General features: G+C 63.4%; 59 protein-coding genes and 4 tRNA genes (2 of these 63 only partly in view). 41 read left to right on the top strand and 22 right to left on the bottom strand.

Translation table 11 applies throughout. The annotated features are described in order from the left end of the window. From ACN8M7_RS20395 to ACN8M7_RS20310, 18 genes are all read left to right on the top strand, one after another. Positions 1–1306, top strand: the 3' portion of a protein-coding gene (locus tag ACN8M7_RS20395) for an NAD-dependent succinate-semialdehyde dehydrogenase (protein WP_490261960.1). It extends 149 nt beyond the left edge of the window; only the last 1306 of its 1455 coding nucleotides appear in the window; its start codon lies beyond the left edge, outside the window; its stop codon occupies positions 1304–1306. A 458-nt stretch (positions 1307–1764) separates the two neighbouring features. Continuing rightward, positions 1765–3756, top strand: coding sequence for a conjugal transfer protein TraG (locus tag ACN8M7_RS20390; protein ID WP_490261959.1), 1992 nt, complete (start codon positions 1765–1767; stop codon positions 3754–3756). Further along, entirely contained in the window at positions 3753–4187 is a 435-nt protein-coding gene (locus ACN8M7_RS20385; protein ID WP_014596911.1) for a CopG family transcriptional regulator, read from the top strand. The genes ACN8M7_RS20390 and ACN8M7_RS20385 overlap by 4 nt, the downstream gene beginning before the upstream one ends. Positions 4188–4246: 59 nt before the next feature. Beyond that, the gene (gene trbB, locus ACN8M7_RS20380) at positions 4247–5215 is read left to right on the top strand and encodes a P-type conjugative transfer ATPase TrbB (RefSeq protein ID WP_490262020.1); all 969 of its coding nucleotides are present in this window, start codon (positions 4247–4249) and stop codon (positions 5213–5215) included. Then, the gene (locus ACN8M7_RS20375) at positions 5187–5528 is read left to right on the top strand and encodes a TrbC/VirB2 family type IV secretion system protein (protein ID WP_490261958.1); all 342 of its coding nucleotides are present in this window, start codon (positions 5187–5189) and stop codon (positions 5526–5528) included. Before trbB ends, ACN8M7_RS20375 begins: the two co-directional genes overlap by 29 nt. Further along, positions 5525–5797 carry a VirB3 family type IV secretion system protein gene (locus tag ACN8M7_RS20370; RefSeq protein WP_490261957.1) on the top strand — a complete coding sequence of 91 codons (273 nt, stop codon included), beginning with the start codon at positions 5525–5527 and terminating at the stop codon, positions 5795–5797. The genes ACN8M7_RS20375 and ACN8M7_RS20370 overlap by 4 nt, the downstream gene beginning before the upstream one ends. A gap of 10 nt (positions 5798–5807) precedes the next feature. Beyond that, complete coding sequence (gene trbE, locus ACN8M7_RS20365; protein ID WP_490261956.1) at positions 5808–8237, top strand: conjugal transfer protein TrbE; 2430 nt, start codon at positions 5808–5810, stop codon at positions 8235–8237. Next, positions 8234–8968: a P-type conjugative transfer protein TrbJ gene (gene trbJ, locus ACN8M7_RS20360; RefSeq protein WP_490261955.1), complete on the top strand. Its 735-nt coding sequence runs from the start codon at positions 8234–8236 to the stop codon at positions 8966–8968. Before trbE ends, trbJ begins: the two co-directional genes overlap by 4 nt. Positions 8969–8980: 12 nt before the next feature. After that, the gene (locus tag ACN8M7_RS20355; protein WP_490261954.1) at positions 8981–9166 is read left to right on the top strand and encodes a hypothetical protein; all 186 of its coding nucleotides are present in this window, start codon (positions 8981–8983) and stop codon (positions 9164–9166) included. Next, positions 9163–10323, top strand: a complete 1161-nt coding sequence (gene trbL, locus ACN8M7_RS20350; RefSeq protein ID WP_490261953.1) for a P-type conjugative transfer protein TrbL — start codon at positions 9163–9165, stop codon at positions 10321–10323. Before ACN8M7_RS20355 ends, trbL begins: the two co-directional genes overlap by 4 nt. 12 nt (positions 10324–10335) lie before the next feature. Then, positions 10336–11043 (top strand): conjugal transfer protein TrbF, encoded by a 708-nt coding sequence (trbF, locus tag ACN8M7_RS20345; RefSeq protein WP_490261952.1) that lies wholly within the window; start codon positions 10336–10338, stop codon positions 11041–11043. Beyond that, positions 11040–12026: a P-type conjugative transfer protein TrbG gene (gene trbG, locus ACN8M7_RS20340; protein WP_490261951.1), complete on the top strand. Its 987-nt coding sequence runs from the start codon at positions 11040–11042 to the stop codon at positions 12024–12026. Before trbF ends, trbG begins: the two co-directional genes overlap by 4 nt. A gap of 2 nt (positions 12027–12028) precedes the next feature. Further along, positions 12029–13291, top strand: a complete 1263-nt coding sequence (locus ACN8M7_RS20335; protein ID WP_490261950.1) for a TraB/TrbI/VirB10 family type IV secretion system protein — start codon at positions 12029–12031, stop codon at positions 13289–13291. After that, complete coding sequence (locus ACN8M7_RS20330) at positions 13288–13521, top strand: DUF2274 domain-containing protein (RefSeq protein ID WP_490261949.1); 234 nt, start codon at positions 13288–13290, stop codon at positions 13519–13521. Before ACN8M7_RS20335 ends, ACN8M7_RS20330 begins: the two co-directional genes overlap by 4 nt. Before the next feature lie 69 nt (positions 13522–13590). Next, entirely contained in the window at positions 13591–14187 is a 597-nt protein-coding gene (locus ACN8M7_RS20325) for a DUF6088 family protein (RefSeq protein ID WP_490261948.1), read from the top strand. Then, the gene (locus tag ACN8M7_RS20320; protein WP_490261947.1) at positions 14180–15190 is read left to right on the top strand and encodes a nucleotidyl transferase AbiEii/AbiGii toxin family protein; all 1011 of its coding nucleotides are present in this window, start codon (positions 14180–14182) and stop codon (positions 15188–15190) included. The genes ACN8M7_RS20325 and ACN8M7_RS20320 overlap by 8 nt, the downstream gene beginning before the upstream one ends. A 116-nt stretch (positions 15191–15306) precedes the next feature. Continuing rightward, a complete protein-coding gene (locus tag ACN8M7_RS20315) occupies positions 15307–15666 on the top strand; it encodes a histone-like nucleoid-structuring protein, MvaT/MvaU family (RefSeq protein ID WP_490261946.1) in 360 nt (119 codons plus the stop codon). A gap of 152 nt (positions 15667–15818) precedes the next feature. Beyond that, positions 15819–16103 carry a pyocin activator PrtN family protein gene (locus ACN8M7_RS20310; RefSeq protein WP_490261945.1) on the top strand — a complete coding sequence of 95 codons (285 nt, stop codon included), beginning with the start codon at positions 15819–15821 and terminating at the stop codon, positions 16101–16103. Here the strand turns inward: ACN8M7_RS20310 and ACN8M7_RS20305 are convergent. After that, complete coding sequence (locus tag ACN8M7_RS20305) at positions 16069–17220, bottom strand: tyrosine-type recombinase/integrase (protein ID WP_490262019.1); 1152 nt, start codon at positions 17218–17220, stop codon at positions 16069–16071. The genes ACN8M7_RS20310 and ACN8M7_RS20305 overlap by 35 nt on opposite strands. A gap of 114 nt (positions 17221–17334) precedes the next feature. Between ACN8M7_RS20305 and dusA the strand changes: the two genes are divergently transcribed. Further along, the gene (dusA, locus tag ACN8M7_RS20300; protein ID WP_490261944.1) at positions 17335–18345 is read left to right on the top strand and encodes a tRNA dihydrouridine(20/20a) synthase DusA; all 1011 of its coding nucleotides are present in this window, start codon (positions 17335–17337) and stop codon (positions 18343–18345) included. On the opposite strand, the gene ACN8M7_RS20295 is transcribed toward dusA, so the two are convergent. Further along, on the bottom strand, positions 18315–18641 hold the full coding sequence (locus ACN8M7_RS20295; RefSeq protein ID WP_490261943.1) for a transcriptional repressor: 327 nt from the start codon (positions 18639–18641) through the stop codon (positions 18315–18317). The two genes, dusA and ACN8M7_RS20295, sit on opposite strands and share 31 nt — an antisense overlap. A 195-nt stretch (positions 18642–18836) precedes the next feature. On the opposite strand from ACN8M7_RS20295, the gene tal reads away from it, so the two are divergent. Then, positions 18837–19763 (top strand): transaldolase, encoded by a 927-nt coding sequence (gene tal / locus ACN8M7_RS20290; protein ID WP_490261942.1) that lies wholly within the window; start codon positions 18837–18839, stop codon positions 19761–19763. A gap of 90 nt (positions 19764–19853) precedes the next feature. On the opposite strand, the gene rssC is transcribed toward tal, so the two are convergent. Next, on the bottom strand, positions 19854–20336 hold the full coding sequence (gene rssC / locus ACN8M7_RS20285; RefSeq protein ID WP_061242543.1) for an anti-sigma factor antagonist RssC: 483 nt from the start codon (positions 20334–20336) through the stop codon (positions 19854–19856). Between the two features lie 8 nt (positions 20337–20344). After that, on the bottom strand, positions 20345–21529 hold the full coding sequence (rssB, locus tag ACN8M7_RS20280; protein ID WP_061242211.1) for a two-component system response regulator RssB: 1185 nt from the start codon (positions 21527–21529) through the stop codon (positions 20345–20347). Positions 21530–21743: 214 nt separating this feature from the next. On the opposite strand from rssB, the gene ACN8M7_RS20275 reads away from it, so the two are divergent. Then, positions 21744–22043 carry a PilZ domain-containing protein gene (locus ACN8M7_RS20275; protein WP_490261941.1) on the top strand — a complete coding sequence of 100 codons (300 nt, stop codon included), beginning with the start codon at positions 21744–21746 and terminating at the stop codon, positions 22041–22043. Positions 22044–22100: 57 nt separating this feature from the next. Here ACN8M7_RS20275 and ACN8M7_RS20270 read toward each other — a convergent pair whose 3' ends face one another. Further along, the gene (locus tag ACN8M7_RS20270) at positions 22101–22805 is read right to left on the bottom strand and encodes an MlaA family lipoprotein (protein ID WP_490261940.1); all 705 of its coding nucleotides are present in this window, start codon (positions 22803–22805) and stop codon (positions 22101–22103) included. A 104-nt stretch (positions 22806–22909) separates the two neighbouring features. On the opposite strand from ACN8M7_RS20270, the gene ACN8M7_RS20265 reads away from it, so the two are divergent. The 3 genes from ACN8M7_RS20265 to ACN8M7_RS20255 all read left to right on the top strand — a co-directional run bounded on the left by ACN8M7_RS20265 (position 22910) and on the right by ACN8M7_RS20255 (position 24484). Continuing rightward, entirely contained in the window at positions 22910–23320 is a 411-nt protein-coding gene (locus ACN8M7_RS20265; protein ID WP_490261939.1) for an acyl-CoA thioesterase, read from the top strand. Positions 23321–23382: 62 nt separating this feature from the next. After that, the gene (gene pcrP / locus ACN8M7_RS20260) at positions 23383–24099 is read left to right on the top strand and encodes an HAD superfamily inactivated hydrolase PcrP (protein WP_490261938.1); all 717 of its coding nucleotides are present in this window, start codon (positions 23383–23385) and stop codon (positions 24097–24099) included. A 118-nt stretch (positions 24100–24217) separates the two neighbouring features. Further along, positions 24218–24484: a DUF4404 family protein gene (locus ACN8M7_RS20255; protein WP_061242201.1), complete on the top strand. Its 267-nt coding sequence runs from the start codon at positions 24218–24220 to the stop codon at positions 24482–24484. Positions 24485–24537: 53 nt separating this feature from the next. Here the strand turns inward: ACN8M7_RS20255 and queF are convergent, their stop codons facing one another. The 6 genes from queF to ACN8M7_RS20225 form a co-directional block, all read right to left on the bottom strand. After that, positions 24538–25368: an NADPH-dependent 7-cyano-7-deazaguanine reductase QueF gene (queF, locus tag ACN8M7_RS20250; RefSeq protein WP_490261937.1), complete on the bottom strand. Its 831-nt coding sequence runs from the start codon at positions 25366–25368 to the stop codon at positions 24538–24540. Between the two features lie 192 nt (positions 25369–25560). After that, complete coding sequence (locus ACN8M7_RS20245) at positions 25561–28629, bottom strand: efflux RND transporter permease subunit (RefSeq protein ID WP_490261936.1); 3069 nt, start codon at positions 28627–28629, stop codon at positions 25561–25563. Then, entirely contained in the window at positions 28626–29648 is a 1023-nt protein-coding gene (locus tag ACN8M7_RS20240) for an efflux RND transporter periplasmic adaptor subunit (RefSeq protein ID WP_490261935.1), read from the bottom strand. Before ACN8M7_RS20240 ends, ACN8M7_RS20245 begins: the two co-directional genes overlap by 4 nt. A 224-nt stretch (positions 29649–29872) precedes the next feature. Next, on the bottom strand, positions 29873–30652 hold the full coding sequence (locus ACN8M7_RS20235) for an ABC transporter permease (protein ID WP_061242541.1): 780 nt from the start codon (positions 30650–30652) through the stop codon (positions 29873–29875). Between the two features lie 11 nt (positions 30653–30663). Further along, complete coding sequence (locus tag ACN8M7_RS20230) at positions 30664–31596, bottom strand: ABC transporter ATP-binding protein (protein ID WP_061242194.1); 933 nt, start codon at positions 31594–31596, stop codon at positions 30664–30666. 154 nt (positions 31597–31750) lie between these two features. Next, positions 31751–32413, bottom strand: coding sequence for a transglutaminase-like domain-containing protein (locus ACN8M7_RS20225; protein ID WP_490261934.1), 663 nt, complete (start codon positions 32411–32413; stop codon positions 31751–31753). A 140-nt stretch (positions 32414–32553) separates the two neighbouring features. Between ACN8M7_RS20225 and ACN8M7_RS20220 the strand changes: the two genes are divergently transcribed. The 12 genes from ACN8M7_RS20220 to ACN8M7_RS20165 all read left to right on the top strand — a co-directional run bounded on the left by ACN8M7_RS20220 (position 32554) and on the right by ACN8M7_RS20165 (position 43250). Continuing rightward, on the top strand, positions 32554–35001 hold the full coding sequence (locus ACN8M7_RS20220) for an acyl-CoA dehydrogenase (protein ID WP_490261933.1): 2448 nt from the start codon (positions 32554–32556) through the stop codon (positions 34999–35001). A gap of 192 nt (positions 35002–35193) precedes the next feature. Then, positions 35194–35601: a PA2817 family protein gene (locus ACN8M7_RS20215; protein WP_490261932.1), complete on the top strand. Its 408-nt coding sequence runs from the start codon at positions 35194–35196 to the stop codon at positions 35599–35601. Between the two features lie 103 nt (positions 35602–35704). Beyond that, positions 35705–36253, top strand: coding sequence for a Tll0287-like domain-containing protein (locus ACN8M7_RS20210; protein ID WP_490261931.1), 549 nt, complete (start codon positions 35705–35707; stop codon positions 36251–36253). Continuing rightward, positions 36250–36534 carry a metal-sensing transcriptional repressor gene (locus tag ACN8M7_RS20205; RefSeq protein ID WP_061242183.1) on the top strand — a complete coding sequence of 95 codons (285 nt, stop codon included), beginning with the start codon at positions 36250–36252 and terminating at the stop codon, positions 36532–36534. Before ACN8M7_RS20210 ends, ACN8M7_RS20205 begins: the two co-directional genes overlap by 4 nt. Before the next feature lie 202 nt (positions 36535–36736). Next, a complete protein-coding gene (locus ACN8M7_RS20200; RefSeq protein WP_490261930.1) occupies positions 36737–37600 on the top strand; it encodes an MBL fold metallo-hydrolase in 864 nt (287 codons plus the stop codon). Positions 37601–37627: 27 nt separating this feature from the next. Further along, positions 37628–39385, top strand: coding sequence for a SulP family inorganic anion transporter (locus ACN8M7_RS20195; RefSeq protein WP_490261929.1), 1758 nt, complete (start codon positions 37628–37630; stop codon positions 39383–39385). Then, a complete protein-coding gene (locus tag ACN8M7_RS20190) occupies positions 39369–39749 on the top strand; it encodes a rhodanese-like domain-containing protein (protein WP_490261928.1) in 381 nt (126 codons plus the stop codon). The genes ACN8M7_RS20195 and ACN8M7_RS20190 overlap by 17 nt, the downstream gene beginning before the upstream one ends. A gap of 165 nt (positions 39750–39914) precedes the next feature. Beyond that, entirely contained in the window at positions 39915–40130 is a 216-nt protein-coding gene (gene cydP / locus ACN8M7_RS20185; protein ID WP_490261927.1) for a cytochrome oxidase putative small subunit CydP, read from the top strand. Then, positions 40127–41692, top strand: coding sequence for a cytochrome ubiquinol oxidase subunit I (locus ACN8M7_RS20180; RefSeq protein ID WP_490261926.1), 1566 nt, complete (start codon positions 40127–40129; stop codon positions 41690–41692). Before cydP ends, ACN8M7_RS20180 begins: the two co-directional genes overlap by 4 nt. A gap of 10 nt (positions 41693–41702) precedes the next feature. Next, on the top strand, positions 41703–42842 hold the full coding sequence (gene cydB / locus ACN8M7_RS20175) for a cytochrome d ubiquinol oxidase subunit II (RefSeq protein WP_490261925.1): 1140 nt from the start codon (positions 41703–41705) through the stop codon (positions 42840–42842). 11 nt (positions 42843–42853) lie between these two features. Continuing rightward, positions 42854–42967, top strand: a complete 114-nt coding sequence (gene cydX, locus ACN8M7_RS20170; RefSeq protein WP_024308618.1) for a cytochrome bd-I oxidase subunit CydX — start codon at positions 42854–42856, stop codon at positions 42965–42967. Further along, a complete protein-coding gene (locus ACN8M7_RS20165; protein ID WP_490261924.1) occupies positions 42960–43250 on the top strand; it encodes a cyd operon YbgE family protein in 291 nt (96 codons plus the stop codon). Before cydX ends, ACN8M7_RS20165 begins: the two co-directional genes overlap by 8 nt. A gap of 65 nt (positions 43251–43315) precedes the next feature. On the opposite strand, the gene ACN8M7_RS20160 is transcribed toward ACN8M7_RS20165, so the two are convergent. The 4 genes from ACN8M7_RS20160 to ACN8M7_RS20145 all read right to left on the bottom strand — a co-directional run bounded on the left by ACN8M7_RS20160 (position 43316) and on the right by ACN8M7_RS20145 (position 43693). Further along, positions 43316–43391: transfer RNA gene (locus ACN8M7_RS20160), tRNA-Gly, on the bottom strand. Between the two features lie 14 nt (positions 43392–43405). Next, positions 43406–43481: transfer RNA gene (locus ACN8M7_RS20155), tRNA-Glu, on the bottom strand. Positions 43482–43526: 45 nt separating this feature from the next. Continuing rightward, positions 43527–43602: transfer RNA gene (locus ACN8M7_RS20150), tRNA-Gly, on the bottom strand. Positions 43603–43617: 15 nt separating this feature from the next. After that, positions 43618–43693: transfer RNA gene (locus ACN8M7_RS20145), tRNA-Glu, on the bottom strand. Positions 43694–43915: 222 nt separating this feature from the next. On the opposite strand from ACN8M7_RS20145, the gene ACN8M7_RS20140 reads away from it, so the two are divergent. Both ACN8M7_RS20140 and ACN8M7_RS20135 read left to right on the top strand, forming a co-directional pair. Further along, entirely contained in the window at positions 43916–44680 is a 765-nt protein-coding gene (locus tag ACN8M7_RS20140; protein WP_490261923.1) for a hypothetical protein, read from the top strand. 56 nt (positions 44681–44736) lie between these two features. Next, complete coding sequence (locus ACN8M7_RS20135; RefSeq protein WP_490261922.1) at positions 44737–45399, top strand: glutathione S-transferase family protein; 663 nt, start codon at positions 44737–44739, stop codon at positions 45397–45399. Between the two features lie 38 nt (positions 45400–45437). On the opposite strand, the gene ACN8M7_RS20130 is transcribed toward ACN8M7_RS20135, so the two are convergent. Both ACN8M7_RS20130 and ACN8M7_RS20125 read right to left on the bottom strand, forming a co-directional pair. Continuing rightward, positions 45438–45920 (bottom strand): GAF domain-containing protein, encoded by a 483-nt coding sequence (locus ACN8M7_RS20130; protein WP_490261921.1) that lies wholly within the window; start codon positions 45918–45920, stop codon positions 45438–45440. Next, a complete protein-coding gene (locus ACN8M7_RS20125) occupies positions 45917–46807 on the bottom strand; it encodes an ATP-binding protein (protein WP_490261920.1) in 891 nt (296 codons plus the stop codon). Before ACN8M7_RS20125 ends, ACN8M7_RS20130 begins: the two co-directional genes overlap by 4 nt. 110 nt (positions 46808–46917) lie before the next feature. On the opposite strand from ACN8M7_RS20125, the gene ACN8M7_RS20120 reads away from it, so the two are divergent. Further along, the gene (locus tag ACN8M7_RS20120; protein ID WP_490261919.1) at positions 46918–49239 is read left to right on the top strand and encodes a response regulator; all 2322 of its coding nucleotides are present in this window, start codon (positions 46918–46920) and stop codon (positions 49237–49239) included. Here the strand turns inward: ACN8M7_RS20120 and ACN8M7_RS20115 are convergent. The 3 genes from ACN8M7_RS20115 to pdxB form a co-directional block, all read right to left on the bottom strand. After that, positions 49229–49687 (bottom strand): MarR family winged helix-turn-helix transcriptional regulator, encoded by a 459-nt coding sequence (locus tag ACN8M7_RS20115; RefSeq protein ID WP_490261918.1) that lies wholly within the window; start codon positions 49685–49687, stop codon positions 49229–49231. The two genes, ACN8M7_RS20120 and ACN8M7_RS20115, sit on opposite strands and share 11 nt — an antisense overlap. Then, positions 49684–50169, bottom strand: coding sequence for a glutathione peroxidase (locus tag ACN8M7_RS20110; RefSeq protein ID WP_490261917.1), 486 nt, complete (start codon positions 50167–50169; stop codon positions 49684–49686). Before ACN8M7_RS20110 ends, ACN8M7_RS20115 begins: the two co-directional genes overlap by 4 nt. Before the next feature lie 162 nt (positions 50170–50331). Continuing rightward, on the bottom strand, positions 50332–51462 hold the full coding sequence (gene pdxB / locus ACN8M7_RS20105; protein ID WP_490261916.1) for a 4-phosphoerythronate dehydrogenase PdxB: 1131 nt from the start codon (positions 51460–51462) through the stop codon (positions 50332–50334). Between the two features lie 150 nt (positions 51463–51612). Here pdxB and ACN8M7_RS20100 point away from each other — a divergent pair, with 150 nt between their 5' ends. Then, positions 51613–52986 carry an MATE family efflux transporter gene (locus ACN8M7_RS20100; protein WP_490261915.1) on the top strand — a complete coding sequence of 458 codons (1374 nt, stop codon included), beginning with the start codon at positions 51613–51615 and terminating at the stop codon, positions 52984–52986. A 39-nt stretch (positions 52987–53025) separates the two neighbouring features. Continuing rightward, complete coding sequence (locus tag ACN8M7_RS20095; protein WP_490261914.1) at positions 53026–54087, top strand: DUF3080 domain-containing protein; 1062 nt, start codon at positions 53026–53028, stop codon at positions 54085–54087. A gap of 25 nt (positions 54088–54112) precedes the next feature. On the opposite strand, the gene tusA is transcribed toward ACN8M7_RS20095, so the two are convergent. Together tusA and rlmM are read right to left on the bottom strand one after the other, a co-directional pair. Further along, on the bottom strand, positions 54113–54364 hold the full coding sequence (gene tusA / locus ACN8M7_RS20090) for a sulfurtransferase TusA (protein ID WP_061237907.1): 252 nt from the start codon (positions 54362–54364) through the stop codon (positions 54113–54115). 229 nt (positions 54365–54593) lie between these two features. Then, positions 54594–54635, bottom strand: the 3' portion of a protein-coding gene (gene rlmM, locus ACN8M7_RS20085; protein ID WP_490261913.1) for a 23S rRNA (cytidine(2498)-2'-O)-methyltransferase RlmM. The gene runs 1014 nt beyond the window's last position; only the last 42 of its 1056 coding nucleotides appear in the window; the start codon falls outside the window, past its right edge; the stop codon is at positions 54594–54596.

Genomic DNA, 54635 nt, shown 5'->3' with positions numbered 1-54635 from the left:
GGCCCGCGCCATTGCCGCTGCCAAGGCCGCCCTGCCCGCCTGGCGCGAGAAGACCGCCAAGGAGCGCAGCGCCATCCTGCGCACCTGGTACAACCTGATCATGGCCAACCAGGAAGACCTGGCCCGCCTGCTCAGCTGGGAACAGGGCAAACCGCTGGCCGAGAGTCGTGGCGAAATCGCCTACGGCGCCAGCTTCATCGAATGGTTCGCCGAGGAAGCCAAACGCATTTACGGCGATGTCATCCCGCACGACAAACAGGGCCGGCGCCTGGTGGTGATCAAGCAGGCCATCGGCGTGGTCGCCGCGATCACCCCATGGAATTTCCCCAACGCCATGATCACCCGCAAGGTCGGCCCGGCGCTGGCCGCCGGTTGCACCGTGGTGCTCAAGCCTGCCTCGGAAACGCCACTGTCGGCGCTGGCACTGGCGGCGCTGGGTGAAGCCGCCGGCATCCCGGCTGGCGTGCTCAATGTGGTGCCCGGCAAGAACTCACGGGCCATTGGCGGCGAGCTGACCGGCAACCCGGACGTGCAGAAGCTGTCGTTCACCGGCTCCACCGAAATCGGCAAATTGCTGATGGCACAGTGCGCCAACACCATCAAGAAAGTCAGCCTGGAGCTGGGTGGCAACGCGCCCTTCATCGTCTTCGACGACGCCGACCTGGACGCTGCCGTACAGGGCGCCATCGCGTCCAAGTTCCGCAACAGCGGGCAGACTTGCGTGTGCACCAACCGCTTGCTGGTGCAGAACGGCGTGTACGACGAGTTCAGCAAACGCCTGGTCGTCGCAGTCAACGCGCTGAAAGTCGCCCCGGCCAGCGAAGATGGCGCTCAACAGGGCCCGCTGATCAACGCCAAGGCGGTGGAGAAGATCGAGGAACATATTGCCGATGCCATCAGCAAGGGCGCCAAGGTACTGGCCGGTGGCCGCCCTCATGCACTCGGCGGCAGCTTCTTCGAGCCGACCGTGCTCGGCGACGTCACCACGCAGATGCTGGTCGCCCGCGACGAAACCTTCGGCCCACTGGCACCGATTTTCCGCTTCGACACGGAAGCCGAAGCCATCGCCATGGCCAACGACACCGAGTTCGGCCTGGCCTCCTACGTCTACACCCGCGATCTTGGCCGCGCCTGGCGTGTCAGCGAAGCGCTGGAATACGGCATGGTCGGCGTCAACGAAGGACTAATCTCCACCGAGGTCGCGCCGTTCGGCGGCATCAAGCAATCCGGCCTGGGCCGTGAAGGCTCGCACTACGGCATCGACGACTACATTGAGCAAAAGTACATGTGTCTCGGCATCGACTGAAGCCGGTAACCCCACCCATCTGCAAGGGTACTGCTACGAAATAACACTGCACTTCGTCACAGATGATGACGCGCATGTGGCCCGAGGTCAGCTGGCTGTCGACGCCCTCGACGATAACTCACAGCGCCAGATTGCGAGCCAGCTTGACGCTGGATTGCACGACAAGAGCGCCAGTAGCGTATTCGAGCGTTGGCTGGACTAAAGACTTATCGATCTTATTTTCGTCCACAAGCAACTTCCGCAGACGCGGCGGCGACACAATAGCTATGTGAACATCTGCCTGCAGTAGTCGCCACACCTCGCCGGTTTCATCCCCTGTCCGTCTCTGCCATAACTGTTGCCATATCCTTCTTAGCCATCTCGAAAACGGTCTTTGACCCTTCCTCTCCCAGTACCGAACCTCTCGCCCGCGGCACATACGCGTGCCGTGAGTCTTGTCTGGGAAGTTGGGTTCAGGGATGCAAGCGACGACGGTGCTGTACGGCCAGGTGCTGGTGGTGTTGGCCATTACTCTGTCAGGGGTGTGGGGTGCCACGCAGTGGACTGCTGCCGCGCTCGGCTACCAGGTTCGACTGGGGGCACCTTGGTTCGAGCTTCTGGGCACACCGGTCTATCACCCCTGGCGTCTGTTCGAGTGGTGGTTTGTCTTCGATGCCTATGCGCCGGATGTCTTCAACGTCGGCGGCAGCATCGCTGCTTGCAGCAGCCTGCTGGCGTTGGTGGTGGCCATCGGCATGGCCATCTGGCGGGCACGTCAGGCACGCCGGGTCACCACCTACGGCTCGGCGCGCTGGGCCGATACGGATGAGGTGCGCAAAGCTGGCCTGACCCAGCCTGCGGGTGTGTTCCTCGGCCAGTTCGACGACCAATACCTGCGTCACGAAGGCCCTGAGCATGTGTTGACCTTCGCACCGACGCGCTCGGGAAAGGGCGTCGGTCTGGTGATCCCCACCCTGCTCTCCTGGCCGGCCTCAGCGGTCATCCACGACATCAAGGGCGAGAACTGGAGCCTGACCGCGGGCTGGCGTTCGCGCTTCTCGCACTGCCTGCTGTTCAACCCCACCGACCTGGCCTCGGCTGCCTACAACCCGCTGCTGGAAGTCCGCCGTGGCGCCCACGAGGTGCGCGACGTGCAGAATATCGCCGATATCCTGGTCGACCCGGAGGGAGCGCTGGAGCGGCGCAACCACTGGGAGAAGACCAGCCATGCGCTGCTGGTCGGTGCCATCCTGCACGTACTCTACGCCGGCCAGGACAAGACCCTGCGCGGCGTCGCCAACTTCCTCTCAGATCCGGCCTGCACCTTCGAACTGACGCTGCACCGGATGATGACCACGCCGCACCTGAGCGATGCCCCGCATCCGGTGGTGGCCTCGGCGGCGCGGGAGGTACTGAACAAGAGCGACAACGAGCGCTCGGGCGTGCTCTCCACGGCCATGTCCTTCCTCGGCCTCTACCGGGACCCGACGGTGGCCGAGGTCACCTCGCGCTGCGACTGGCGTATCGCCGACCTGATCTCAGCCGAGCATCCGGTGTCGCTGTACCTGGTGGTGCCGCCCTCGGATATCAGCCGCACCAAGCCGCTGATCCGCCTGATCCTCAACCAGGTCGGCCGGCGCCTGACCGAGTCGCTCGACGGCTCCGACGGTATCGAGCGTCGGCACAAGCTGCTGCTGATGCTCGATGAGTTTCCGGCGCTGGGGCGATTGGACTTCTTCGAGACGGCGCTGGCCTTCATGGCCGGTTATGGACTGCGCGCCTTCCTCATTTCGCAATCGCTGAACCAGATCGACAAGGCCTACGGCCAGAACCACTCGATCCTCGACAACTGCCATGTGCGGGTGACCTTCGCCACCAACGACGAACGCACTGCCAAACGCATCTCCGAGACCCTGGGCACCGCCACCGAGCTGCGCGCGCAGCGCAACTATGCCGGCCACCGCTTGGCCCCCTGGCTCGGCCATTTGATGGTCTCGCGCCAGGAAACCGCACGCCCTCTGCTCACCCCGGGCGAGGTAATGCAACTGCCCAGCGACGAAGCCGTGGTGATGCTTTCGGGCCTCGCACCGATCCGCGCGAAGAAGCTTCGCTACTTCACCGACACCAACTTCCAGAGTCGGGTACTGCCAGCGCCGCGCTTGCAGCCGGGCCGCTATGCCGACGCTCCGGCGCCACGCGCGGACGACTGGAGCGGCCTGGCCGTGCCTGCGGCCGTTACAGCATCGCCGACCAACCTGAGCAATGACTCGACCATCGAGGACGGCGGCCCGCGCCGTCAGCACGAACTGGCGGAACTCGCCCAGTTGCCAGATCACCATGAGCTGACCAGCGACCTACTGCTGCTCGACGAGGACGACGTCCCCGCGCCCTTCCCCACCCAGCCGGATCCGCGCCTGCAGCGCGTGGCACGGCTGGCCGCCCTCGACCCTAACGATGGAATTGCCCTATGAGCCGAGCCCGCCTCAACCTGTTTATCCAACCCGAGCATGCCAAGCGCCTGAACGAACTGGCGATCACCAAGGGTGTGTCGAAGTCCTCGATCATCGCCGCGGCGTTAGCCTCCTGGCTGTCACCCGAGTCCGGCGAGCAGCGCGAGGTGGCCATGGCCAAGCGCCTGGATCGCCTGTCACGTCAGTTCGAGCGCCTGGAGCGCGACCAGCACATCCTGATCGAGACCGTGGCGCTGTATGTGCGCTACTACCTCACGGTCAGCACGCCGGTACCAGAGGCGCATCAGGAAGCAGCACGCGCGCAGGGCAAGCTGCGCTTCAGCCAGTTCGTCGAGCAACTGGGGCGTCACCTGCAGCGCGGTCGCAGCCTGGTCAGAGACGTGCACGAAGAGGTTCAGGCAGAGGCTCAGGTATCGGGAGAGCGTCCATGACTGTCGCCTCCTCCCCAATGCTGAGCGCTGCGGCAACGTCCCTGGATCGGCGCACGCGCATGTTGCGCACGGCGATGGGCCCGCTGATAGCTGCCGCCCTGGATGACCCGGACGTGATCGAGGTGATGCTCAACCCCGATGGCGTGCTTTGGCTGGATCGCCTGTCAGCCGGCCGCGCCCGGTTGGGCACGCTGGCAACTGGCGACGGCGAGCGGATCATCCGCCTGGTGGCAGCGCATGTCGGCCAGGAGGCACATCGCAACAAGCCGCTGCTGAGTGCCGAACTGCCAGAGACTGGTGAGCGCTTCGAAGGTGTACTGCCGCCCGTAGTAGCCGGGCCGACCTTCGCCCTACGCAAACGCGCAGCCGGCGTCATCCCGCTGCAGCAGTACGTGGCCGACGGCATCCTCAGCGCCGCGCAGGCAAAACACCTGCGCGTGGCCGTGCGTGAGCGGCAGAACATCCTGGTGGCCGGCGGCACCAGCAGCGGCAAGACCACTCTGGCAAACGCGCTGCTGGCCGAGGTGGCCGGCAGCGGCGACCGTGTGCTGGTGCTGGAGGACACGGTCGAACTGCAGTGTCCGGCGCTCGATCACGTAGCCCTGCGTACCAAGCCCGGCGTGGTCTCCATGGCTGACCTGGTGCGCAGCACGCTGCGTCTGCGCCCCGATCGCGTGGTGGTCGGCGAGGTGCGCGGCGGCGAGGCGCTGGATCTGGTCAAGGCCTGGGGTACCGGCCATCCCGGCGGTATTGCCACCATCCATGCCGGCTCTGCGCAGGGCGCACTGCTTCGCCTGGAGCAACTGATTCTGGAAGTCGCCCTGACCGCGCCGCGGGCGCTGATCGCCGAGGCGGTCAACCTGGTGGTGTTTCTCGCCGGGCGTGGCAGCACGCGCTATGTCCAGCAGATCGCCCGCGTCACCGGCTATGACGAGCGCGGCTATCAACTCACTTCCATCGCCCCCGCATTCATTCCTTCGCTGCCTCAGGAAAACAGCCATGACTGCCTGCCATCCCCACGTTGCTAATCGTCGTCGCTTCATCGACGCCTTGATGCTCGGTGTCCTATGCCTGGGCGCTTCCCTGCCTGTGCTCGCCGCTGGCTCCGGAATGCCCTGGGAAGGACCGCTGCAATCGATCCTTGACTCGGTACAGGGTCCAGTGGCGCGCATTATCGCGGTGATCATCATCATTACCACAGGCCTGACGCTGGCCTTCGGCGACACCAGCGGCGGCTTTCGCAAGCTGATCCAGATCGTCTTCGGTCTGTCGATTGCGTTCGCCGCATCGTCGTTCTTCCTCAGCTTCTTCAGCTTTGCCGGCGGGGCGGTGATCGCATGAACGGCGAGCGCGATCTCATCCCCGGCTTCGAGGTGCCGCTGCACCGTTCGCTGACCGAGCCGATTCTGCTCGGCGGCGCGCCGCGCAACGTGGCGATCCTCAACGGCACTCTGGCGGCAGTGATCGGTCTGGGCCTGCAGCTGTGGCTACCTGGCTTGGCGCTCTGGTTGGTAGGCCACTCGCTGGCGGTGTGGGGTGCCCGCCAGGATCCTCAGTTCCTGCAGGTGTTCGCCCGGCATATCAAGCAGCCGTCGCTGCTGGATGTGTGAGGAGGCCGCCATGCTGAACCTCACCGAATACCAGCGCCGCCCCGCCCAACTCGCCGACTGGCTACCTTGGGCCGGCCTAGTCGCACCCGGCGTCGTGCTGAACAAGGACGGTTCGTTCCAACGCAGCCTGCGCTTTCGCGGGCCAGACCTGGACAGCGCCACCCAGAGCGAGCTGGTGGCCACCTCGGCACGCCTGAATAATGCCCTGCGTCGCCTAGGCTCGGGCTGGGCGCTGTTTGTCGAAGCCGAGCGTCTGGCGGCGGCGGACTATCCTGACAGCGATTTTCCAGAGCCGTTGTCCTGGTTGGTAGACGAGGAGCGCCGCGCCGCCTTCGAGGCGCATGGAAGCCACTTCGAGAGTAACTACCACCTGACGCTGCTCTACCTGCCGCCGGAGGAATCGCGCTCGCGCGCCGCCGGCCTGCTCTACGAGCACCGGCCCCAGCGCGGCGTCGACTGGCGCGAACGACTGACCGCCTTTGTCGCCGAGACGGATCGTTTCTTCGACCTGCTGGACGGGGTACTGCCGGAGCTAGCCTGGCTCGACGACAGCCAGACGCTGACCTACCTGCACGCCACGGTATCGACCCACCGCCAGCGGCTGGCGGTGCCCGAAGTGCCCTTCCACCTCGATACCCTGCTGGCCGACAGTCCACTGACCACGGGCCTGGCGCCACGTCTGGGCGAGCAGCACCTGCGCACGCTGTCGGTCCGTGGATTTCCCACCTCGACGTGGCCAGGCGTGCTGGACGACCTCAACCGTCTGGGCTTCGCCTATCGCTGGTCGACCCGTTTTATCTGCCTGGAAAAGGACGAGGCCGAGAAGGAACTGGTGCGCCTGCGCCGGCAGTGGTTCGCCAAACGCAAGGGCGTCCTGGCGCTGCTGCGCGAAGCTATCTTCCAGCAGGAAAGCCCGCTGCTCGACAGCGACGCGGCGAACAAGGCCAGCGACGCTGATGCGGCGCTGCAGGAACTCGGTGCCGACCAGGCCGCCTTCGGCTATGTGACCGCCACCGTGACGGTGAGCGATGCCGACGCCCAGGTCGCCGACGAGAAGTTGCGCCTGGTCGAGCGGGTGATTCAGGGGCGCGGCTTCGTCACCATCACCGAGAGTCTCAACGCGGTGGAGGCCTGGCTGTCGTCGATCCCTGGCAACGCCTACGCCAACGTCCGCCAGCCGCCGACCTCCACGCTCAACCTGGCGCACCTGTTGCCGGTCTCGGCAGTCTGGGCTGGCCCGGCACGCAACGAACATCTGGATGGCCCGCCATTGGTGATCACCCGCACCGATGGCGCAACGCCGTTTCGCCTGGTTACCCACGTCGGCGACGTCGGCCACACCCTGGTGGCCGGCCCCACCGGCATGGGCAAGTCGGTGTTGCTGGCGACCCTGGCCCTGCAGTTTCGCCGCTACCCGGGCTCGCGCCTGTTTCTGTTCGATATGGGACGTTCGCTGCGCGCGACGGTGCTGGGCCTGGGTGGCGAGCACTACGACCTCGGCGGCGACGGCGACCTGGCCTTCCAGCCTCTGGCGCGCATCGATCAGCCGGGATACCGAGCCTGGGCCGCCGAGTGGCTGGAGGCTCGCCTGCTGCAGGAAGGTGTAGCCGTCGGCCCCGAGCAGAAGGCCGCGCTGTGGACGGCGCTGGACAGTCTGGCTGGCGCGCCCGAAGCGCAGCGCACACTGACCGGTTTGTCCGTGCTGCTGCAGGACAACGCCCTGCGCCAGGCGCTGCAGCCCTACGTACTGGGCGGCGCGCATGGCGCATTGCTGGACGCCGACCAGGATCGGCTGGGCAGCGCCGACGTGCAGTGCTTCGAGATGGAGGAACTGATGCACAGCAAGGCGGCGGTGGCTGCGGTGCTGAGCTACCTGTTCGCCCGCTTCGAGGAACGTTTCGACGGCGCGCCGACCCTGCTGATCCTCGACGAAGCGTGGCTGTTTCTCGACGATCCGCTGTTCGCCGCGCGCATCCGCCAGTGGCTCAAGACTCTGCGCAAGAAGAACGTCAGCGTCATCTTCGCCACCCAGTCGTTGGCCGACATCAAGGACTCCAGCATCGCTGCGGCAATCATCGAGAGCTGCGCCAGCCGCATCTTCCTGCCCAACCCGCAGGCGGGCGAGCCGCAGATCCGCGGCATCTACCAGAGCTTTGGCCTCAACGACCGGCAGATCGAGATCATCGCCCAGGCCACGCCCAAGCGTGATTACTACTACCAGTCGCGCCTGGGCAACCGCCTGTTCGACCTCGATCTGGGGCCGGTGGCACTGGCCTTTGCTGCCTCCGCCAGCCCGGCAGAGCAGCGCGAGATCGATCGAATCCAACAGACGTCCGGCGCCTCCGATTTCGCCGCGGCCTGGTTGCGTTACCGCGATCTGGACTGGGCCGCCGACCTGCTCACCGCTTATCCCTCTTCACGCATGGAGTGCCTGCCATGAGATCCCCTGCCCACCATTTCCCCTGCGCAACACTGCTGGTACTAGGTCTGCTGGCCGTGAAGCCGGCCAACGCTTTCACCGTAATCGATCCGACCAACCTGGTGCAGAACACGCTGACTGCAGTACGCACCCTGGAGATGGCGAACAACCAGGTTCGCCAGTTACAGAACGAGACCCAGATGCTGCTGAACCAGGCCCGTCACCTGCAGCGCCTGGACTACAACGTGGTCAACCAGTTGCGCGCGAGCTTGGCCAATACTGAGCGGCTGCTCGCCGAGGCGCGAGGGCTGGCCTACGAAGTGCAACGCCTGGATCAGGAATTCAGCCGACTCTACCCGAACGAGTACACCGGCGACGTCAGCAGCCAGCGTCTGGCCCAGGAGGCGCGCGAGCGCTGGCAGCAGGGCCTCGACGGGTTGCACACCGCCCTGCGTGTGCAGGCGCAGGTGACGCAGAACCTGGCCGAGGATGAAAGCGCCTTGGCCGCTCTGGTGCAGCAGAGCCAGTCGGCGGGTGGCGCCTTGCAGGCTGCCCAGGCCACCAATCAGTTGCTGGCCCTGCAGGCCAAGCAGTCGATCCAGGCGCAGCAACTGCAGATCACCCAGAACCGCGCCGTCACCCTGGAACTTGCCCGGCAGTCTGCAGCGGCCGAGGAGGCACGCGAACGGCGGCGTCGCTTTATGGGCAACGGCACGCCCTATACCCCCTCCCCCGTGCAGTTCTATCGGTAGGGAGACGTCCTCATGAGATTCCTGACACTGCTGCCGCTGCTGGTGCTGGTCGCCTGCGGACAGGTCGACAACGGGGTCATGGCTCGGCAAGACGATGCGGCTGAGCGCTTCTACTCGGGCTGTGCTCGGCCCGGCGAGTTTCTGCGTCCTGCTGATCTACCCGCCATACCGCCAAGTTTCGACGAGGACGTGCAATGAACGACGTCAGCGTGATCGACCGATTCCTCGAAGTCTTCGGGCTGTATATCGACACCGGTTTCGGCCTGCTCGGCGGTGAGGTGGCCTTTCTCACCATGACCCTGGTGGTGATCGACATGACCCTGGCCGGGCTGTTCTGGGCCATGGGCGGTGAGGACGTCAGCGCCAAGCTGATCCGCAAGACCCTCTATGTCGGTGCCTTCGCCTTCATCATCGGCAACTTCAATGCCCTGGCCAAGATCGTCTTCAACTCCTTCGCCGGGTTGGGTCTGCTGGCCTCAGGTTCCGGGTTGAGTCATGCGGAGTTTCTGCAACCAGGGCGGCTGGCCGCGATTGGGGTTGATGCTGGAGGGCCGCTGCTTGACCAGATCAGCAAGCTCAGTGGTTTTCCCGAAGTCTTCGGCAACCTGCACAGCATCCTGGTGCTGTTTCTCGCCTGGCTGGTGGTGATCGTCAGTTTCTTCTTCCTGGCCATTCAGCTGTTCGTGACCTTGGTCGAATTCAAGCTGACCACCCTCGCCGGCTTCGTGCTGGTGCCCTTCGCGCTGTGGAACAAGACCGCCTTTCTCGCCGAGAAGGTGCTGGGCAACGTGGTCGCGTCCGGCATCAAGGTGCTGGTGCTGGCCGTGATCGTCGGCATTGGCAGCGGGCTGTTCGCCGAGTTCCAGGCTGTGCCGGACGAGCCCTCCATCGACCATGCGCTGGTGGTCATGCTCGCCTCGCTGGCCTTGCTCGGCCTGGGCATCTTCGGCCCAGGCATTGCCACCGGCTTGGTCTCCGGCGCACCGCAACTGGGTGCTGGTGCAGCAGCCGGTACTGCACTCGGCGCAGCGGGCATGGCTGCTGGTGCGGCTGCAGTCGCCGCAGGTGTCGGGGGCGCGGTATTGGCCGGCGCACGTATGGCACCCGGAGCAGCACGTTTGGCAATGGGCGGCGCTCGCTCTCTGGTAGGGGCCTCTTCCGGCGCTGCAGCAGGTGGCGCCCCCGCAGCTTCCGATCCTGCAACTGCCCCTGCCAAACAGCCCGACTGGGCCAGGCGCCTGCAGCGCAGGCAACAACTCTCACAGGCCACCAGTACGGTCGCCCACACCCTTCGTGGTGGCGATGGCGGTGGTTCATCACCTGGGCCGCAGATCCGCGACCCATCGAATTCGTAAAGGAGGACGAGGATGCGATTCAGACGTCCACGGGTGCGCTATAGCGACACTCCTCAACCTGTCACCCCTTACCAGGCCGCGGCACAGGCCTGGGACCTGCGCATGGGCAGCAGCCTGGCGCAGGCACGCAACTGGCGACTGGTGGCTTTCGGTTGCCTGGGCCTGGCGCTGCTGATGGCTGGCGGACTGGTCTGGCGTTCGGCGCAGTCGACGGTGACGCCCTACGTGGTGGAGGTCGACAACCTCGGCCAGGTGCGCGCCGTCGGCGAAGCCGCCAGTCCCTACCAGCCCCAGGATGCACAAATTGCTCACCACCTGGCGCGCTTTATCGATCTGGTGCGTTCGCTCTCGATCGATCCGGTGGTGGTGCGGCAGAACTGGCTGGAGGCCTATCACTCCACCACCGACCGCGGCGCGGCCACCCTCAACGACTATGCCCGCGCCAACGATCCCTTTACCCGGGTCGGCAAGGAGTCGGTATCGGTGGAGGTCACCAGCGTGGTGCGTGCCAGCGACAGCTCGTTCCAGGTGCGCTGGATCGAACGTCGCTTCGTGAATGGTTCAGCCGCCGGCCTGGAGCGCTGGACCGCAGTGATCTCGCTGGTAGTGCAACCGCCACGCACCGAGGAAAAGCTGCGCCGCAACCCGCTCGGCATCTACGTCAACGGCCTGTCCTGGAGCCGTGAGCTGGACACTACGGAAGGAGCCAAGAAACCATGAAAACCTCCTTGAACCTCTTAATCTGCCCTCTGCTGCTGAGCGTGCTGGCCGGCTGCGCCAGCCAGCAGCCGCCAGTGATCGCACTGGATGAACCGGTAGAAGCGCAGCGCATGCCGGAGCCGCCCAAGCCCATCGAGGTAGTGGAAGTACCCAAGCCCCTGGCCCTGCCCGACCAGCTCAAGCCACTGCCGGAAACTCAGCGTAGCAAGCCGGCCAAGGAACCGGCCGATGAACGCGTGCGGGTCTCGCGCGCCAATCGCGACGCTCGAGTCGCGCCGAGCCGCGAGGGCTATATCAACGCCATCCAGGTTTGGCCCTACTCCGATGGCGCGCTGTACCAGGTGTATGCCAGCCCGGGCCGAGTCACAACGATCAACCTGCAGCCCGGCGAAGAGTTGATCACCGTGGCCGCTGGCGACACCGTGCGCTGGATCGTCGGCGACACCACCAGCGGAAGCGGAGGCGAGCTACGCACCAGCGTGCTGATCAAGCCGACGCGGGTCGACCTCAAGACCAACCTGGTGATCACCACCACGCGCCGCACCTACCTGATCGAGCTGAGTTCCACCGAGCAGGCTTGGATGGCGTCGGTGTCCTGGGACTATCCGAAGGATCGTATGCTCGCCCTGCAACGCCGCGCCAGTGAAGCCCAGGCTGCGGCGCCAGTGGATGCCGGCCTGGCGCTGGAGCAGCTGCGCTTTCGTTATGCAATCAGCGGCAGCAATCCGCCCTGGAAACCGCTGCGCGCCTTCGATGACGGCCGTAAGGTGTATATCCAGTTCCCCGCCGGTATAGCCCGGGGCGAGCTACCGCCGCTGTTCGTAATTGGCCCCGAAGGTGACGGGCAACTGGTCAACTATCGTTTCCGCGCGCCCTACTACATCGTCGACCGCCTGTTCGGCGCAGCCGAGCTGCGCCTGGGCGCCGACAAGGGTGACGTGGTGCGGATCGAGCGCACCGACGGCGTGGCACGGAGGCCATGAGCATGACGGCCAAGAACGAAAACCAAGCCGCAGCAACCTCGCTACCGCCCAAGGAGGCGCCGGAGTCGCTGGAGCTGCGCGCCAAGCCTCGCCCAGTCACCCGCCTCAATCCGCGCATGCTGGCGGTAGTGGTCGGCGGCCTGTCGGCTGCGGTACTCGGAGCCATGCTGTGGTCGCTGCAACCGCAGCAGCGCCGCCAGGGCGCCGAGCAGAACGAGCTATACAACGTCGACCGCGTGGCGCGCTCCGAGGGGCTGGAACAGTTGCCGACAGACTACTCGGAGTTGCCGCCTCCCACTGCACCCGAGGTGCCGCAACTGGGCCCACCGCTGCCCGGCGATCTGGGCGGGCCAATCCTCAGGGCGGAGCAGCAGGCGCAAAGCTATGGACATGGGCCAGATGCCGCCGAAGCAGAGCGCCTGGCCCTGCTCAAGGAAGCTGAGGAAGCAGCGCAGTCCTCGGTGTTTTTCCAGACCAGCAGCGCGCGGAAATCGAATATCGCATCTGGTGGTGGCGCTCAACTCGATCCCCCGGCTCTGGGTATGGCTTCGTCAGGCGCAGTAGCCGCCGCAGGAACACCAACGCAGCAGGAGCAGAACGAGGCGTTTCTCAGTAAATCCGTAGATGCACAAATCCGTAATTCAGGATTGCTGCAGATGCCTGAGTCGCCTTACCAGGTGATGGCCGGCACTATCATCGCAGCGGCGCTGGTCACCGGGATCAAGTCGGATCTACCCGGCGACGTGATCGCCACGGTGACCGAGCCGGTCTATGACAGCGCCACCGGTGAACACGTGCTGATCCCCCAAGGTGCCCGCCTGCTCGGTCGCTACAACAGCCAGGTGAACTACGGGCAGAGCCGCGTGCAGGTGGTGTGGCAGCGAGTGATCCTGCCGGACACCTCGTCCTTCCAACTCGACAACCTGGTCGGAACCGATGCGGCCGGCTATGCCGGTCTCGAGGATGGCGTCGACTGGCACTGGGATCGGATCGTCGCCGGCGCGGCCATGACCAGCCTACTGGGCATCGGTGCCGAGCTGGCGGCACCGGCCAACCGCACCGACGGCGACCGCGTCATCATCGCCGGACGCGACAGCCTGCAGGACACAGTGAATCACGTCGGCCAGGAGGTCACCCGCCGCAACCTCGATATCCAGCCCACGCTAACCCAGCGCCCAGGCCTGCCCCTGCGCGTAATCGTCAACCGCGACCTGGTGCTGCGCCCCTACCACCCCGTCACAGCTCAACAAAGGAGCCCGCAATGAGCACGACCAAGCTGCGTCTCGGCCCGCTGCCGAAAACCGAGAACACAAAGCTTACCTTCACCTGCCCGGCCAGCCTGAAGGTTGACCTCGAGCGCTACGCGGCACTGCACTCACAGACCTACGGTGAAGAGGTCGACGCCCTGACGCTCATCCCGCACATGCTGGAAGCCTTCATGGCGAGGGATCGGGTGTTCAAGAGGGCTAATGCCGGAGTCCAGGAAGGTGGTTAATTGTCGTAATGTCAGAAACAAATATATACTTCTGACATATCAGCTGCGACACCTGTTGAGGCAACCGTCGTGAAGACCCTACCCGAGACAATTCTTGAACAAAGCCGGCAACTCCCTGAAGGCGGCGTGCTTGCGCCCAAGGACTTCATCCACCTGGGCAGCCGCGCGGCAGTAGACCAAGCCTTATCTCGCCTGGCCAAGGCCGGGAAACTGATACGCGTGGCTCGCGGCACCTATGCCGCTCCTATCACCAGTCGTTTCGGCACGCGCCCGCCTGCGCCAGAGAAAGTGATCAAGGCAATCGCCGAGCAACGTGGTGAGACACTGGTACCGCATGGGGCGCGAGCCGCCAACGCCCTCGGACTTACTCAGCAGGTTCCGATCAAGGAAGCCTTCCTGACCACTGGGCGATCCCGCACGATGAAGCTCGGCAAGACAGAAGTGCTCATACAGCACGTGCCTCGCTGGGTACTAGCACTCGGGTCAACACTGGCTGGCGAAGCAGTCCGCGCCCTTGCCTGGCTAGGCCAGGCACATGTGAGCGAGGCAGTAGGCAAACTTCATGGCATTCTTCCAGAGTCAGAGTGGAACTCGCTGCTCGCGAGCCGCACCCTCCTGCCTAGCTGGATGGCACAGGCCATCGGTCGAGAGAACGCACATGCCTGAACAGTTCTTCGATCTTTCGAAGCAAGATCAGCTTGAGGCACTTCAGTTCGCCGCTGCCCAGATTGGACGCCCTGCTCACCTGCTGGAAAAGGACTTGTGGGTGGTCTGGGTGTTACGAGCACTATTCACAGCGGACATCGGACAGAGCCTGACCTTCAAGGGCGGCACCTCCTTGTCGAAGGCATACAAAGTCATCGACAGGTTTTCGGAGGACATTGACCTGACCTACGACATCCGCGAGTTGATCCCCGAGCTCACAGGGCACTCAGATCTTCCCTCCTCGAGGAGCGAAGCACGGCGCTGGAGCAGCAAGGTTCGTGAGCGCTTACCGGGCTGGATCCAACAGACGATCCAATCCGCCCTGCAATCCTCACTCGAACGGGAGCAATTGGATGCGGAGTTGGAGATAGGTGGCGAGAGGCTTTTCCTCCGCTACCCTGCAATGGTCAACGGAACCGGTTATATCCCACCCGTCGTCACTTTGGAGTTCGGAGCCCGCTCCACTGGAGAACCCCATGCACCTCAGCATGTGAGGTGCGACATGGCTGACGCCGTTGAGGGAGTGTCTTTTCCTGAGGCCGATCCCATTGTCATGGATATCGCACGAACGTTTTGGGAGAAAGCCACCGCTGCTCATGTCTACTGCGCACAACAGCAGATCAGAAGCGAACGATTCGCCAGGCACTGGCACGACCTTGCCGCAATAGCACGCACCGAATACTTCGACGTGATCGCTGTTGATCGAGAGGTCGCCCACACAGTTGCGAATCACAAAAGCTGGTTCTTCCAGGAAAAGTCCATAGACGGCTCAGTAGTTGATTACCATGCGGCTGCACGAGGGCACATCCAAATCGTCCCTGATGGCGCAGCCCGCGAAGCACTAGAGCAAGATTACTCGATGATGCTCGACGACGGCGTCATGATTGGGAACGCACGAGCATTCGATGATCTCATGCAAGAGTGCGCGATAATCCAAGACCGGCTTAATGCTCAGTCCAATTAGACAGAGGACGATCCTGTAGCAAGCCAAACATTGAATGGATTTCATGCCATCGGCGATCATCGTAGAATGGATTTATAGTTAATTCCTAAATCAACCACATGAGAGGAATGTATAGAATGTCGAAGCTTGCTGAATTTCGCGCACTTGAACAGCAACTGGCTGCTCAACTGGCAGAGCTGGAAGCTCTCAAGAAGAACGATGGCCTGAAAAAAGAAATGGAATTCGAGGAAAAGCTGCGCACTCTGATGTCGGAGTACGACAAAGGTCTGCGTGACATCATCGCCATCCTCGACCCGCAAACTAAAGCCGGCAAGCTCAGCAATCAAAATTTCGGTTCGCACCGCCCCCGCCAAGTAAAACGCTACAAGAATCCTAAGACCGGCGAAGTTGTTGAAACCAAAGGAGGCAACCACAAAGTCTTGAAAGCCTGGAAAGAAGAGTTCGGCGCCAAGGTCGTCGAAAGCTGGCTGCAGTAACAATTCACCAAACTGCGGGCGTCGCATAACTAACGGCGCCCACACTCCATGAATCATCCACCCTCCCGCGCCCCTCTATGACTGAGCTGGTTGGCCACCGAACCTAGCTCCAGTACGCTGAACTCACTGGAATGGCACTATGGCATGGAGCAATGAAGACATTATTTTTGTTGATGGCGCAGTACGATGGGAAAGCAATAATCCCGCTGGATCGAGTTTGCCAGGACTACTTCTCGCATCTCAGCCCCGAAATGTTCCAACGCAAGGTACTGAGCGGTGCGCTAAAGATCCCCATTGTACGCCTCGAACCGAGCCAGAAAGCCGCCAAGGGAATACACCTTGAGGACCTGGCGGCTTATCTCGATATCCAGCGCGCAGAAGCAATCAGAGAGAGCGATCAGCTTAGCGGCGCCCTCCGCGTCGGGAGAGGCCGTTAAGAGTACGATCTCCATATCCGACACCCGACGCCAATAGCAGCGGCAGCCAGTCCCACCCAACATAAGGGTCGCCAAGCCCATTCAGATGGGTATAGCGCCGCAATGAGTTCCAATCTCTGTGACCGGAAACACTTGCCACACGGGGAATGTCCCACCCCATTTCGAATAGCCGGCTAACTCCGTCGTGGCGAAGATCATGGAAGTGCAGATCCGCGACACCTGCACGCTCGCAGGCTCGTGCCCATGCAGTGGACACCGACTCACTGTTGTAGGGAAAAATTTCCTCGCATGTGCGCGGCATGCTCTTCACAATCGCCCAGGCCTCATCCGGCAGATAACACCACACGTTGTTGCCAATCTTATCGCCCGGATTCTTCATATCCCGCACCATCACCATCTGCCGCGACTCGTCCAGGTCATCCCAGCGGATACGGCAAATCTCGTCCTGTCGGCGCGTTGAAAAGATCGCGAAGCCCGAAACTTTCAGCATGTTGATGGAGGTAGGTCGACTTGCCAGAATCTTCTGGAACTCCATGAAAACTAAGTCGAGCTCCTTTAACGAAGGTCGGCGATCTCGCTCACGACTCTTAAGCTTATAACCTAGCTTGGCTAACACTTTCCGCGCATCCGCCATGGCGTGCGGGTCGACATCACACCCCCAAGCAGGGCGAGCAACAGACAGCACCGCACCTAGATGAGCGAGATCATTACCAGCCGTTTGCGGCTGAACCCCGCCCCCTTCGGCACTCATACGCCAGATAGCGTAATCAACCAGCACCTGCGCATTGACCTTACGATCTTCGCACTCACCCAGATAGCTCTTGGCAATAGCTTCCAGCGTCGCCTTCTTGGTCTTACCCATCGGCCGAGCTCTACCGTACTCCTCCAGATAGGTCTCAATCATCGAAGCAACGGTTGTTCCGGAGCGATTTGCCCGCTCGATGGCACCTGGCTCACTCAGCTCCGTCTCTCGTCGCTTAGCCCAAGCTTGTGCAGCCTGTTTGCGGGTGAATGTCTGGCTCTCTTGGTAGACTTGCACCCCATTCTTCTTGATGCGGATTTGCACGGTGTAGCGGAGCGATCCGTCCGCACTCTTTCGGGCTCGGATGGTTGCCAAGGCAGTCCCTCCTGACTGGTGGTACAAGAAGTTTTTCAGGTGGTACATTTTACCATCTGCTTTAGAAAAATGCCTGAAAACCCCTGAAAACACGTTGAGAACGCGACACGCGAAATGCCTCTAGAGTCAGCTTCAAAACCAGACACCACGCGCTCCACCCTGTCCCGCCGCTTCTCCGTGGCACCGATGATGGATTGGACGGACCGTCACTGCCGCTACTTCCTGCGCCAGTTGTCGCGCCATGCCCTGCTCTATACCGAGATGGTCACCACCGGCGCGCTGATCCACGGCGACCGTGAGCGATTCTTGCGTTACAGCGAGTGCGAACACCCCATCGCCCTGCAACTCGGTGGCAGCAACCCGCAGGACCTGGCGACCTGCGCAAAGATGGCCGAAGCACAGGGCTATGATGAAGTGAACCTGAACGTTGGCTGCCCCAGCGACCGGGTGCAGAACAACATGATCGGCGCCTGCCTGATGGGCCATCCAGCGCTGGTGGCCGACTGCGTGAAGGCCATGCAGGACGCCGCGAGCATCCCGGTGACGGTCAAGCACCGCATCGGCATCAACGGTCGTGACAGCTATGCCGAGCTGTGCGATTTCGTCGGCCAGGTGCGCGATGCCGGCTGCCGCAGCTTCACCGTGCACGCGCGTATCGCCATCCTCGAAGGCTTGTCGCCGAAGGAAAACCGCGAGATTCCACCGCTGCGCTACGACATCGCCGCCCAGCTCAAGCAGGATTTTCCAGATCTGGAGATCATCCTCAACGGCGGCATCAAGACCCTGGAGGAATGCGAGCAGCACCTGCAGACCTTCGACGGTGTGATGCTCGGCCGCGAGGCCTATCACAACCCCTATCTGCTGGCACAGGTGGATAGCCGCCTGTTCGGCGCCGAAGACGCAGGCATCACCCGCATGGATGCCCTGCTCGCACTCAAGCCCTACGTCGAGCAGCATCTGCGCGACGGTGGCACCCTGCACCACATCAGCCGCCACGTGCTTGGCCTGGCTCAGGGCTTCCCCGGTGCGCGGCGTTTCCGCCAACTGCTGTCGGTGGACATCCACAAGGTGAAGGATCCGCTGGCGCTGCTGGATCAGGCCGCCGAACTGCTGCGCGGGCACTGATCCGGCATTGCCAGGCGATAGCGGCTGCGCCCTGTCGCCTGCACCAGCCCGTTTCCTGCCAGGCGCTGCAGCACCTGACGCACGCTGACCAGCGACAGCGGCTCACCCGCCTCACTCAATTGCTGGTGCAACTCCCGGACGGAGACGCCCTGCTCTTCATCCGCACGGCACAGCGCCTCCACCACCTTGAGTCTGGGCATGCTGAAGCGCAGGCCAACTGCCTGCAGCCACTCGCGGCACTGACGGGTATCCGGCTCGCCAGGGACTGAACGAGAAGACGGGGTTTGGGTCGACATATTCGGGCTCCCTGCTGGCTCGTTTGAAATCGGACTCCACCGACTTCGGTACGTTCTGACGCACTGTCATGGATAAAGACGAACGAGCCGGCCAAAAGCGCATACCAAGAAGGTAAGTTTTGTCAGTGGCCAGACCGTTGAGCCTGTAAGGCGCCTCGGGTAAGGTCATGCCATCTGCAACGACAAGGCCTCGTCATGACCTCCAAGCTGGAACAACTCAAGCAGTTCACTACCGTAGTCGCCGACACCGGTGACCTCGACGCCATCGCTCGCCTGCAACCGGTGGATGCCACCACCAACCCCTCGCTGCTGCTCAAGGCTGCTGCCCTGCCCCGTTATGCGGATCTGCTGAATCAGGCAGTGGCCGCTGGCAAGGGTGACCTGGGCATGGCCTGCGACCAGTTCGCGGTTGCCGTCGGCCAGGAAATCCTCAAGGTCATTCCCGGGCGCATTTCCACCGAGGTCGACGCGCGCCTGTCGTTCGACACCGAGGCGACCCTGCGCCGCGCCGAGCGCCTGATCGGCCTTTACGAAAAAGCCGGTATCGGCCGCGAACGCGTACTGATCAAGATCGCCTCCACCTGGGAAGGCATCCGCGCCGCCGAACAGCTGGAAAAAGCCGGCGTGCAGACCAACCTGACCCTGCTGTTCGCCTTCGCCCAGGCACAGGCCTGTGCCGACGCCGGCGTATTTCTCATTTCGCCGTTCGTGGGGCGCATCTACGACTGGTACAAGAAGGCCGAAGGTCGTGACTTCGCGGGTAGTGAAGATCCGGGCGTGCAGTCGGTCGCGCGCATCTACGACTACTACAAGGCCAACGGCTACGACACCGTGGTGATGGGCGCCAGCTTCCGCAACCTTGGCCAGATCGAAGCACTGGCGGGCTGTGATCGCCTGACCATCAGCCCGGAACTGCTACAGAAACTGGCCGAGGACGATGGTCAGCTGAGTCGCCAGCTCGCGCCTGGCGCAACCGGTGAGCCTCGCCAGAGCCTGGATGAAGCGGCCTTCCGCTGGGCCCTGAACGAGGATGCCATGGCCACCGAGAAACTGGCCGAAGGCATTCGCCTGTTCGCCCGCGATCAGGAAAAACTCGAAGCGTTGCTGGCCGCCAAGGCCTGAACGAAAAAGGGGCGCCAGCCAAGCTGACGCCCCTTTTCTATACGGCGAGATCAATACCCGGGCAGAGCGCACCCTGCAGAAAGCGGGAGATCAGTGCCGCTCGAGTGCGTTGACCAAATCGTGAAAGGCCTCGCGATTGGAGTCGTTGAGCCCCATCAGAATACGGTGCGCTTCGAGCACCTTGGCCTTCACCACTTCTTCGGACTGATCCTGCGAAGGCAGGTCATCCAGACAGTCCGGACAAGGAATCGGCCGGTCGACGATGTTGAACACCTGATCGAAACCCATGGACTCCAGCAAACGGGTGATGTCGTCGTGAGTAGTGACAACGGTCGGCAACAGACCAACCTTTTGCCGCGACAAAATGGACAATTTCGCCAGCAGACCAAGGGTGGTGCTATCGATACTGCGCGTTTCGGTCAGATCGATGACGATCGCCGAAAAATTCAACGCGGTGAAAATCTTTTCAATCGTGGCATCCAGTGCTGAACACAGCGTCAGACGGACTTCACCGACAAACTTGAGGACGAATGTTCCATCCTGCTCGGCGAATTGGATGCGACCGGGGCTTATCCCAGGATTCATGCAAGGTTCCTGCTCAACACCAGCAAGGCGATATCATCCGGCATCTCGCCAAGATTGGCCAGACCGAGAACTTGACGCAAACCACCGAGCGTACCGCCGGCCTGGCTAACCAGTTGTGGCAGCGCCAATTCCTTCTCTTTCAGCGTGTCACCCGGCAACAGGTCGAGAATACCGTCGGACAGCAGGGTCAGGCTGAAAGACTCCGGCAGCTTCATCACCAGGTCACCGTATTCGGCCTCCTGGAACAGGCCGACCGGCAGGCCGCGTCCTTCCAGGTAGCGCGCCTGGCCATTCTCGAACAACACCGGCAGAGGCAGATGCCCGCCAATGCTGTAGGTGAGCATGCCACTCTCCTCGTCGATCACACCGCCGAGCATGGTCACGTGCTTACCCAGCTTGCAGTTGATCAACCCGCGGTTGATATGGCCGAGCACATCGGAAGGCTTGAACTCCGGCAGGGTACCGCCACGACGCCACTCGTAAAGCAGTCGTGTGGTCATGAACTTGAGCAGTACGGTGACGAATGCCGAGGACGCCCCGTGGCCGGAAACGTCGGCCAGATAAAAGCCGATACGGCGCTCGTCGATACGGAAGTAGTCGACGAAGTCACCCGACAGGTACAGCGAAGGGATGATCTGGTGCGCGAAGTTGAGGCCATCGGCCTGCCAGGGCGTCACCGGCAGCATGTTCATCTGCACCTGGCGCCCCGCGTTCTGGTCTTCCTGCAAAAGGTGCAGACTGGCCTGCAGCTCGCGGTTGGCTGCCTCCAGTTTCTCGCGATAACGCTGGTTCTCGACCCGCAGGCGCGAACGATCCAGGGCACGGCGCACCGAGTGCTCCAGCACGGCAAGGTCTTCGAGGGGTTTGATCAGGTAGTCGGCAGCGCCCAGACGCAGGGCTTCGACGGCGTCGTTCATCACGCCAGCGCCGGAAACGACGATTACCGGCACTTCGACGCCCAGCGCATTGATACGACGGATCAATTCAAGACCATCGACCTGCGGCATGCGCAGGTCGCAGATCATCAGGTCGGGGCCTTCCTGCTGGAACACTTCCAGCCCCTGCAAACCGTTGTTGGCCTGCAACACCTTGAAGCCGCTGTCCTCGAGGTAGGCCGCGAGGCTTGCACGTACGACATCGTCGTCGTCAATGATCAGCAGAGTGGCACTGGTTTTGTGCATGGGGTATCCAGGCAAACTGCGCCAGGGCAATTTTTGGTCACTGCCCGTAGCGCGGCGCCGCATCAGTGGCGCCAGGGCGATTTCAAGGGGCAGACGGTACTCCCATCTGCCGGCCGATTCAAGCCGGGACCGGTCGTCGTTCGGCGGCTTTACAGGTCAAATCGGCGGGAGTTATAAGAGCCACGGGAGAGCTCATAAGAAGAGGACAGGGTCCATGAGTCAGAATGATCGAGCGTACAGCGAGAAACGCGACTACATCCGCATGCGACTGGAAGCAGCAGTCGTCCTCCATCATGCTGGCCGGGAAATCCCTGCACTGTGCCTGGATCTTTCCAGTACCGGCATGCAAATCGAGGCTGAGGTCGCGCTGAGCATGGGCGACAAGGTCAAGGTGCACATTCCCTCGGAGCATAGCGAACTGGCGGGTCTCGATGCTCATGCCGAGGTAGTTCGGGTCAGTGACATGGGCGATGGCCGCCAATCGCTGGGCCTGGCAATCATGTCGATGAGCTGAAATCTGTATTTACGAAAAAGGCGGCCCAAGGGCCGCCTTTTTCGCATCTGCACGGGCTTAAAAGTCGTCTTCGACCTGCCCGTCCTTGACCTTGAATTCACGGCTCTGCAGGTAGGCGTTGCGGATGAAGATGTACTTGTCACCGCTGACCAGGCGTTCTGCCTGCAGCAGGTTGGCGCGCGTGTCGACCACCTGTACGCCACGGGTGACATTGCGGGTCGGTACATGATCGATGTACGGATAGGGGGTCAGGAAGCTGTCCGGCACGCGACCGCTGGCATCGCGTACGCTGCTCGGGCCGAGGAACGGAATGACCAGGTAAGGCCCGCTGTCGAGCCCCCAGACGCCGAGGGTCTGGCCGAAATCTTCGTCGTTCTTGCGCAGGCCCATGTGCTTGGCCACGTCGAAGAAGCCCAGCAGGCCGAAGGTGGTGTTGAAGATCAGGCGGCCGGTATCGACACCGGCGTTGTGCAGCTTGCCCTGCAGCAGGTTGTTGGCCAGGTTGCCAACGTCGCCAATATTGCCGAAAACGTTGTGCACGCCATCTTCGAGAAACTGCGGCGTGACTGCCCGGTAGCCCTGCGCGATCGGCTTCAGCGCATAGGTGTCGACGGTATCGTTGAAGCGGAAGATCGGGCGATTGAAACCTTCCCAAGGGTCTTCTTCCGAAGCGGCCTGACTCATTGCAGGCAGCAGGCTCAAGCCAACGAGGGCCATCAGGCCGCCCAGGCGCGCGATCCAGCGAGCACCGATCACATGCATTTGAAATCTCTCCTTGAGGGAATAATGTGGCCACCGCCAATGGGCCGCAGGCCGCGTAGTATAAAGCCAGGAGCCCTGATTGGGCAGCATAGCGAAGAAAAGCGATGACCGACGAAACCTTGCTGCACACCGCACACATCCCCGTACGCTGGGGCGACATGGACAGCTACGGGCACGTCAACAACATCATCTACATGCAATACCTGGAAGAGGCGCGTGTCGCCTGGTTCGAACTGGCCGGCGTGGCGATGAGCAACGTGCCATTCGGCCCGGTGGTGCTGCAGACCCAGCACACCTATCTCAAGCCGGTGGTGCACCCTGCCACCGTAGTGGTCGAGTTGCGCGCCGGCGCAGTCGGACGCAGCAGCCTGGTGATAGAACACCGGCTGATGACCGTGGAAGAACCGCAGACGCTCTACGGTGAGGGTTATTGCAAGCTGGTGTGGATCGATCATGCCAAAGGTAATTCCGTGGCCCTGCCCGAGCACGTGCGGGCGCTCTTCGGCGTAACCTGACGGTCATCTTTCGGTCATCCGCGGGCGCTAGATTGATCAGGGCCAATGCCACGGATGATCCCATGCCCTCCCCCTGCACCGCCCTGATCTTTCAACTGTCCGGCTGCCTGGTCGACTTCGGTGCCCGTACCCTGCCCGTCGCGCTGCAGCGACTCCATCCCAGCGGCGCCAGCCCTGCCGTGGCGGGTACAGTCCTGCAGGCACTGGATACCTGGCTGGGCCAGGCGGCAACCACAGCGCAACAGCAGGCGTTGCAGCAGGCACTCAGCGAAGTGGCCAGCGAGCATGCCGAGCTGACCCCCGGCGCCGCACAGCTGCTGCAAACCCTGCACGCCCAAGGCACACCTTGCGCCTGGCTCGACGACCTGCCAGCCGACGCCAGCCTGCGCCTGGCCGAGGCGCTGCCAGTGCCTGTCGAAGCCGTGCTGGCGCGTCAGAACAGACCCTGGCCTGCACCCGACAGCTGCTGGCAGGCATTGAGCCAGATGGGTGTCGAGCGCCTGGAAGGTTGCATTGTCGTCAGCGGCAACCCCCTGCTGCTGCAAGCCGGGCTCAATGCCGGCTGCTGGACCATAGGCCTGGCTGCCTGCGGGCCGCTGTGCGGTCATGCGCCAGCGGATTGGCAGGCGCTCGGCACAAGCGATCAGGAACGCCTGCGCGCCGAAGCTACGCTGCAGCTCTACCGCCTGGGCGTGCATTCGGTGGTCGATCATCTGGGCGAGATCGAAGCCAGTCTGGAAGATATCGGCCTGCGCCGCAGCAAGGGCGAAAAGCCCTGAGCCCTTGATTCGGATCAGGCAAAGCCCGCGCGCTTGGATTAACCTTCAGGTACGGGCTGAAAACTTCCGGCAATGCTGGAGGTCCATGTCTATGCCGATTCGACAAGGAGAGAACTCTATGCCAGCAAGCGATCTGCAGCAGCAACTGGAAGCGCTCCAGCAACACCTGGCTCAGGACACGCCGCTGACCGAGGAAGAACGCGCATCGCTTTACCTGCTGACCCAGGAAATCGAGGTGCAACTGGCGCGCGAAGCCGCGTCAGCGCCCGACGCCACGCTGGTCGATGGCGTCAATCTGGCGGTGGAGCGCTTCGAGGCCAGCCACCCCACCCTCGCCGGCACCCTGCGCAACATCATGCAAAGCCTGGCCAACATGGGCATCTGAACGCCCTGCAGCGACTCAAGAAAATGCCGCCATCGGGCGGCATTTTTCATGGACTACTGACGCGCCAGGCGGGCGTTTTCCGGGGCCAGCGCCTCGGTGCTGCGATAGGGATTGATGTCCAGCCCGCCGCGCCGCACGTAACGCGCATAGACGGTCAAGGACTGCGGCTGCAGCAGGCGCTGCAGATCGAGGAAGATGCGCTCGACGCACTGCTCGTGGAAGTCGGCGTGCTGGCGGAAACTCACCAGATAGGCCAGCAGGCTGGCGTGATCCAGCGCTGCGCCACGGTACTGCACGACCAGGCTGCCCCAGTCCGGCTGGCCGGTGACCGGGCAATTGGACTTGAGCAGGTGGCTGTGCAGGCTCTCCTCAACCACATGGCCGGCATCGCAGCGCAGCAGTTCGGGCTGCGGGTGATCGTATTGGCTGACGCGGATGTCCAGCTCGTCGATGCACTGCCCCGGCAATCTCGCCACCCCCTCTGCCGACACCTCGCTCAGCGAGCGCAGACGCACCGCCACCGGTTTGCCGGCTACCGCCGAGAGATCACGCGCCAGGGTCGCCTGCACCTCGTCCCAGGTGGCGAAAGCCGATTGATTCAGCGAGTTGAGATACAGCTTGAAGGACTTCGACTCGATGATGTTGGGCGAGTCGGCCGGGATGGCGAACTCAGCGATGGCCACCACCGGTTTGCCGGACGGCAGCAGCCAGGACAGCTCGTAGCAATTCCAGTAGTCCACGCCCTGATACGGCAGGCTGGCGCCATCGAGACCCAGCTCCGCCCATTTGGTGGTACGCGAGATGGGGAACAGCAGCTCGGGGCTGTATTCGGCGATGTACTGGCTGGACTTGCCCAGCGGGGAATGTTCGGCGGGGTGCTGCATGGTGCGCAATCCAGGGTGGCGAAAAACCGGGCGAGTTTAACGGGTTGACCGCCCCGCCGCACCCGCCGTCCGAACGCTGAACGGCAATCCGTGGGAGGGGCTTGCGGCTCGGGCATCCTGCTTCGCTCTACCTCCTGCAGTCGTAGCCGCGACTGTCTCAAAAGCTCGCCGCTAAAGCGCCTCCTACAGGATTCATACCGCCACCGGCTCGTCCCCAATCCCACGCAGCGGCGCCCAACGGCGCAGCAGCAGGTACAGGGTCGGAATCACGTAGAGCGTGAAGAAGGTACCGACCAGCAGCCCGCCGACGATCACCAGACCGATCTGCTGGCGGCTTTCGGCGCCGGCGCCCGTGGCAATGGCCAGCGGCAGCGAACCCAGCACCATGGCACCCGTGGTCATCAGGATCGGCCGCAGACGCTGTACCGATGCTTCGATCACCGCCTCGCGCAGCGCCCTGCCCTCACGCAGCAACTGGTTGGCGAACTCGACGATGAGAATGCCGTGCTTGGTGATCAGGCCGATCAGGGTCACCAGGCCGATCTGCGAGTAGATGTTCCAGGTGCCGCCGAACAGCTTCAGCGCCAGCAAGGCACCGGCCATCGACAATGGCACGCTGAACAGGATGATCAGCGGATCGCTGAAGCTCTCGAACTGTGCCGCCAGCACCAGGAAGATGAACGCCAGCGCCAGGGCGAAGATCAGCGCGATGCCCGAGCTGGATTCCTTGAAATCGCGCGAAGTACCGGTGTAGTCATACTGCGTCTCGGGCGGGAACACCTCGCGGGCGGCGCCTTCCAGATGATTGAGCGCTTCGCCCAGGGTGTAACCGGTGCCGACGTTGGCGCTGATGGTCACCGCGCGCAACTGGTTGAAGTGGTTGAGCTCGCGCGGCGCCACCGTCTCGCGCACCTCGATCAGGTTGGACAGCTGCACCATGCCGCCGTCGCGGTCACGCACGTAGACGCGATCCAGATCCTGCGGATTGCTGCGGTCGATGTCCGCCAGTTGCACCAGCACGTCGTACTGCTCGCCGTTCTGCTTGAAGCGCGTCACCTGACGGCTGCCGAACAGGCTTTCCAGGCTGCGGCCGATCAGCGACACGTCGGTACCGACCGCCACGGCCTGCTCGCGGTTGACGGCGATCTTGAGCTGCGGCGAGTTGAGCTTGAGGTCACTGTCGAGCCCTTCCAGCCCCGGATAATCGCGCATGCGTTCCATCAACTGGTCGACATACCCCTGTAGCTCGGCATATTCCATCGAGGAGCGGATGACGAAGTTGATCGGCTGGTTGCGCGCACTCTGCCCCAGTGGCGGACGGTTGACCGGGGTGACGCGCATGCCGGCGATGTCCTGCAGCTTGGGCAGCAATTGGTTGCGGATCTCGAACTGGCTACGGCTTCGCTCGGCCCAATCCTCCAGCTTCATGAAGGAGATGCCCTGGGCCACGGTCGGGAAACCGGCCACCACCAAATAGCGGTTGGTCTCGGGGATGCTGGCATAGGCCGCCTCCACTTCGCGGGCATAACGCGCGGTGTAGTCGATGGTGGCGCCATCCGGGCCATTGAACACTCCGACGATGGTGCCGGTGTCCTCGGTCGGTGCCAGCTCGGAACGCAGGCTGCCGAACAGCCAGGCGCACAGCACGAAAGCACCCAGCAGCACGCCGAGCACCAGCGGCCAGGCGCGCAGGGCACGCTCCAGGCTGTGCTTGTAGCTGTAGGTCAGGCCATTGAGGAAGCCTTCGATCAGGTTGTACACGCGGCCATGACGCTGCCCGTGCTGATGTGGCTTGAGCATCACCGCACACATCATCGGCGTCAGCGTCAGGGCGACGAAGCCGGACACCAGCACCGAGCCGGCCAGGGTCCAGGCGAACTCGGTGAACAGCTTGCCGGTGGTGCCCTGCATGAAGCCGATGGGCGCGAATACCGCGGCCAGGGTCAGGGTCATGGCGATCACCGCGAAGGCGATCTCGCGGCTGCCCGTGAAGGCTGCCTGCATGGGTTTCATCCCCGCCTCGATATGGCGGTGAATGTTCTCCAGCATGACGATGGCGTCGTCCACCACCAGGCCGATGGCCAGAACCATGGCCAGCAGCGTCAGGGTGTTGATGGAAAAGCCCATCAGCGACATCAGGGCGAAGGCGCCGATCAGCGACACCGGAATGGTCACCAGCGGGATCAGCGTGGCACGCAGCGAACGCAGGAAGATGAAGATGATCAGGATGACCAGCGCCACCGCCTCCCAGATGGTGGTGAAGACGTTGTCGATGGACTCGCGAATGAACTGCGAGTTGTCGTTGGCCACGGTCATCTTCATGCCGTCGGGTAACAGCGCCTTGACGTCAGGCCAGGCGGCCTGGAGCCCGTCGGAAATATCCAGCGGGTTGGCTGTGGCCTGCTTGACCAGACCCAGGGTCACCGCTGGCAGACCATTGAAACGCACTACGCTGCGCTCGTCACGCGGCCCCACTTCGGCGCGGCCGACATCGGACAGGCGCAACAGATAGCCTTGCGAATCGTCGAGAATCAGCTCGTTGAACTGCTCCGGCGTACGCAGATCGGTTTCCGAGAGCACGCTGAACTCGCGCTCGCGCGACTCGATGCGACCCGCCGGAATCTCCACGTTCTGCCGGCGCAGGGCGTCCTCCACGTCCTGCACGGTGAGGTTGTGCGCGGCAAGCTTCTCGGGGTCGAGCCAGATGCGCATGGAAAAGGTACGCGCACCCCGCACCTGCACTTCGGACACACCGGGAATGGTCTGCAGACGATCCTTGATCACCCGCTCCAGCAGGTCGGTAATCTCCATGGCGCTGTGCTGCTGGCTGTGGAAGGCGATCCACACCACCGGCTGGGCATCGGCCTCGACCTTCTGCACGATGGGCTCGTCGACCTCGTCCGGCAGCAGGCTGCGGACCCGCCCCAGGCGGTCACGCACATCGTTGGCCGCTTCATCGGCGCTGCGTCCGAGGCGAAACTGCGCGGTGATCTGGGTGTTTTCCGCGCGACTGATGGAGGTGACGAAATCCAGCCCTTCGATGCCGGACAGCACGTCCTCCACCGGCTGCGCCACCTGCGACTCCATGATCTCCGGGCTGGCACCGGGATAGGTGACCTGCACGGTGACGATGGGCACATCGATATTGGGGTACTCGCGCACGTTGAGACGGTCGTAAGCCATCAGCCCCAGCAGCACCACGATCAGCGACAGAACGGTGGCGAATACCGGCCTGCGAATGCAGATATCCGACAGCGTCACGGCTGGCGCTCCCCACTCTTGGTGCGCACCGCCAGCCCCTCACGCACCCGCTGCCAACCGGCGCTGATGATGGTTTCGTCGCCTTGCAGCCCTTCACGTACTTCCACCAGCCCCTCGAAGCGCTTGCCCAGAAGCACCTCACGGCGCTCGACCTTGCCGTCTGCCACCAGATTGACCAGCAGCTTGTCACCCTGGGGCATCACCGCCTCTTCGGGGATCACCAGTGCATTGGGGCGTTCTTCGAGAATCACCGAAACGCGGACGAACTGGCCCGGGCGCAGGCGGCGGTCGGCATTGCCGATGTGCGCGCGGATCGCCTGGCTACGCCCGGCTTCATCGAGGCGCGGATTGATGGCGAAGATGTCGCCACGAAAGCGTTCATCCGGGTAGGTATCGAGGGTGATTTCCACGGTCTGGCCGAGGCGCACCTGAGCCACGGCCTTCTGCGGGATGCGGAAGTCGACCTTCAGTGGGTCGAGCACTTCCAGGTTGACGATGTTCTGCCCGGCACTGAGGTAGTCACCGACGCTGGCCTGGCGCAGGCCGAGCGTGCCGTCATGAGGCGCCTTGATCTGGGTCTTGTCGAGCCGGGCCTGGGCCAGGGCCTGACTGGCGCGTGCGGCCTGCAGCTGGCTCTGCGCTTCATCCAGCGCCTGGGCGTTACTGGCGCCACGCTGGAACAGCATTTGCGCACGCTGGTGGTTCTTCTCGGCCAGATCGAGGTTGGCTCGAGCCTGGGCGAACTCGGCGCGAGCGATCGCATCATCGAGACTGACCAGCAGATCGCCCGCGGTCACCGCCTGGCCTTCGCGAAAATGCAGAGTCGCCAGGCGTCCTTCCACTTCCGGGCGGATCATCACCGACTCGTCGGAACGCAACGAGCCGAAGGTGATCAGCTCGTCGCGCACCTCCATCTGGCGTACCGCCACGACCTCGACCATCGGCCCTTCGGCTGCACTGGCAGGCGGCGCGAATGCACCCAGCAACAACCATGGAAGAGCACGTAACAGCACGGTCATGATCAGCCCCTTTTTCTCGGTAGAGGCGGAGTCTAACCGGCTGCTGCGTTACTGACAGGCGCGCAAGTTATTTCGCTATGTTTTTTCTAGCGCTGCCTGGCGCCGTAGGAGCGGCTTCAGCCGCGAGCGCCAACAGTAGCCCGGATGACGCAAACGTGTAGGCGCGGCCTGCGCTGCGAAAATCGCGGATGAATCCGCTCCCACAAAAGCGCGAGGGTCCGGCGTCACTGGCGCATGCCACGGCCGCTGACCAGCAGGCGGATGCACAGCGTGTAAAGCGCGGCGGTCGCCAGCAGCATGAAAGCGATGGCCACGCCAATGCGAATGTCGGACACCCCGAGAATGCCGTAGCGGAAGGCGTTGACCATATGCAGGATGGGGTTGGCCAGCGACACCGTCTGCCAGAACGGCGGCAACAGGGTGATGGAGTAGAACACCCCGCCGAGGTAGGTCAAAGGTGTCAGTACGAAGGTGGGGATGATGGAAATGTCATCGAAATTGCGCGCATACACCGCGTTGACGAAGCCACCGAGGGAGAAGATGGTCGCCGTCATCAACACCACCAGCACCGTCACGCCCAGATGATGCACCTGCAGGTGAGTGAAGAACAGCGACAGGATGGTGACGATCAGCCCCACTGCCAGCCCGCGCAGCACGCCGCCGACGACGAAGCCGATAAGAATGGTGTGTGGTGAAACCGGCGACACCAGCAGCTCCTCGACGTTGCGCTGGAACTTGCTGCCGAAGAAGCTCGACACCACGTTGCCGTAGCTGTTGGTGATCACCGACATCATGATCAGCCCGGGCACGATGTATTCCATGTAGGTGAAGCCACCCATGTCACCGATCTGCCGGCCGATCAGATTGCCGAAGATGACGAAGTACAGAACCATGGTGATCGCTGGCGGTAACAGGGTCTGCGGCCAGATACGCACGAAACGGCGTACTTCGCGGTGGACGATGGTACGCAGGGCCACCAGATTGGCGGCGAATTCACTGTTCAGGTACGGGGTATTCATTGCGCCACCTTGGCCAGGTTCTTTTCCACCAGGGAGACGAACAGCTCCTCCAGGCGATTGCTCTTGTTGCGCAGGCTCAGCACCTGCACCTGCTGCTGCGCCAGTTGCTGGAACAGCGCGTTGAGGCCCTGGCTCTTCTCCACCTGCACCTCCAGGGTGTGGTGGTCGACCAGGCGCACCGGGTAGCCGACCAGGTTGGGCGCCTCGCTGAAAGAATCCTTGAGGTCGAGCAGGAAGGTCTCGACGTGCAGCTTCTTCAGCAGATCCTTCATGCTGCTCAGCTCGACGATGCGCCCGTGGTCGATGATGCCGATGTTGCGGCACAGCTGCTCGGCCTCTTCCAGGTAGTGAGTGGTGAGGATGATGGTCGTGCCCTGCTTGTTCAGCTCGGTGAGGAAGCTCCACATCGAACGGCGCAGCTCGATGTCCACCCCGGCAGTCGGCTCGTCGAGAATCAGCAGTCGCGGCTGGTGCACCAGGGCGCGGGCGATCATCAGGCGCCGCTTCATGCCGCCGGACAGCTCGCGCGAGGCGACGTCGCGTTTGTCCCACAGGCCGAGCTGGGTCAGGTACTGCTCGGCGCGCTCCTTGGCAATGGAGCGCGGAATGCCGTAATAGCCGGCCTGGGTGACGAGGATGTCGAACACCTTCTCGAACTGGTTGAAGTTGAACTCCTGCGGCACCACGCCCAGGCAACGCTTGAGTGCGTAGGGCTCGCGGTCGAGGTCATGGCCGAACACGCTGACCGTGCCGCCACTCTTGTTCACCAGCGTGGAGAGAATGCCGATGGTGGTGGACTTGCCGGCGCCATTGGGGCCGAGCAAGGCGAAGAAATCACCTTCGGCGACGTCCAGATCGATACCGTGCAGGGCCTGGAAGCCGTTTCCGTAGGTCTTGGTCAACTGGCGGATGGTCAGGGCGGAGCTCATGAAGATGGGGTTTCCCGCGCGAGAGTGAGGTCGTTATAGATGTGGGCGGACACAGTGGATTGCAACCGCGTGTTTCGCCCACTCGTTGCAGGCATGCACCCTACCGACCCGGACACATAGAGAAAAGACCGTCCTGGCGATGTTGATTATCGACTCAGTCGATAACACCCGCCTCACGCTGCATATCGCCACTCAATTGCAGCGCACCCGCCTCGAACAGATGCGGGTAACAGCGCCGCAGATGATCGAAAAACAATCGTTCGGGCAGATCGTCGAACTGGCCGTGGTCATGCAGGTACTCCATGTAACGCTCGCCCTTGTCGTTGTACGGGTGGAAGACGCTGTCATGCATGCCGTCGAACTCCAGTGGCGCCACCTTGAACACCCGGCACAGCGCCTCGTTGAACGCCGGAGTGGCCTTGACCCAGCGCCCATGCAGATACAACTCGGTATAACCATGCATGGCGAACACCTCACTGCGCAGCAGCTCCAGCAGGCGCGGCGTCGACAGGTGATTGCGCACGTCGGCCAGGCCGATCCGCGCGGCAATGCCGCAATGCCGGGCGCACGCGGCGAGCAGATTGGCCTTGGGCACGCAGTAGGACTCCCCTGCCGCCAAGGCGTGGCTGGCCTTCAACGTCTGCGCATCGAGACTGAAGGTATAGGGGTTGTAGCGGATCTCGTCACGCACTGCGCTATAAAGGGCCACGGCCTGACCGAGCGGTTCTGGTGACGCGCCACGCCAACGTTCGGCGAACTCGATTACCGCTGGGTGGTCACTGTCAATGAAGCGGCCGGGACGTAGATAGGTCTGCATGACGGATACTCCTGAAGTTCGCTTCAGTCTAATCCTGCCCATTACGCAACGTTCACGACGATCCGGCCAAGCTCACCGCCCCTGCCGCCAATTAAGGCTATGCTCGGGGCGTTGCCCGTTCGAATCATGGAGGAATGCACATGCTCGTCATCTGGTTGCTGGTTCTGCTGCTCGGGGTCACTTACCTGGCCCACAGCCGCACAGCCGCCCTACCCGCCCTCGGCATCACCGCGGCCTATCTGGTCGCCATGGCATTGTTCAGCCCGGTTCCGGGCTGGTTGCAACTGCTGCTGTGGATCGTCACCGGCGCCGTAGCCGCGTTCATCCTGCTCGGCGATCTGCGCCGACAACTGTTCACCAGCCCACTGTTCGCCTGGTTCCAGCGCGTGCTACCGCCGATGTCGGCCACCGAGCGCGATGCCATCGAAGCCGGCACCGTGTGGTGGGATGGCGAGCTGTTCAGCGGCAAGCCCGACTGGGACAAGCTGCTGGCCTACCCCAAGGCAAAAATGACCGAAGAAGAACAGGCGTTCATCGACGGCCCCACCGAAGAACTCTGCGCCATGGTCAGCGACTGGCAGGTCGGCCAGCAGATGGATCTGCCGGAAAAAGCCTGGGAGCACATCAAGCAGCATGGTTTCTTCGCCCTGATCATTCCCAAGGAATACGGCGGCAAGGGTTTCTCGGCCTACGCCCACTCGCAGGTGGCGATGAAGCTGGCGACCCGCAGCGGCGACCTGGCCTCCACCGTGATGGTGCCCAACTCCCTCGGCCCGGCCGAGCTGCTGCTGCACTACGGCACCGAAGAACAGCGCCAGCATTACCTGCCGCGCCTGGCACGCGGTGAGGACATTCCCTGCTTCGCCCTCACCGGCCCACTGGCGGGCTCCGACGCCGGCGCCATGCCGGACACCGGGATCATCTGCAAGGGCCAGCACAACGGCGAGGAAGTGATCGGCCTGCGCCTGAACTGGGAAAAGCGCTACATCACCCTCGGCCCCGTGGCCACCCTGCTCGGCCTGGCCTTCAAGGCCTACGACCCGGATCACCTGCTGGGCGACCAGGAAGACCTCGGCATCAGCCTGGCGCTGATCCCCACCGACACCCCCGGCGTGGAGATCGGCCGTCGCCACCTGCCGCTGGGCGCCGCCTTCATGAACGGCCCGAACTCGGGCAAGGACGTGTTCATTCCGCTGGATTACCTGATCGGTGGCCAGGAGTACCTCGGCAAGGGCTGGATGATGCTGATGAACTGCCTGTCGGTCGGGCGCTCCATCTCCCTGCCGGCAGTCGGCACCGGCGCCGCCAAGTTCACCAGCCTGGCCACCGGCCAATACGCCCAGCTGCGTGAGCAGTTCAACGTGCCGCTGGCAGCATTCGAAGGTATCCAGGAGGCGCTCGCGCGCATCGGCGGCAATGCCTGGCTGATGGACAGCGCGCGCATCCTCACCGCCAACGCCGTCGACCTGGGCGAGAAGCCCTCGGTGCTGTCGGCAATCCTCAAGTACCACCTAACCGAGCGCGGCCGCGAGTGCATCAGCCACGCCATGGACGTGCACGGCGGCAAGGGCATCATCATGGGCCCGAACAACTACCTGGCCCGCTCCTGGCAGGGTGCGCCGATCTTCATCACCGTCGAGGGCGCCAACATCCTCTCGCGCAACCTGATGATCTTCGGCCAGGGCGCCATCCGCTGCCATCCCTATGTACTCAAGGAAATGGCCCTGGCCGACCGCGACGACAAGGACCAGGCCCTGGCCGAGTTCGACTCGCTGCTGATGAGCCATATCGGCTTCGCCGTCGGCAACGCCGCCAGCAGCTTGCTGCTCGGCCTGACGCTGAACCGCCTGGGCACCGTACCGGGTGACGACCTCAGCCAACCCTACTACCGCGCGCTCAACCGCCTGGCCGCGGCCTTCGCCCTGTGCGCCGACAGCAGCATGATGCTGCTCGGCGGCGACCTGAAACGCCGCGAGCGCCTGTCCGCGCGCCTGGGCGACGTGCTCAGCCACCTCTACCTGGGCTCGGCCGCACTCAAGCGCTACCACGACCTGGACTATGCAGAAGACATTCGTCCGTTGCTGCGCTGGGCCATGGAGGAAAACCTCTACCATGCCGAACAGGCGCTGGATGACCTGCTGAGCAACTTCCCCAACCGCCTGTTCGGTTGCCTGCTCAAGGTGCTGGTGTTCCCGCTGGGCCGCCGTCATCAGGGCCCGAGCGACGAACTGGATGCCGAAGTGGCCGCGATCATTGGCCGCCAGGCTGGCGACCCGGCCCTGGAGTCGGTGCTGGAAGGTTGCTATCGCCCGCAGGCCGACCAGGATTCGGTCGGCGCCCTGCAACATGCGCTGAACCTGGTGCACGCCAGCCAGGACGCGCGCAAACGCCTGCACCAGGCGCTCAAGGACGGCAGCCTGCAACCAGCGCCGGGCCAAGATGCCATCGAAGCGGCGATCGCGGCCGGCATTCTCGACGGCGAACAGGGCCAGCGCCTGCACGCGGCCGAGGCGGCGCGGCGCCGGGTGATCGACGTCGACGACTTCGCCAAGGACGAGCTCAAGCTTAGTCGCGGCAAGGTGCGCTGACGCGACTGCGTGTGGGAGGGGCTTTAGCCGCGAGTTTCTTGTGCCGCGGCTACGACTGCAGGGATGCAGGAGGTAGAGCGAAGCAGGATGCCCGAGCCGAAAGCCCCTCCTACGCAAGGCCAGCCAAACGGGACAGCGGGCGCCAGGAACTCTATACTCCTGCGCCCGTTTTACCCTTCAGGAGCCTGCACCATGGCCAGCCATCTCGAACACCACCTCGCCCTGCTCAACCATCTGCGCGGCATTCTCGTCGCCCTGGGCGAAACCGAACAGGTGCTCGACGACAGCCACGCCCTGTTCCTCGAGCGCTACGACGAGCTGCTCGCCGAACTGCCGCGTGACCCGGTCTCCAGCCAGTACCTGGGCCAGGACCTGATCAGCCAGGTGTTCCACCGCTACCCGCAGATCGCTCACCTGGTACCGCGCGACCTGCTGTGGTTCTTCGGCGGTGACTGCCTGCACTTCATGCCCGACGAGGAAATCGCCCTGTACCAGACCCTCGACGAGCGCCGTTTCGAAGCCGAAGAGAACGACGAGCCGTTCGACTGGAACCAGGAAAAACAGCTGCTGGCCCTGCCCACCGACGGCTCCAAGCACTGATCCGCAGCGGCTATCTCACGAGTCGTAATGTCGCAGGGCACGGCGATGACAGCTTGCCTTTTTCGTGCATAAATACTCCCACCAGTATTTATGAGGATCGATCATGCGCACGCTGCTGCTCACCGCCCTGCTCGCCAGCAACACACTGTACGCCGCCACACCCTGGCAGGATGACGCGGCGAAGCAGATACCCGCGTTCGCCGAGCAGTTGCTCGGCACCGTGCGCCAGGCCATTGCCGATGGCGGGCCAGGAGCCGCGGTGCAGGCCTGTCAGGCGCTGGCGCCGCAGATTGCCCGCGAGCACAGCCAGCAGGCCTGGCAGATCGGTCGCACATCCCTGAAGGTACGCAACCCGGACAACGCCCCCGATGCCTGGGAGCGCAGCGTGCTGCAGAGCTTCGCCGCCGCAGCCGCCAGTGGGACGCCCATCACACAATTGCGCCATGCCGAGGAAGTCGACGGGCAATACCGCTACATGCAGGCCATTGCCGTCGGCGAGCCGTGCCTGGCGTGTCACGGTAAGGCGATCAGCACAGAGGTAGAGAATGTGATTGACCAGTACTATCCGCATGATCAGGCTCGCGGCTACCAGCTTGGTGAACTGCGCGGCGCCTTCACCCTGAGCCGCCCCATCGCAAAGGAAACGCCATGACCGAACCTACCGACCTGCACGTACGCATGCTCGAGCAGCAGCAGGCGATGCTCAAACGCCTGGCCCGGGTCGAAGGACAGATCCGTGGCATCCAGGCAATGATCAAGCGCGGTGAGGACTGCGCCGCCATCGCCCAGCAGTTCTCGGCGGCGCGTAGCGCGCTGGACAAATCCTACCGGCTGATGCTGACCTGCCTGATCGAAGAGGCCATGCTCGACCCCGAGCAGGACACCGATGCCTCCCTGCAGCGCGTGCGCGAGATATTCACCAAGTACACCTGATGCCCTCCCGGCGCAGCGTTCGCGTGCGCCAAGCCCACTCTGCCCAGCGAGAACCAGGCACTGCAAAGGCTCGAGCAGCGGTTATAGCTGAGCTGAACAAGGCTCTTTCTCTTATTTCATTTAAATCTAAGCATAGAACCAAAAAACAGTTACGATTACTCTTAACTGAATACTCCCATGGGTATAAGAGAGAAGCCTCATCATGCGCCCCGATGTCGTCGAGTTCTTCGACCCCGCCACCTACACCTACAGCTACGTGGTCATCGACCCCGTCACCCAGCATTGCGCGATCATCGACTCGGTACTGGACTACGATCCTGCCTCCGGGCGCACCTCGCGTGCCAGCGCCAAGCGCATCATCGACTTCGTCAAGGCACGCGGCCTGCACGTCGAGTGGCTGCTGGAGACCCACGTGCACGCCGACCATCTGTCCGCTGCGCCATACCTCAAACATGAGTTAGGCGGCAAGCTGGCCATCGGCGAGCGCATCACCGTCGTACAGAACACCTTCGGCAAGCTGTTCAACGCCGGCAGCGAGTTCGCCACCGACGGCAGCCAGTTCGACCACCTGCTGTGCGATGGCGACACCTTCCGTATCGGTGAGCTGCAGGGTCGAGCCCTGCACACGCCCGGCCATACCCCGGCCTGTATGACCTACCTGATCGGTGATGCTGGCTTCGTCGGCGACACCCTGTTCATGCCCGACTATGGCACCGCGCGCTGCGACTTCCCTGGTGGCGACGCACACCTCCTCTACCAGTCGATCCAGAAGCTCTTCGCCCTGCCCGACGCGACCCGCCTGTTCATGTGCCACGACTACAAGGCCGAGGGCCGCGACGACTTCCGCAACCAGACCACGGTCGGCGAGCAACGACAGCACAACGTCCATGTGCACCAGGGCATCGGCGAAGACCAGTTCGTCGCCATGCGCCAGGCGCGCGACGTCACACTCGGCATGCCGACCCTGATCCTGCCTTCGGTTCAGGTGAACATGCGGGCCGGGCAACTGCCCCCGGCCGAAGACAATGGCACGCGCTATCTGAAGATTCCGCTCGATGTCCTCTAGCAGAGCAACCCTCAGCTGGGGCCGGACATGAAGCTTCGCCACTGGCTACCCTGCCTGGACTGGGGCCGATCCTACGACCGGCGTAGCGCGGCGCAGGACAGCCTCGCCGCGGTGATCGTCACCCTGATGCTGGTTCCGCAGAGCCTGGCCTACGCCATGCTCGCCGGCCTACCGCCAGTGACCGGGCTCTACGCCAGCATCCTGCCGCTGCTGGCCTACGCCCTGTTCGGCTCCAGTCGCACCCTGGCAGTCGGCCCGGTGGCCGTGGTCTCGCTGATGACCGCCGCCACCCTGACGCCTTTGTTCCCGGCCGGCAGTGCCGAATACGCTGGCGCCGCCATGCTCCTGGCCTTGCTTTGCGGGCTGCTGCTGGCAGCGATGGCGATGCTGCGCCTGGGCTTCATCGCCAACTTCCTCAGCCATCCGGTGGTCTCCGGCTTCATCAGCGCCTCCGGCATTCTGATCGCTGTCAGCCAGCTCAAGCACCTGCTTGGTGTCTCGGCCTCCGGCGAAAATCTGCCGCATCTGCTGCCACAACTTCTAAAGGCACTGCCCGATACGCATTGGCCGACCCTGCTCATCGGTACGCTCAGCCTGGCGTGGCTATGGTGGGCCAGAACCCGGCTGAAGCTGCGACTGCAGCGCCTTGGCCTGTCGCCGCAACTGGCCGGCAACCTGGCCAAGGCCGGCCCGGTGCTGGCGATCATCGTCGCGATTGTCGCAGTCAGCCTGCTGCAACTGGAGCACGCCGGCGTCAGGGTGGTCGGCCTGGTGCCACAGGGCCTGCCGGGGCTCACGCTGCCGACACTGGATCTCGATCTGGCCATGCAACTGCTGCCGGCCGCGCTGCTGATCAGCCTGGTGGGCTTCGTCGAATCGGTCTCGGTCGGCCAGACATTGGCGGCCAAGCGGCGCCAGCGCATCGGGCCAGACAACGAGCTGCTCGGCCTCGGCGCCGCCAACATCAGCGCGGCATTGAGCGGTGGTTTTCCGGTGACCGGTGGCTTCGCCCGTTCGGTGGTCAATTACGATGCCGGCGCGCAGACGCCCATGGCCGGCGTGTTCACCGCCCTCGGCATCGGCCTCAGCGTGATGCTGCTGACACCCCTGCTGCACGACCTGCCGCAGGCCGTGCTGGCCGCCACCATCATCGTCGCCGTGCTCAGCCTGGTCGATCTGCAGTCGCTGCGCCACACCTGGCGCTACTCACGCCAGGACGGCGCGGCGCAGATCGCCACGCTGCTCGGCGTGCTGCTGATCGGTGTCGAAGCCGGCATCCTGCTTGGCGTTGGCCTGTCGCTATTGCTGTTTCTCTGGCGCACCAGCCAGCCACATATCGCCGTGGTCGGCCAGGTGCCGGGCAGCGAGCACTTTCGCAATGTCGAGCGCTTCGCCGTGATCGAGTCGCCCAGTGTCCTGTCGCTGCGCGTCGACGAGAGCCTGTATTTCCCCAACGCCCGCTACCTGGAAGACCGCGTCGGCGAGCTGATTGCCAGCCGCCCGCAGGTGCGCCACCTGGTGCTGATGTGCTCGGGGGTCAACCTGATCGACGCCAGCGCGCTGGACTCGCTCAACGCCATCGTCGAGCGCCTGCACACCGCCGGCGTGCAGCTGCACCTGTCCGAGGTCAAGGGGCCGGTGATGGATCGCCTGCGCCGCTCCGACTTCCTGCAGCACTTCGGCGGCCAGGTGTTCATCAGCCAGTTCGAGGCGCTCAGGCAGCTCGCCCCACCCGATTCCCAACCACCCTGCCGGCAAGGAAACTCCCATGAAAAGCGCTCATGACCTGGTGCTCGAAGCCAAAACCCATATCACGGAAGTGGATCTACAGCAGGCCACAGTGTCAATCCGCGACGCCGACCTGCTGATCGACGTGCGCGAAGCGGACGAATATGGCGCCGCGCACATTCCCGGCGCCGTCAACATTCCCCGCGGCCTGCTGGAGTTCAAGCTGAGCAACGATCCGCAGCTGACCGAGCGCACGCTCAAACTGGTGCTCTACTGCAAGAACAGTGGCCGCTCGGCCCTGGCTGCACGCGCCCTGCAGGACATGGGCTATCGCTACGTGGTGTCCCTGGCCGGCGGCATCGAAGCCTGGCAAGCGGCCGGTCTCGAGCTGCTGACACCTACCCTGCCGGCCTTCGATTGAGCCGCCAAGGCCAGCTGCTGCAGGATTTTCCCCACTAACTGCCATTCCCCTGACCTATATCAATGGTCGCCCCTACATACCCCCATGGGTACCCAGTAACATTAAGACACATCCACTCTGCCGACGCTGCATCAGTGCCAGCGTCGGCAAAACCGGAGTGTCGAGATGCCCGAACGCGCACCTACCTCCCACTGGCGCATTCCGCTGGTACGCGAAATCGCTGTGATCCTGCTGATCAAGCTGACCCTGCTGCTGGGCATCAAGGCCATCTGGTTCAGCGAGCCGACAGTGCCCAAGGACGGCCAGCAACGCATTGAGGCCCACCTGCTGGGCCAGGCCAGCACCCCTTCTTCACTACCCACCGAGGAGAAACCGAGATGATCTCGGAATCAGTCGTCGATCTGTCACGTCTGCAGTTCGCCATGACAGCGATGTATCACTTCATCTTCGTGCCGCTGACCCTGGGCATGGCCTTCCTGCTGGCGATCATGGAGTCGGTCTACGTGATGACCGGCAAACAGGTCTACAAGGACATGGTCAAGTTCTGGGGCAAGCTGTTCGGCATCAACTTCGCCCTCGGTGTCACCACCGGGCTGACCATGGAGTTCCAGTTCGGCACCAACTGGGCCTACTACAGCCACTACGTCGGTGACATCTTCGGCGCGCCGCTGGCCATCGAGGGGTTGATGGCCTTCTTCCTCGAATCCACCTTCATCGGCCTGTTCTTCTTCGGCTGGGATCGTTTGTCGAAGGTGCAGCATCTGGTCGTCACCTGGCTGGTGGCGATTGGCTCGAACCTCTCGGCACTGTGGATCCTGATCGCCAACGGCTGGATGCAGAACCCGGTGGGCGCCGAGTTCAACTTCGAGACCATGCGCATGGAGCTGACCGACTTCGGCGCGCTGCTGTTCAACCCCGTGGCGCAGGTCAAGTTCGTGCACACCGTGGCCGCCGGCTACGTCACCGGCTCGATCTTCGTCCTGGCCATTTCCAGCTACTACCTGCTGAACAAACGCGACCTGGGCTTCGCCCGCCGTTCCTTCGCCATTGCCTCGGCCTTCGGCCTGGCCTCGATCCTTTCGGTGATCGTGCTCGGCGACGAATCCGGCTACGAAATCGGTGACGTGCAGAAGACCAAGCTGGCCGCCATCGAGGCCGAATGGGACACCCATCCGGCGCCGGCTGGCTTCACCCTGTTCGGCCTGCCCAATCAGGACGAGCAGCGTACCGACTACGCGGTGAAGATCCCCTACGCCCTGGGCCTGATCGCCACCCGCTCGCTGGACAAGGAGGTCAAGGGCATCAAGGACCTGCTCGTCGAGCACGAGGCGCGCATCCGCACCGGCATGACCGCCTACGCTTTGCTGGAACGCCTGCGCGGCGGCGACAAGTCGGCCGAGACCCTCGCTGCCTTCAACGAAGTGAAGAACGACCTGGGCTATGGGCTGCTGCTGAAGAAGTACACCGCCAACGTGGCCGACGCCAGCGAGGCGCAGATCAAGCAGGCGGCGCTGGATACCATCCCTAACGTGTTCAGCCTGTTCTGGACCTTCCGCATCATGGTCGCCAGTGGCTTCCTCATGCTCGCACTGTTCGCCTGCGCCTTCTGGGCCTCGGCGAAGAAGAACGAAGAAAGCAAACCCTGGCTGCTCAAGTGGGCGCTGTGGAGCCTGCCGCTGCCGTGGATCGCCGCGCAGACCGGCTGGTACGTGGCCGAGCATGGTCGCCAGCCCTGGTCCATCGGTGAGGTGCTGCCCACCCATCTGTCCACCTCCAGCCTGTCGGCTGGCGACATCTGGGGTTCGCTGACCGCGCTGATCGCCTTCTACAGCCTGCTGCTGGTGGTGGAGATGTACCTGATGATCAAGTTCGCCCGCCTTGGCCCCTCGAGCCTGCACAGCGGACGCTACCACTTCGAGCAACAGCAGCCGGCCCAAGCCTGAGGACTTCGCCATGTTCGACTACGAAACCCTGAAACTCGTCTGGTGGGTGCTGATCGGCGTACTGCTGATCGGCTTCGCCCTCACCGATGGCTTCGACATGGGCGCCATGGCGCTGATGCCCTTCGTCGGCAAGACCGACAACGAGCGCCGCGTCGCCGTCAACACCATCGCCCCGCACTGGGACGGCAACCAGGTGTGGTTCATCACCGCCGGTGGCGCGCTGTTCGCCGCCTGGCCGATGGTCTACGCGGTGGCCTTCTCCGGGCTGTACTGGGCCATGTTGCTGGTGCTGTTCGCCCTGTTCTGCCGTCCGGTGGGCTTCGACTACCGCAGCAAGCTGGAAAACACCCGCTGGCGCAGCGCCTGGGACTGGGCACTGTTCGTCGGCGGCGCGGTACCGGCACTGGTGTTCGGCGTAGCCTTCGGCAACCTGTTCCTCGGCCTGCCGTTCCAGCTCGACGACATGATGCGCTCGACCTACCACGGCTCCTTCTTCGCCCTGCTCAACCCCTTCGCCCTGCTCTGCGGCGTGGTCAGCCTGAGCATGCTCTGCAGCCATGGCGGCGCCTGGCTGATGATGCGCACCGAAGGCGACCTGGCCGCCCGCTCGCGCCAGGCCACCTTCCTCAGCGCCCTGGTCTTCCTGATCGGGTTCCTGCTGGCAGGCAGCTGGCTGGCCCTCGGCATCAACGGCATGAGCCTGGCCAGCGCCGTCGAAACCGGCGCCGCGCTGAACCCGCTGAACAAGCAGGTACTGGCCGACAACGCCGGCTGGCTCGGCAACTACAGCCGCTATCCGCTGACCCTGGGCGCCCCCGTGCTGGGCATACTCGGCGCATTACTGGCCATTCTCGCCAGCACCTGGCGCCGCGCCGGCCTGGCCTTCATCGGTAGCAGCCTGATGATCGTCGGCGCCATCTGCACTGCAGGCTTCGCCCTGTTCCCCTTCGTCTTCCCGTCGAGCCTCGATGCGGCTTCCAGCCTGACGGTGTGGGACGCGGTATCGAGCCACAAGACCCTGGGCATCATGTTCGTCGTGGCCTGCATCTTCGTGCCGATCATCCTCATCTACACCCTGTGGGGCTACGTGAAGATGTGGGGCAAGTTGAATGACAGCAGCATCGAAGCCAACCCCCACGGCCTGTATTGAGGAGAAACGCGATGTGGTACTTCACCTGGATTCTCGGCGTGCTGCTGGCCAGCAGCTTCGGCATCATCAACGCACTGTGGCTGGAAACCACGCAGAATCTCGATACCGAGAGCGAGCATGAGTGACATCACCCTGAGCGAGCGTGCGCCCTTGCGCGCGCTCTCCTGGCTACTGGCCACGCCGCTGGCACTGCTGCTGTTGATCCACCCTGGCGCCATGCTCGACAGTCAGGGGCGCTACAGCCACTCGCTGCTGATGCTGGTGATGTGGGGCGTGTCCTGCGCCTTCATCCATGGCGTCGGCTTCGCCCCGCGCCACTGGCTGTGGCGTGCCCTGTTCTCGCCCTGGCTGGGCTGGGGCCTGTGTGGGCTGGGCTATGCCTTGCTGTATCTGGCGCAGACGGCCTAACAGGCTGTTGAAGGCAAACGACAGAAACGAAAACGCCGCTCGATTGAGCGGCGTTTTCGTTTATTTGGAGCGGGAAACGAGACTCGAACTCGCGACCCCGACCTTGGCAAGGTCGTGCTCTACCAACTGAGCTATTCCCGCGGTACAACTTGAAGTGGCGTCCCCTAGGGGACTCGAACCCCTGTTACCGCCGTGAAAGGGCGGTGTCCTAGGCCACTAGACGAAGGGGACCTGGAACTTCGTTTGAAACCCTGCCGAAGCAGCATTTCTAAAATCTGGAGCGGGAAACGAGACTCGAACTCGCGACCCCGACCTTGGCAAGGTCGTGCTCTACCAACTGAGCTATTCCCGCATTACAACTTGAAAGTGGCGTCCCCTAGGGGACTCGAACCCCTGTTACCGCCGTGAAAGGGCGGTGTCCTAGGCCACTAGACGAAGGGGACATACCCCGGAACATCAAGCAACTTTCCGGCTTCCTTCGCTCCGCTTTAGGCTTTGCGCTGGAAGTGGCGCGCATTCTATGGAGGCTTTTAGAGGTCGTCAACCTCTCTATAAAAAATTTTTAAAATCAAAGACTTCAGCCCAGAAATCGATAAGCCACTAGGAGCCATGCGAGCAAGCCACTACACTCGGTCGAAAAGTCGATTTCCGAGAGGTCCCAAGCAGTGTCCGCACTCGTGATTACCCTGCTGATCGTCGGCGGCATCGCCCTGCTGATGGTGATTGCCTATGTCAACCATGCCGTCGAGAACAGCAAACTGGATAAAGCACGCCAGCGCGCCGATCTGCTCGACCGCATCCGTCGCTGCCAGGACATCTCCGACCGCATGCCCGGCCAACTGATGACGCCGCAACTGAAGCTGTTGCTGAGTCAGCTGCAACTGCAGGTCAGCGAACGTCTGCTGGCATTGGATAAACAGAATGCGGCGCTGCGCAGCGATGCCGATACGCTCAAGGCACAGATCGCTCAGGGCGAATCCATTGCCGTGAAGAACCCGCCGCAGCCCATTGCCAACGAGGCCAAGGCCAAGGACGTACGTTTTCTCCTGGAAAATCTGCACGCCCTGATCACCGGTTCGGTACAGGGCGGCCTGCTGCCCGCCAACGACGGCAAGCACTGGCTCAAGCAGATTCGCCAGATGCTGGTGCTGGTGCATATCGAGTTCTTCAGCACCCTGGGCCAGACGGCCATGCAACAGAACCAGCCCGGCCAGGCGCGTCTGGCCTTCGAACGCGGCGTGCAGTACCTGCGCAAACAGCCTGAGCCGGCGCCTTATCAGGCCCAGCTCAAGCGCTTCGAAGAGCAGCTGGCGCGAGCCAATGCCCTGGTGCTCAACAATAACGTCCCCGCAGCGGATGAACCCAGTGAGCTGACCGAAGGCCTGAAGGGCCTGGAAGACGACTGGAAGAAGAAGAACATCTACGACTGAGCAAGCGTCGATCACGCTCGCTCGGTCGTGCACGCTGACCGCCAATAGGAGTCGCAATGAGCCTGACTGTATATGGGGCGCCGCTGTCCCCCTTCGTTCGCAAGCTCTGCCTGTGCCTGATCGAGAAGGGTCTGGATTACGAACTTGAAGTCGTCATGCCCTTCGGCCAGCCGGACTGGTTTCGCGAGCTCAACCCGCTGGGGCGCATTCCCGCCTTTCGCGACGGCGACTTGACGCTGGCGGACTCCAGCGTCATCTGCCAATACCTCGAGGATCGCTACCCCGAGCGCAAGCCACTATATGGCGCCGATGCCGAGCAACGGGCCAAGGTACGCTGGCTGGAAAAATACGCCGACTACGAGTTGGCGCCGCTGTGCACCTTCAGCGTATTCCGCAACCGCGTGCTGAAAGCCACCATGGGCCAGCCATGCGACGAGGAAAAGGTGCAGCAGACGCTCAGAGACAAGCTGCCCAGCCACTTCGACTACCTCGAAGTTACGCTGGGCGACAAGCCCTACTTCCTCGGTGACCAGCTGTCCATGGCCGACCTGGCGCTGGCCAGCCAGTTGATCAACATGGAACACGGTGGCGAAACCCTCGACGCGAGCCGCTGGCCGGCACTGGCCGCGCACTATGAGCGCGTCAAGGCCCGCCCTTCGATACAGCAAGTGCTGCCGCGTGAGCTGCGCACGCTGGAGAAGATCGGCGCCAAGCGCTGAACCCTACCCAGGGCGCGCATAGCGCGCCCTGTTCGGCTTCAACAGTCGCTGGCAGCCAGGAAAATCGCTGCCAGCGCTTCGATACCGACCTGATCCACCTCGGTGAAGCGCCCGACCGACGGGCTGTCCAGATCCAGCACGCCGATCAGACGCCCTTCCTTGACCAGCGGCACCACCAGCTCACTGTTCGACGCGCTGTCACAGGCAATGTGCCCGACGAAGGCATGCACATCTTCGACTCGCTGCGTCTGCAGGCTGGCCGCAGCCGCACCGCAGACACCGCGCCCGAAGGCGATGCGCACGCACGCCACCTGGCCCTGGAACGGGCCAAGCACCAACTCGCCATCCTTGACCAGATAGAAGCCGGCCCAATTCAGGTCGGCCAGCTCGTGAAAGAGGAAGGCGGAAAACTGCGCGGCATTGGCGATGAAGTCGCGCTCGCCGGACAGCAGCGCCTGCAACTGCGCACTCAACAATGGGTAGCCATTGAGGTCGCCAGCAGCCTGAGAAAGATCGATCATGCCTGTTGCTCCAGCAGTTGCAGCCCAACCCAGTGGCGGGCGAATTGATAGGCACAGCGGCCATTACGGTTGCCGCGACCCAGCGCCCAGCGAATGGCCGCCTTTTCCAGCGCCTCATCCCAGCTCCAGCTCAGCCCGGCCTGGCGCGCCTGCACGTCCACCCAATGGCGCACGACGATCAGAAAGTGCTCCTGGCTGAAGGGATAGAACGACAGCCACAGGCCAAACCGGTCGGACAGCGCGATCTTGTCCTCGACCGACTCGCTGGGGTGCAGTTCGCCGTCGACCATCTTCCAGTTCTCGTTGTCACTCTGGCGCTCGGGCACCAGGTGGCGGCGGTTGGACGTGGCGTAGAGCAGCACGTTGTCCGGCGCCTGCTCCAGCGAGCCGTCAAGCACGCTCTTGAGCACACGGTAATCGCCCTCACCCGCCTCGAACGACAGATCGTCGCAGAACAGCACGAAGCGCTGCGGCAAGCCAGCCAGCAACTCGACCACGCGCGGCAGGTCGGCCAGGTGATCGCGCTCGATCTCGATCAGGCGCAGGCCGGCCTTGGCATGCTCGGCGAGCAAGGCCCGCACCAGCGACGATTTGCCGGTGCCGCGCGCGCCCCAGAGCAAGGCATGGTTGGCTGGCATACCGTTGACGAACTGTCGGGTATTGCGCGCCAACTGCTCGCGCTGGGCGTCCACACCCAGCAGATCGCTCAGCGACAGGTCGAGGCTGACGTCCAGTGGCAGCAGGTAGCCGCTACGCCCGTCATGCACCCAGCGCGCCGCCACGCAGCTGCTCCAGTCCACCTGCGGACGCACTGCAGGCAGCAGGGGTTCAATGCGCTCCAGCACCTGCTCGGCGCGGGCCAGAAAGTCCAGTAATCGGGAATCCACTATCTACTACTCCTTTTGCGCAGAACCGCACGTTGTAGGCCCTGCCGGTACCGGGTCGCTATCGGCTATGCTTGGCAGGCGCCCAAGGATCAGAGACGACGCACGCATTCATGGATATTTCGCTCACCCATCGCCTGTCGTTCAAACAGGCCGGCCTGACCGTCCTGGTGGCGTTTATCCTCGGCACGTTGCTCAGCGTCACCCAAGTGGCGGTCGATTATGCCAGCGAAGACGCCTCCATCAACCGCGAGATTCGCGCGTTGCTGGAAATCAGCCACAACCCCGCCGCTCGTATCGCCTACAACATCGACGCCGAACTGGCGCAGGAACTGGTCCTCGGCCTGCTGCGCTCACCGGCAGTAACCCGGGCCGAACTGATCGACAACAACGGCATGGTTCTGGCCAGCGTCAGCCGGCCACGCAGCGAAAGCCGCTACCGGGTATTCAGTGACAGTCTGTTCGGCGCCCAGCGGCAGTTCCAGGACCCGCTCTACGTCAGCCACGCCCCCCACGAAGCGCTTGGCGTTCTGCGCCTGGAGGTCGACACCTACGCCTTTGGCAGCCACTTCCTGAAACGCTCGCTACTGACCCTGATCACCGGCTTCGCCCGCAGCCTGCTGCTGTCGCTGATCCTGCTGGTGCTGTTCTATTTCATGCTGACCAAACCCCTGACCGGGGTGATTCGCGCCCTCAGCGAGCGCAACCCGCAGGACCCGCAACATCATCCGGTGCCCTGCCCCAAAGGCCACGAGCGCGACGAAATCGGCACCCTGGTCGAAGTCACCAACCGCCAGCTGTCGAGCATCGCCCTGGAAATCGGACAACGGCGCAACGCCGAGGACCGCCTGACCCAGTACCTGAGCGAGCTGGAAAACATCGTCTCGGCACGTACCGCCGAACTCAAGGCCACCAACGTGCGCCTCAGCCAGTCCAACGCCGAACTGGACGCCGCGCGCACCACGGCGCTGAACATGGCGCAGGCGCGCTCGGCCTTCCTGGCCAACATGAGCCATGAGATCCGCACACCGCTCAATGGCCTGCTGGGCATGCTCGCCCTGGCGCTGGACGGCCCGCTCAGCGCCGAACAGCGTCAGCAACTGGGCATCGCCCATGACTCCGGCAAGGTTCTGGTCGAACTGCTCAACGACATCCTCGATCTGTCCAAGTTCGAAGCTGGGCAGCTCGAACTGGAGCAAATCCCCTTCGATCTCGGCGTGCTGGCGGAAGAAACCGCCAGCTTGCTGTCGCAGAACGCCGCCAATGCCGTAGAGCTGACCTGCCTGATCGACCCGGCGCTACCGGCACAGGTGCTGGGTGACCCGACGCGGGTGCGCCAGATCGTCAGCAACCTGCTGTCCAACGCCCTCAAATTCACCCGTTTTGGCCGCGTCGACCTGATCGTCACCTGCGGCGCGCAAGGCATCAGCATTCGCGTGCGCGATACCGGCATCGGCATCAGCGAAGATGCCCAGGCGCGCATCTTCCAGCCTTTCGCCCAAGCAGAGGTGGGCATTACCCGCGAATACGGCGGCACCGGGCTTGGCCTGGCGCTGACGCGACGTTTGTGCGAAGCGATGCACGGCGTGCTGACCCTGCAATCGAAAGAAGGCTTCGGCAGCGAATTCTGCGCCGACCTGCCGCTGCCAACCCATGCACAACCCAGCGCACAGCCTGCACTAAAGGGCCGTATCGTTGCGCTGACCCCGGCCAGCAGCGGCCTGCAACAGATGCTCGCGCAGTGGCTGCCGACCTGGGGCCTGAACTATCAGCGCCTGGATACCGATGCCAGCCTGCAAGGCGTGGACGCTGACCTGCTGATCAGCGACTGCCCGCAATGCCTGCTCGGCATCCGCCCGGCGATTGGCACACCGGCGCTGCTGGTGACCGCCTATGGCAACTTCCTGCCACAGGATCAGGCGCAACGCCTCATGCCGCTGCTGCAGATTGCCCGCCCACTGGCGCGCAGCGGGCTGCTGCAAATGCTGCGGCACATCCTGCACATCGACGACGCAGACGTTCACAGCAACACGCAGGTGCAACCTGCGCGGGAAAGCGCCGCACGCGTGCTGTTGGTCGAGGACAACCCGGTCAACCAGATGGTGGCCAAGGGCATGCTGGCCAAGCTCGGCTACCAGGTGCTGGTGGCCGGCCATGGTGGTGAAGCCCTGGAAATACTGGAACAGGAAGCCGTCGACCTGATCCTGATGGACTGCAACATGCCGGTGATGGATGGCTACGAGGCCAGCCGGCGCATTCGCAGCAATGGGCGCTGGCCGGAACTGCCCATCGTCGCCCTGACCGCCAACGCCCTGTCCGACGAGCGTGAGCGTTGCCGCGCCGCCGGCATGAACGACTACCTGGCCAAACCCTTCCGCCGTGAAGAACTGGCAGCCATGCTCGACACCTGGCTGCCCGTCGACCTTAGCCGTTGAGCCTGGCCAGCAAGCGATCCAGGTTGCGCCGCAGCCCTTCCAGCTCCAGCAGATCCTGACCGTCGAACTGGCAAAGCAATTGCGCCTTCAGCGGCAGGACCTGCGCCTGCAGCACTGTGCCGGCCTCACTCAGCGCCAGATGCACCTCGCGTTCGTCAGCCTGGGCACGGCGGCGCAGCACCAGGCCCATCTGTTCCAGGCGCTTGAGCAGCGGCGTCAGGGTGCCCGAATCCAGCTGCAGACGCTGCCCAAGCGCCTTGAGCGTTGGCTGCTGCGGCGCCCGCTCCTGCCATTCCCACAGCACCAGCATCACCAGATACTGCGGGTAGGTCAGGCCGAGGGCGTCGAGCATCGGCTTGTAGGCGCGAATCACCGCGCGTGAAGCGGCGTAGAGCTTGAAGCACAGCTGATTGTCCAGTTGCAGCGCAGCGCTATCGATAACGCTCATTTCAGCAGGGCTTCGATCTCGCTGCTCAGCTCTTCAGGCTTGGTGGTGGGCGCAAAGCGCTTGACCACCTTGCCATCCGCGCCAATCAGGAACTTGGTGAAGTTCCACTTGATGCCCTGGCTGCCCAGCAGGCCGGGGGCGCGCTTTTTCAATTGCACGAACAGCGGATGAGCACCTGCGCCATTGACGTCGACCTTCTTGAACAGTGGGAAGCTGACGCCGAAGTTCAGCTCGCAGAACTCGGAGATCGCCCCCTCGTCACCCGGCTCCTGCTTGCCGAACTGATTGCAGGGGAAACCGAGCACCACCAGGCCCTTGTCCTTGTATTGCTGCCAGACGTTTTCCAGGCCCTTGTACTGCGGGGTGAACCCGCACTTGCTGGCAGTGTTGACCACCAGCACCGCCTTGCCGCCGAAATCGGCCAGGGTCTTCTGCTCGCCCTTGATGGTGGTGACTGGAATATCGAAAAGCACATTGCTCATGGGGAATCGTCCTGAATGGGCTGAAAGTGATGAACAAACTAGCGAGCAATTAAATTGCATGCAATTTAATTGCTCGAAAATAAGACCCGTGGATAACGCACTATCCGTAGGGAGGGTTATCGACACCAGGACACGAGTTGCTCAGCAAGCAGCTAATCCGCTCTACAAAACGGTGGCGCCTAGGGCTCGTACCACAGCGGCCAGTTGACCTGAATCGCCCTGAATGCGCACACGCAGGCCATCCGTCTCGCGACGCATCGGGTAGTGCTTGCGCAGGTGATCGAAGCCGGCACGCCGGGCTTCGGCAGCGCCGACCAGGCTGCGGCGAAAATCCGCATCGTCGCGGCGCGGGTCGTACACTGCGCGACACAGGCTGGCCAAAGCCCAGGCCGGGTCCGCGCTGCCGTCGAGGCTCAGCTCGCTCAGCCAGGGTGCCGGCAGCAGGTCGGCGAGCATGACCTGTTCGGCGACACCCAGCACCCGGCAACAGGCCTGGTAGATCTGCGCCGTCCCTCGCAGCTTGCCGTCGAGGCTGTAACCGGCGATATGCGGCGTCGCCAGCTGGCACAGAGCGGCCAGCTCGACATCGGCCTGCGGCTCGCCTTCCCAGACATCCAGCACTGCCTTCAGATCAGGCCGCTGCGGCAGCAGACTGCGCAATGCGGCATTGTCCACCACGGCACCACGACTGGCATTGATCAGCCAGGTGCCTGGTTTGAGCGCCGCCAGTCGCGCCGAATCGAACAGGTGGCGGGTCGAGGCATCCAGCGGCGTGTGCAGGCTGATCACATCGCACTGGTCGATGATCCGCTCCAGGCTGACGAAATCACCGCCCTCAGCAGCCTGACGTGGCGGGTCGCAGACGCGCACCTGCCAGCCCAGCCCCTGCAGCAGCTTGACCAGGCGACCGCCGACCTGCCCCGCACCCACTACGCCATAGACCCGTGCAGCCGGGTCGACACCCTCGCGCTCGGCCAGGGTCAGCACGCTGCCCAGCACGTAATCCACCACGCCACGGGCGTTGCAGCCCGGGGCGCTGCTCCAGGCGATACCCGCTTCAGCGAAGTAATCGAGATCCAGATGATCGGTGCCAATGGTGCAGGTGCCGACAAAGCGCACCCGGCTGCCTTCGAGCAAGGCGCGATTCACCTGGGTGACCGAGCGCACCAGCAACAGGTCGGCATCACGTACGTCGGCCGCGCTGATGCTGCGCCCCGGCAAGCGACGGATGCTGCCGAACGCAGCGAAGAACTCATCGAGCAGGGGAATGTTTTCGTCGGCGACTATGTGCATGGCGGGCTCCATCGGACAGGTCGCCATTCTAAGTCAGCCGAGACCTCAGCGTCGCCCCACAGCCCGCCAGACAGAGGGGCAGATCGTGCTTTCCTGACCGTCACGTCAAGGCGTAGACTACGCGGTTTCCTGTGATCCTGAAGAGTCGAAATGTCCACCGACACCCGCCTTGGCCGCGTGCGCACGGAATTGCGCAGCCTCCTGTTCCTGGCCACGCCCATCATCATCGCGCAGTTGGCGCACACTGCCATGGGCTTCGTCGATACGCTGATGGCCGGGCGCGTCAGCCCGCAGGACCTGGCTGCCGTGGCGCTGGGTAACTCGATCTGGGTGCCGGTGTTCCTGCTGATGACCGGCATTCTGCTGGCCACCACGCCCAAGGTGGCGCAGCGCTTCGGCGCTGGCGAAGAGGCCGAAATCGGCCCACTGGTGCGCCAGGCACTATGGCTGGCCCTTGTAGTAGGCGGCAGCGCCGCTACCCTGCTGTGGAACGCCGAATTCGTGCTGCGCGTCATGAACGTCGAGCCATCGCTGATCGACCCTGCGATGGGCTACCTGCGCGCCGTGGCCTGCGGCTTCCCCGCGGTGGCGCTGTATCACGTGCTGCGCTGCTGCAGCGACGGCCTTGGCCACACCCGCCCGTCCATGGTGCTGGGTATCCTCGGCTTGCTGCTGAACATCCCGGCCAACTACATCTTTATCTACGGCAAGTTCGGCCTGCCGGCCATGGGCGGCGTTGGCTGCGGCTGGGCGACCGCGCTGGTGATGATCTTCATGCTGATCGGCATGCTGGTCTGGGTGAAATGGGCGCCCTACTACCGCAACAGCGCCCTGTTCGCCCGTTTCGACTGGCCGCAGTGGGCGGTGATCAAGCGCCTGCTGAGCATCGGTGTGCCGATTGGCGTGGCGGTGTTCGCCGAATCGAGCATCTTCGCGGTGATCGCCCTGCTCATCGGCGGCCTCGGCGCCGCGGTGGTGGCCGGGCACCAGATCGCCCTGAACTTCAGCTCGATGGTATTCATGATCCCCTACTCGCTGGCCATGGCGGCCACCGTGCGCGTTGGCCAGGCGCTGGGCCGTGGCCAGCCGCGCGAGGCGCGCTTCGCCGCCGGGGTGAGCATGGGCGCGGCGCTGGGCTACGCCTGCGTATCGGCCAGTCTGATGTTCCTGCTGCGCGAACAGATCGCGCAGATCTACACCCCGGACAAGACCGTCATCGCGGTCGCGGCAACGCTGATCGTCTATGCCGCGCTGTTTCAGTTCTCCGACGCGATTCAGGTGACTGCGGCCGGTGCATTGCGCGGCTATCAGGACACGCGCATCACCATGCTGCTGACCCTGTTCGCCTACTGGGGCATCGGCTTGCCGGTAGGTTATGCGTTGGGGCTGTCCGACCTGTTCGGCGAACCCAGTGGCCCGAGTGGCCTGTGGCAGGGGCTGGTGGTCGGGCTGACCTGCGCTGCCGCGATGCTTACCGTGCGCCTGGCCCGCAGCGCTCGCAAGCGCATTCGCCGAACGGCCTGAGTGATTGGATCGGTAGACCATCGCCTCTAGACTGAGCGCATGACCCGACTCACCCTGCTTCTCTGCCTCTTGGCGCTCGCCGGCTGCGGCCCGGCCAACGATGGCCTGGCCCTGCAGAGCGACTACCTGCAGCGCCTGCAACGCTCGCTCGATGCCAGCGACTTCATCGCCTTCGACAGCCGCGACATCAGCCAGTATCGCCTGCCGCCGCGGCGCCAGCGGATAGTGCAGATTGCCGAACTGCGTATTGGCCTGCTCGATCTGGTCATCGATGCGCGCCGCTGTCCGCACCTGCAACAGCTGATCAGCCAACGCAACAGCAGCCTGGGCAAGCAATTGATGCCCAGCCAGCGCCTGGGTTACGAAGGTGATTTGCTGCGTGCCATCGACGCCTGCCTGCCTTACCTCGAAGACGATTCCAGCCTCAAAACCACCTTGCAGCAACTGGCCAGCGAAAAGCGCCAGCAACTATCTGCGGTTTTCTGGAACGCGCTCAACGGCAGCCCTGAGTTCGAACACTACCTGCGCTTCGCCGACCAGGCATTGCCGGTGGATACCCAGGAAGACAGCGCCGCACTGGACGCACTGCAGCGCCTGGCGAGCATTGGCGCCGCCCTGCCTGCGCAGTTGCCGCCAAGCGCCGAACAGCTGGAGCCACTGTTCTTCGCCCTCTACGCCAGCGAACAAGGCGGTCAGTTGATCACCAGCCTGGCCAGCCTGCGCCACAACCTCGATGCTGGCAGCGACCTGTTGGAGCAGCGCCAGAAGAACCGCCCGCTGTGCCCACTGGGCCAAGCCACGCCGCGCGGGCGCATCCTGCAGAACATCTTCGTCAAGTTCTACGCAGGCGGCCTGCAGCCGTATCTGGCACAGGTCGATCAACGTGGTCAGCAGTGGCAGGCGGCATTAATGCAGTTGCAGCGCATCGAGGGCATCCCCGACGCCACCCGCGACTACCTGTTGCGCCTGGCCGGCGAGCAGGATTCGTTATGGCGGGATTTCCAGGCGGCCACGGCGCGTCACGTCAAAGCCTGGCAGAACGTGCTCAACAGCTGCGGCCTGGCGCCAGGACAGGCGGGATGGAACAGCGCGGAGCCTTAGGGTGCGCCGCGCCTGAAGCAGCAGCCTAATCGGCCTTCTTGCGAATCCAGTAAAGGTAGGCGCCGTCCTCTTCGGCCTGACCGAGCAGTTCGTGACCGAGAAACACGCAGAACTTGGGAATATCACGACGGGTCGAGGGGTCGGTGGCGATCACCTTGAGCAGGCCGCCCGGCGACAGGTCGCGCACCTTGTTGTGCAGCATCATCACCGGTTCCGGGCAATTCAGGCCGCTGGCGTCGAGCAGGTCATCGTGATTGAGGGTCAGGGCTTCGGACATAAGGGGCTCCACAGGCAGGCGCGTATTGTCGCGCAAAGCTGACCTCCAGGTCACCCTGCGCGCACAACCTTGGATGGGCAGCGCGCACCGCTCGGCTGCGGCACAGTGCCTGCGCTCTGGCGCGTCATGGACGATTCGCACGCCAGCTTAGGGCGGAGCCCGAAGCGACGCGGGAGTCCGGGCCGTGCCTAACCGGGCACGTGCCCGGTTTGCCTGCCGTGCGGCGTCGTCACTTGCCGTGGCGGCGCAGGTGGCAGGTCACTTCCTCACG

This window comes from Pseudomonas spartinae (assembly GCF_965197125.1).
Taxonomy (GTDB): domain Bacteria; phylum Pseudomonadota; class Gammaproteobacteria; order Pseudomonadales; family Pseudomonadaceae; genus Aquipseudomonas; species Aquipseudomonas composti_A.
This window is presented reverse-complemented; position numbering and strand designations above follow the sequence as displayed.

Bases quoted from the DNA above. Each gene is read 5' to 3' on its own strand.
- ACN8M7_RS20390 (WP_490261959.1), top strand. From the start codon at position 1,765: ATGCAAGCGACGACGGTGCTGTACGGCCAGGTGCTGGTGGTGTTGGCC.
- ACN8M7_RS20385 (WP_014596911.1), top strand. From the start codon at position 3,753: ATGAGCCGAGCCCGCCTCAACCTGTTTATCCAACCCGAGCATGCCAAG.
- trbB (WP_490262020.1), top strand. From the start codon at position 4,247: ATGTTGCGCACGGCGATGGGCCCGCTGATAGCTGCCGCCCTGGATGAC.
- ACN8M7_RS20375 (WP_490261958.1), top strand. From the start codon at position 5,187: ATGACTGCCTGCCATCCCCACGTTGCTAATCGTCGTCGCTTCATCGAC.
- ACN8M7_RS20370 (WP_490261957.1), top strand. From the start codon at position 5,525: ATGAACGGCGAGCGCGATCTCATCCCCGGCTTCGAGGTGCCGCTGCAC.
- trbE (WP_490261956.1), top strand. From the start codon at position 5,808: ATGCTGAACCTCACCGAATACCAGCGCCGCCCCGCCCAACTCGCCGAC.
- trbJ (WP_490261955.1), top strand. From the start codon at position 8,234: ATGAGATCCCCTGCCCACCATTTCCCCTGCGCAACACTGCTGGTACTA.
- ACN8M7_RS20355 (WP_490261954.1), top strand. From the start codon at position 8,981: ATGAGATTCCTGACACTGCTGCCGCTGCTGGTGCTGGTCGCCTGCGGA.
- trbL (WP_490261953.1), top strand. From the start codon at position 9,163: ATGAACGACGTCAGCGTGATCGACCGATTCCTCGAAGTCTTCGGGCTG.
- trbF (WP_490261952.1), top strand. From the start codon at position 10,336: ATGCGATTCAGACGTCCACGGGTGCGCTATAGCGACACTCCTCAACCT.
- trbG (WP_490261951.1), top strand. From the start codon at position 11,040: ATGAAAACCTCCTTGAACCTCTTAATCTGCCCTCTGCTGCTGAGCGTG.
- ACN8M7_RS20335 (WP_490261950.1), top strand. From the start codon at position 12,029: ATGACGGCCAAGAACGAAAACCAAGCCGCAGCAACCTCGCTACCGCCC.
- ACN8M7_RS20330 (WP_490261949.1), top strand. From the start codon at position 13,288: ATGAGCACGACCAAGCTGCGTCTCGGCCCGCTGCCGAAAACCGAGAAC.
- ACN8M7_RS20320 (WP_490261947.1), top strand. From the start codon at position 14,180: ATGCCTGAACAGTTCTTCGATCTTTCGAAGCAAGATCAGCTTGAGGCA.
- ACN8M7_RS20315 (WP_490261946.1), top strand. From the start codon at position 15,307: ATGTCGAAGCTTGCTGAATTTCGCGCACTTGAACAGCAACTGGCTGCT.
- ACN8M7_RS20310 (WP_490261945.1), top strand. From the start codon at position 15,819: ATGAAGACATTATTTTTGTTGATGGCGCAGTACGATGGGAAAGCAATA.
- dusA (WP_490261944.1), top strand. From the start codon at position 17,335: ATGCCTCTAGAGTCAGCTTCAAAACCAGACACCACGCGCTCCACCCTG.
- ACN8M7_RS20295 (WP_490261943.1), bottom strand. From the start codon at position 18,641: ATGTCGACCCAAACCCCGTCTTCTCGTTCAGTCCCTGGCGAGCCGGAT.
- tal (WP_490261942.1), top strand. From the start codon at position 18,837: ATGACCTCCAAGCTGGAACAACTCAAGCAGTTCACTACCGTAGTCGCC.
- rssB (WP_061242211.1), bottom strand. From the start codon at position 21,529: ATGCACAAAACCAGTGCCACTCTGCTGATCATTGACGACGACGATGTC.
- ACN8M7_RS20275 (WP_490261941.1), top strand. From the start codon at position 21,744: ATGAGTCAGAATGATCGAGCGTACAGCGAGAAACGCGACTACATCCGC.
- ACN8M7_RS20270 (WP_490261940.1), bottom strand. From the start codon at position 22,805: ATGCATGTGATCGGTGCTCGCTGGATCGCGCGCCTGGGCGGCCTGATG.
- ACN8M7_RS20265 (WP_490261939.1), top strand. From the start codon at position 22,910: ATGACCGACGAAACCTTGCTGCACACCGCACACATCCCCGTACGCTGG.
- pcrP (WP_490261938.1), top strand. From the start codon at position 23,383: ATGCCCTCCCCCTGCACCGCCCTGATCTTTCAACTGTCCGGCTGCCTG.
- ACN8M7_RS20255 (WP_061242201.1), top strand. From the start codon at position 24,218: ATGCCAGCAAGCGATCTGCAGCAGCAACTGGAAGCGCTCCAGCAACAC.
- queF (WP_490261937.1), bottom strand. From the start codon at position 25,368: ATGCAGCACCCCGCCGAACATTCCCCGCTGGGCAAGTCCAGCCAGTAC.
- ACN8M7_RS20240 (WP_490261935.1), bottom strand. From the start codon at position 29,648: ATGACCGTGCTGTTACGTGCTCTTCCATGGTTGTTGCTGGGTGCATTC.
- ACN8M7_RS20230 (WP_061242194.1), bottom strand. From the start codon at position 31,596: ATGAGCTCCGCCCTGACCATCCGCCAGTTGACCAAGACCTACGGAAAC.
- ACN8M7_RS20225 (WP_490261934.1), bottom strand. From the start codon at position 32,413: ATGCAGACCTATCTACGTCCCGGCCGCTTCATTGACAGTGACCACCCA.
- ACN8M7_RS20220 (WP_490261933.1), top strand. From the start codon at position 32,554: ATGCTCGTCATCTGGTTGCTGGTTCTGCTGCTCGGGGTCACTTACCTG.
- ACN8M7_RS20215 (WP_490261932.1), top strand. From the start codon at position 35,194: ATGGCCAGCCATCTCGAACACCACCTCGCCCTGCTCAACCATCTGCGC.
- ACN8M7_RS20210 (WP_490261931.1), top strand. From the start codon at position 35,705: ATGCGCACGCTGCTGCTCACCGCCCTGCTCGCCAGCAACACACTGTAC.
- ACN8M7_RS20205 (WP_061242183.1), top strand. From the start codon at position 36,250: ATGACCGAACCTACCGACCTGCACGTACGCATGCTCGAGCAGCAGCAG.
- ACN8M7_RS20200 (WP_490261930.1), top strand. From the start codon at position 36,737: ATGCGCCCCGATGTCGTCGAGTTCTTCGACCCCGCCACCTACACCTAC.
- ACN8M7_RS20195 (WP_490261929.1), top strand. From the start codon at position 37,628: ATGAAGCTTCGCCACTGGCTACCCTGCCTGGACTGGGGCCGATCCTAC.
- ACN8M7_RS20190 (WP_490261928.1), top strand. From the start codon at position 39,369: ATGAAAAGCGCTCATGACCTGGTGCTCGAAGCCAAAACCCATATCACG.
- cydP (WP_490261927.1), top strand. From the start codon at position 39,915: ATGCCCGAACGCGCACCTACCTCCCACTGGCGCATTCCGCTGGTACGC.
- ACN8M7_RS20180 (WP_490261926.1), top strand. From the start codon at position 40,127: ATGATCTCGGAATCAGTCGTCGATCTGTCACGTCTGCAGTTCGCCATG.
- cydB (WP_490261925.1), top strand. From the start codon at position 41,703: ATGTTCGACTACGAAACCCTGAAACTCGTCTGGTGGGTGCTGATCGGC.
- cydX (WP_024308618.1), top strand. From the start codon at position 42,854: ATGTGGTACTTCACCTGGATTCTCGGCGTGCTGCTGGCCAGCAGCTTC.
- ACN8M7_RS20165 (WP_490261924.1), top strand. From the start codon at position 42,960: ATGAGTGACATCACCCTGAGCGAGCGTGCGCCCTTGCGCGCGCTCTCC.
- ACN8M7_RS20135 (WP_490261922.1), top strand. From the start codon at position 44,737: ATGAGCCTGACTGTATATGGGGCGCCGCTGTCCCCCTTCGTTCGCAAG.
- ACN8M7_RS20130 (WP_490261921.1), bottom strand. From the start codon at position 45,920: ATGATCGATCTTTCTCAGGCTGCTGGCGACCTCAATGGCTACCCATTG.
- ACN8M7_RS20120 (WP_490261919.1), top strand. From the start codon at position 46,918: ATGGATATTTCGCTCACCCATCGCCTGTCGTTCAAACAGGCCGGCCTG.
- ACN8M7_RS20115 (WP_490261918.1), bottom strand. From the start codon at position 49,687: ATGAGCGTTATCGATAGCGCTGCGCTGCAACTGGACAATCAGCTGTGC.
- ACN8M7_RS20110 (WP_490261917.1), bottom strand. From the start codon at position 50,169: ATGAGCAATGTGCTTTTCGATATTCCAGTCACCACCATCAAGGGCGAG.
- pdxB (WP_490261916.1), bottom strand. From the start codon at position 51,462: ATGCACATAGTCGCCGACGAAAACATTCCCCTGCTCGATGAGTTCTTC.
- ACN8M7_RS20100 (WP_490261915.1), top strand. From the start codon at position 51,613: ATGTCCACCGACACCCGCCTTGGCCGCGTGCGCACGGAATTGCGCAGC.
- ACN8M7_RS20095 (WP_490261914.1), top strand. From the start codon at position 53,026: ATGACCCGACTCACCCTGCTTCTCTGCCTCTTGGCGCTCGCCGGCTGC.
- tusA (WP_061237907.1), bottom strand. From the start codon at position 54,364: ATGTCCGAAGCCCTGACCCTCAATCACGATGACCTGCTCGACGCCAGC.